A 57,671-nucleotide genomic window follows, 5' to 3' on the forward strand; every position below is an offset into this window, starting at 1 on the left:
GTGCCGCGCAACGGTTTGATCTTGACCAGGTTGAGACTGGTCGGCACGTACAGCGAGTGCACGTATTCGCCGAACTTCATCACCTGCACGCCACCGACGGCAACGTCCGCCGAACGGCGCAACATGTTGAACATGCTGATGCGGGTGTAACGGGCAAAACGCTCGTTGATCATTTCCAGAGTCGGCATGCGTCCACGGACGATGCGATCCTGACTGGTCAGGTCGTAGCTTTTGACACTGCCGGGTTCGGCAGCGTTATCGGTCTGTACCAGACCATCGTCGACGCCATGCAACAGCGCGTCGATTTCATCCTGGGACAGCAGATCCTGCACGGCCATGTCGTGTTCCTACTGCAATACGAAATTAGTGAAAAGCAACTGTTCGATCACCACTTTGCCCAGCTCTTTCTGCGCCACTTCCTGGACGCTGGCTGTGGCCTTCTGGCGCAACATCTCTTGGCCGACCGGCGTCGCCAAGGTGGCGAAATCCTGACCGGAGAAGAGCATCACCAGGTTGTTGCGGATCACCGGCATGTGCACTTTGAGCGCTTCCAGATCGGCCTGATTACGCGCCAGCATGGTGATGCTCACCTGCATGTAGCGCTGACGACCGTTCTGGTTGTAGTTGGCAACAAAGGCCGGCGCCATCGGCTCGAAGATCGCTGGCTGCTTGCCCACAGGCGCCGCATCGGCGGCCTCGGCAGGCTTGCTCTGGGCGCTGTGCATGAAGAACCAGGTCGCCCCCACGGATGCACCAATGGCCAACAGCAACGCCAGCACGATCACAATGATCAGCTTGAGTTTGCCTTTGGTTGCGGGGTCTTTCACTGCTGCTGTTTCGCTCTTCGCCATGCCAATAATCCGTCACTAATCGGGTTTTCACAGTCGCACGGCAAGGCAAGAGCAAGTGTTATGCCAGAAGTGTCAGTGGTAGTGGAGACAACGCTAAAGTCAAAAGCCACCCTCACCCCAGCCCTCTCCCGGAGGGAGAGGGGGCTGACCGAGGTGTCAGACATCAAACATCGACCTGAAAGACCGAGTCGATTATGGATTCACAGCAGAAGTATCCGGTCGGCGTACTTCGCAAGCATCCCCCAATCAGTCCCCTCGCCCTCTGGGAGAGGGCTAGGGTGAAGGTTTTCAGGGGGCTGACCGAGGTGCAAGACGTCAAACATCGACCTGAAAGACCGAGTCGATTATGGATTCACAGCAGAAGTATCCGGTCGGCGTACTTCGCAAGCATCCCCCAATCAGTCCCCTCTCCCTCTGGGAGAGGGCTAGGGTGAAGGTTTTCAGGGGGCCGACCGAGGTGTCAGACGTCAAACATCGACCTGAAAGACCGAGTCCATTATGGATTCACAGCAGAAGTATCCGGTCGGCGTACTTCGCAAGCATCCCCCAATCAGTCCCCTCGCCCTCTGGGAGAGGGCTAGGGTGAAGGTTTTCAGGGGGCTGACCGAGGTGCAAGACGTCAAACATCGACCTGAAAGACCGAGTCGATTATGGATTCACAGCAGAAGCATCCGGTCGGCGTACTTCGCAAGCACCCCCCAATCAGTCCCCTCTCCCTCTGGGAGAGGGCTAGGGTGAGGGTTTTCAGGGGGCCGACCGAGGTGTCAGACGTCAAACATCGACCTGAAAGACCGAGTCCATTATGGATTCACAGCAGAAGTATCCGGTCGGCGTACTTCGCAAGCATCCCCCAATCAGTCCCCTCGCCCTCTGGGAGAGGGCTAGTGTGAGGGTTTTCAGGGGGCCGACCGAGGTGTCAGACGTCAAACATCGACCTGAAAGACCGAGTCCATTATGGATTCACAACAGAAGTATCCGGTCGGCGTACTTCGCAAGCATCCCCCAATCAGTCCCCTCGCCCTCTGGGAGAGGGCTAGGGTGAGGGGCTCTTGATTTTGCTCAAGCGTAATAGTCGACCGCGCTGCTGCCGATCACGCTGGTGGTTTGAGCGGCGGTTTCAGCAATGGCGGCAGGCGCCAATTCGTCATCCGCCGAATCGAGGCGACCGCCGGCCGCGCTGGTGCGACCGCTCTGGCCTTGTTGCGCCTGCTCCTGACCCTGCTGCCCCTGCCAGCCACGGCTCTGGTCGGAGACATTGACGTCGACCTGGCCCATGCCCTGCTGGTTGAACATCTCGCGCAGACGATGCATCTGCCCGTCCAGCGCTTCACGCACGCTTGGGTGCGCGCTCATGAAGGTCACTTGCGTCTGTTGATCCGGAACCATGTTGACGCGAATGTCCAATCGCCCCAGCTCAGCCGGCTGCAACTGAATGTCCGCCGCCTTCAGATTGGCGCTCGACAGATACATGACGCGGTTGACGATTTCTTCGGTCCAGCCACTCTGATGCATCGCGATCGGCTGGTTCACCGGCACAGCATTCGCGGTCTTCGGCGTGGCGGCTTGAGTCAATGCCGCCAGACGGTTGGCGAAGTCATCGACACGGGTATCGCTGGTCGCTGTCTTGAGATCTTTGAGGCCGTCGTCGATCAAGCCGCTGAACGCCTTCTCGCCACCCTGGCTGGTGCTGTCCTTGTCGGCTTGCACGTCGAGCATGCTGGCCATGCCGGCGGCGAAGGTTTGCGCGGAAGTCAATTCGCCGTCGGCCTGCGCCTGAGCCGGCGACGCTTTCGGTTGCGCCTGGCTGGCGGCGGAAATGTGCCCGCCCTGCTCCATCGCCATGCGCACGGCCGGCATCGAGTCGAGCGGATCGGCCGAAGGGTCGAAATCGCTGTCGCTGGTCGGTGCCGGATCTTTGACCGTACCCGGCAGTGCGGCGAGCGCAGGGGTTTCGGTTTCAGGCTCGGCAGTGGCCACAACAGTCGGAGTCTGCACCACTGGCGCAGTCGCTACAGGCTGCACAGCGGTTGCCAACGCCGGATCGAGCGTCGGATCAACCGGCGCCGCATCTACGACTGGCGTCTGAGCGGTGTCATTGGTGTCGTCGTTGCTGGTGCTGCTGTCATCGGTCGCTGCGGTTTTGTCGGCAGGCAAGTCGTTGCCGCTATCGGCAACCGCCGGCTGCGCAGCGGCAGACGGATCTTTGCCGATGTCCTTTTTGCCGCTGTTGTCAGCGACTTTGTCGCGCGAAGATTTAGGCGAATTATCAGCGGTGACGACGGGCTTGTTCGACCCCTGATCGGCGAACACCTTGGCGAAGCTAGAGGCTTTATCCCCAGTGTCTACGGCCATAGCCGACGTTTTGGCCGAGGCGGCTTGCGCCTTGGCCTGAGCGGCGTTCTGAAGAAGGATGTTGGGGGTCGCAGGCATGAAACGGTCTCCGCTGCACTGGGATCGTAGGTACAGTTGCGGAGTTGACTGCAAGTGCCGGGCCAGTTTTGTCCGACGCTTGAGAAAAGCGCCGGACGGCGAGATCAATGAGTCAACGCGTGCTGTCGCTCATCTTCGTAAACAGGGCGCACATCGGCAAATTCGCCGCTGATCTCGGCGACCAGTTTGACGATTTCCGAAGGACTTTTATCTTTGGCCTCCGATTCCAGCTCCTGGCAGAGCGCCGCCAGGCGGACAGCGCCCATGTTGCTCGCGCTGCCTTTGAAGCTGTGAGCTACTTCCGACAAAACCCTGGCGTTGTCTGCCTTTCGCAGCTCAACCAAGCGATTTTCGGAATCCGCCAGAAAGGTATCCAGAAGCTCCGGATAACCCTCCTCCATGACTTCGCGCAGTACGCTCAGCGCCTCGCGATCAATATGTGTGTCAGTCACTTGTTCACTCCTTGATCAAGAATTGCGCGGATTATGCCTCAACCTCCCAGGAAAACTCCACGCGGGCACTACGACCTTCGTCCGACCAACTGGCGCTATGCCCCAATTGCCGGACCAGACTGACGCCGCGTCCCGACAAACGGACACCGTCCAGCGGCCGCTCCATGACCCGCGCCACATCAAAGCCCTTGCCGCTGTCTTCAACACGAATGATCAGTCGGCCGCCCTCGCCGTGTGGCTGCACCTGCAAATGCACGCGCACGAAACCGTCCTGCAGCGCCTCCAGCCGATCGTTGCGCTGCTGATAGTAGCGAGCGAAACCCGCCGCATCGCGCTTGAGACTGGAATCCAGACCGAGCACGCCATGCTCCAGCGCATTGGAATACAACTCGGCCAGCACGCTGTACAAAGCACCACTCTGCGCCCGCAGACCATGCACCTCAAGCAGCAACTGCAACAGGTACGGCAACGGATTGAAACGCTTGAGCGTGGCGCCACGGAATTCGAAACTCACCGACCAGTCGAGCGGACACGATTGGCCGCTGTCGGAATACACCGGTGCCAACGGATTAACCTGCGCCGGCTCCAGCAGGCTGACCTCGACCATGCTGACATCGTCGCGCGCCTCGCCGCGAAAATCCCGCAGCGCCTGTTCGATATCTTCGAACAAGCGATCCGGCTCGCGATTGGCGGCGAACACCTGCTGCAAACGCTCGACGCCGAACAGTTGATCACTGGCGTCACTGGTGTCGATCACGCCGTCGGACAACACGAATATCCGATCACCGACGGCCATTGGATGGACTTCCGTACGGTCATCGAACGCCTGCGCGCTCAACACCCCCAACGGCAAGTGCCGTGCGGCCAACGGCACGCGCTCACCCGTGGCAATCCGGTGCAGATAACCGTCAGGCATACCGCCGTTCCAGACTTCGACCGAACGCCGCTGAAAACTCAGGCACAGCAACGTGGCACAACAGAACATGTCCACCGGCAGGATGCGTTTGAGCTTGGCATTCATCTCGCGAAGGGTTTCGGCGAGGCCGTAGCCCTTGGCGGTCATGCCGTAGAACACCTCGGCCAGCGGCATTGCCCCGACGGCTGCCGGCAAGCCATGCCCGGTGAAATCGCCCAACAGCACATGCATGTCACCCGCCGGTGTGTAGGCCGCGAGCAACAGATCGCCGTTGAACAAGGCATAGGGCGATTGCAGGTAACGGATATTCGCCGCACTCAGGCAACCAGAGTGCGCGACCTTGTCGAACACCGCTTTGGCCACGCGTTGTTCGTTGAGCAGGTAATCATGGTGTTTGGCGATCAGGTCGCGCTGTTGCAAGACCGTTGCCTGCAAGCGGCGCAAGCGATCCATCGCCTTGATTTTGGCGGCGAGGATCACCTGGTTGTAGGGCTTCGCCAGAAAGTCGTCGCCCCCGGCCTCCAGACAACGGGCCAGCGCTTCGCTTTCCGTCAGCGAGGTGAGGAAGATGATCGGCACCAGCGTCTCGCCCGCCAGCGCCTTGATCTGCCGCGCCGCTTCAAAGCCGTCCATCACCGGCATCATCGCGTCCATCAGCACCAGATCGGGTTGTTGCCGACGAAACAGATCGACCGCTTCGGCACCGTTGGCCGCCGTCAGGACTTCATGACCCTGACGACGGACGATGGTCGACAGCAACAGTCGATCGGCGGCGCTGTCTTCGGCGATCAGGATCGTTAGCGGCTCTTGCGCCTGCATGGCCGTCAAGTGATGTCGAAGAGTTTGTCGAAATTGGAAATCGCGAGGATTTTCTTCACATCGGAACTGCTGTTGACGACGCGGATATCCGACTCATCGCCACCGGCGTGATCCCGCAGCAGGAGCAGCATGCCCAGCGCCGAACTGTCGAGGTAAGTGGCTTCCTTCAAATCCACCACAATGGATTCAGGTTTCTTGTCGAGCCGCTCATAGGACTCGCGAAATTCTTGATGGCGGCCAAAATCAAAGCGCCCCCTGACCGAGATCGTCAGTTTTTGACCATCTTGAGAGACTTCTGTAACGACTGACATTGACTGGCTTCCTTGTCATTGACGAACTTGTACAAGGTTTAGCACTTGATCAAGCGAGCAGCAACCCGAACTACCGCAGGAGGGAGCCGATCGGCGACTCGCAAGTAACCGGTTACCGTCCGTCTGGACTGTCAGATCTGACAGTAGAAGTTACAACTCGCCTCGACGCCTACTGCGTGTGACTGGCAGGCCGCCAGCACTCACTCAGGATGGAGAAAATTTGCCATGACCAGTAAAACCTTTGAAATCTCCCTGGAAGGAACATCCAGCCCAAACAGGGTCACGAAAAAAGAATTCGACGACGCCAAAGCGATATTGATGGCTTCTTACAGTTTCAAACTGAATGATGCGGTGACCTTTAATATCCGAGGCGGGCGCAACCCTGAATACTCGAGATCGGCGAGCGTGACGCCCTCAGGGGTAGAGCAAGGGAAGGTCGGCATAAAGCTCGACCCAACCCGGGATTGGCAGTTGCAGGGAAATGACGCAGTGGCTTACTTCACTGTTTCCAGAAACGGTACCCCGATCCCTGGCCAATCCCACGATTTGAACTTTTTTGTAGAAGAGAAATAACCAGTGTTTCCGCGGCATTATCTTAGAACGGATTCTGCCGCGGCAACCGCTGGGACAACTCATCAAGCAACTTCTGCTCACGCTTGTCTTCGAGGCGTTGCGCCTCTTCGCGATAGCGCTGCACCAGTTTGCGCAAACCTTCGACCTTGGCGAAGGCCTGCTGCCATTCCTCACGGGCCTTGTCGAGCTTGTCCTGGTGCCAGACCAGGCTCTGCCGCTGCTGATCAACCGCAGTGTCGAGTTGCGCCAGAAAGCCCTGAAAACCCAGCAGCCATTGCCCGGTCACGCCGGTGCTGCCGCGCACGATCCATTGCTGCGAGTAATCCAGACGGAAGGCATTGAGGTCGGCCAGTTTGCTTTCCGCGACTTTGACCTGGCCCTGAAAATAGCCCAGCCGTTGCACGGCGGTCTTCTCGGCCTTTTCGGCCATGTCCACCACCGGTGCCAGGCGCTCAGCGCGGCTGACGGCCATGGCCGGTTACCCGCCCGCCGCAGGGGCGAACAAGGTCTCGAGATAGGCCTGGCTTTCACCCATGTTGATTTTGTCGTTGAGGCCCTGACGCTGGTAGCGGACCAACTGCGGTTGCAGGGAAATCGCCAGATCGGTCTCGCGGTCGCCGCCGGCAACGTAGGCACCGACGCTGATCAGATCGCGGCTCTGCTGATAGCGCGACCACAACTGTTTGAAGTATTGCGCGCGCTGCATGTGCTCGGGCGAAACCACCGCTGGCATCACCCGGCTGATCGACGCTTCGATGTCGATGGCCGGATAGTGCCCTTCCTCGGCCAGACGCCGGGACAACACGATGTGGCCGTCGAGTACGCCTCGGGCCGAGTCGGCAATCGGGTCCTGCTGGTCATCACCTTCAGACAGCACGGTGTAGAACGCGGTAATCGAACCACCGCCCTTCTCCGCGTTACCGGCACGTTCAACCAGTTTCGGCAACTTGGCGAACACCGAGGGCGGATAACCCTTGGTTGCCGGCGGTTCGCCGATGGCCAGGGCGATTTCCCGCTGCGCCTGAGCGAAACGGGTCAGCGAATCCATCAGCAGCAGGACGTTCTTGCCCTTGTCGCGGAAATACTCGGCGATTCGCGTGCAATACATGGCGGCGCGCAGACGCATCAGCGGCGCATCGTCCGCCGGCGAGGCGACAACTACGGAACGCTTGAGGCCTTCTTCACCGAGGATGTGCTCGATGAATTCTTTAACTTCTCGACCCCGCTCACCGATCAGGCCAACGACGATAATGTCGGCCTCGGTGAAGCGGGTCATCATGCCCAACAACACCGACTTACCGACACCGGTACCGGCAAACAAACCCAGACGCTGACCGCGACCAACCGTCAGCAAACCGTTGATGCAACGGATACCGACGTCCAGCGGCACGCTGATCGGGTCACGGTTGAGCGGGTTGATCGTCGGGCCGTCCATCGGCACCCAGTCTTCGGCCTTCATGCCGCCCTTGCCGTCCAGCGCACGACCGGCGCCGTCGAGGACGCGCCCGAGCATGCTCATGCCCATCGGCAAGCGGCCGGTTTCAGCCAGCGGCACCACGCGGGCACCGGGAGCGATACCGGCGACACTGCCGACCGGCATCAGGAAGACTTTGCCGCCGGAAAACCCCATGACTTCCGCTTCGACCTGGGACGGGTGATAGCTGTCGTCGTTGATCACCAGGCAGCGCGTGCCCATGGCGGCGCGCAGGCCTTCGGCTTCGAGGGTGAGGCCGACCATGCGCAGCAGGCGACCTTCAAGAATCGGCGCGCCGGCAATCTCGGTGGCCTCAGCGTAAGTGCTCAGACGCTTGGCGAAACTGGTGCGTTCAAGGCGCATCGGGGTCGTCCGCGAGCGGCTCTTCAGGTGCGGCCGCCGGTTTTACGTCTTCCGGAATGTCCAGACTCAGATCCGCCTCGGCCGGGTGCAAAGCCTGTTCGTGCAATTGATCGAACAGTTTGGCCATGACCTGAGCAACGCGGGTTTCGATGCTCGCATCGATGCGGCTGTGCTCGGTTTCCACGCGGCAACCGCCGGGCATCAGCGCTTCGTCTTCGACGATGCGCCAGGTTTCCTCATGACGCTCGCGCAGGGCTTTGGCCTGTTCGAAGTCCTGCGGATTGACGTACAGGCGCACGTTGTCGACGCCCAGCGGCAACAGCTTGAGGGCGTCGCGCATGACGTGTTCGATCTGGCTGGAATCGATGGCCAGTTCGCGCTTGATCACTTGTTTGGTGATGTGCTGCACGAGGTCGACCAGCGACTTTTCGATCTGGGTGTCTTGCTCGGCGATCGGCTCGAACAGGTTCGCCATCAACTGCTCGAGGCTGGCCAGCTTCGCCGCCAGCGCCACTTCAGCTTCCTGACGGACCTTGAGCGTGGCGCTGTGAAAACCTTCTTTCTCGCCGATGCCGAAGCCTTCGTTGTAAGCCTCCTGACGGATGCTTTCGAGTTCTTCCAGGGTCAGTGGCTGGACTTCTTCCAGCGGCACTTCTTCCATTTCCGGCGGTTCAGGTTCCGGTTCAGGCTCGGGTTCCGGCTTCGGCGGGTCGAAGCTGGGCATGGCCCAGGATTCGAAACCACGGACATCACGGGCACGGATCAGATCCGTCACATCGTCGTCGTGCTTGTCCATGGGCTTAGATCATTTCCTCGCCGCCCTTGCCACCGAGGACGATTTCTCCGGCTTCGGCCATACGGCGGGCGATGGTGAGGATTTCCTTCTGCGCCGTTTCGACGTCGCTGACGCGCACCGGACCTTTGGCCTCGAGGTCGTCGCGCAACAGTTCGGCGGCACGTTTGGACATGTTCTTGAAGATCTTCTCTTTGACGCCTTCGTCCGAACCCTTGAGGGCCAGTACCAGTACATCCGAGGACACTTCGCGCAGCAACGCCTGAATGCCACGGTCGTCGACATCGGCGAGGTTGTTGAACACGAACATGAGGTCTTCGATCTGACCGGACAGGTCTTCGTCGACTTCGCGGATCGAGTCCATGAGCTGGCCTTCGATCGAGCTGTCGAGGAAGTTCATGATGTCCGCCGCGCGCTTGATGCCACCCAGGGTGGTGCGCGAGGCATTCGAGTTGCCGGAGAACTGCTTCTCGAGAATCTGGTTGAGCTCTTTCAATGCTGCTGGCTGCACGGTGTTCAACGATGACACGCGCAGGATGATGTCCAGACGCACCTTGTGGTCGAAGTTGCCAAGCACTTCACCGGCCTGATCCGGGTCGAGGTACGCGACCACGATCGCCTGAATCTGCGGGTGTTCGTAACGGATCACGTCGGCAACGGCGCGCGGTTCCATCCACTTCAGGCTGTCGAGGCCGCTGGTGTTGCCGCCGAGCAGGATGCGGTCGATCAGGCCGTTGGCCTTGTCTTCACCCAGGGCCTGGGTGAGCATTTTGCGCACGTAGTCGTCGGAACCGACACCGAGGCTGGTCTGGTCGCCGACGATGTCGACGAACTCGCTCATCACCTGTTCAACCTGCTCGCGATGGACGTTGCCCATCTGCGCCATGGCCACGCCGACCCGCTGAACCTCTTTCGGGCCCATGTGACGCAGCACTTGTGCGGCATCGGTCGAACCCAGGGACAGCAGCAGAATCGCGGCTTTGTCGACCTTGGTCAGTTTGACGGTAGCGGCTCGGTTATCACTCATCTGCGTTAATCCACTCTTTCACGACCTGAGCCACGCGACCCGGGTCTTCAGCTACCAGACTCTTGATTGCATTCAGTTGCGCGTCATAACCCTCACTTGGGCTCGGCAACAGAATGCTCTGCGGACCACCGAGGCTTACGCGGTCGTTGGCCAGGTCGCCGTCCAGGCCGCCCATGCCACCGAGTTCCACGTCGCTGCCCAGACCGGCCAGCTCCTTGCCTTTGCCGCCGCCGGTGATGTTATTGAGCACCGGACGCAGCACACCAAACACCAGCACCAGGATGAACAGCACACCCAGCACTTGTTTGACGATGTCCCAGAACCATGGCTGGGAGTAGAACGGAATATCGGCAATCACTTCGCCGCGCTCGGCGGAGAAAGGCATGTTGATCACGCTGACGCTGTCGCCACGGCTGGCGTCGAAACCGACCGCGTCCTGGACCAGACGAGTGAAGCGCGCCAATTCGTCGGCGCTCCACGGTGCACGGGTGGTTTCGCCGTTGGCCGCGTTGACCTTGACCTGATCGTCGACCACCACCGACACCGACAGACGATTCAGGCGACCCTGCTGCTGTTTGGTGTGGCTGATGGAACGATCAAGCTCGAAGTTCTTGGTCGATTGTTGACGCTTGTCGGCCGGGTACGGCGCGAGCATCGGCTGGCCGGTGGCCGGGTCCATGATCTGCTGACCGTTGGCATCCACCAATGGCTGACCCGGCTGAATCATGCCGGCCGGCGCTGCGGCGCCAGCAGTGGTTTGCGGTGCCGAGGCCGGCGACGGTGGCTGGTTGCTCAGGGCACCCGGCACACCTTGCGGGCCATTGCTGGCGGTGCGTTGTTCGTTGACCGACTGCTCGCTGCGCAACGCCGGTTGATCCGGATTGAACTGTTCGGCGGTCGATTCGACGGCGCTGAAATCGACGTCGGCCGAGACTTCAGCCTTGTAGCGATCGTTGCCCAGTACCGGTTGCAGAATGTTGTGCACGCGTTGAGTGAGCATGCTTTCCATGCGACGGCTGTAATCGAACTGCTTGCCGGCCATGGTCATTTCGGAGTTTTCCGCCTGATCAGAGAGCAGGTTGCCCTTCTGGTCGACGACGGTGATCTGCGACTTGCTCAATTCAGGAACGGAGGTGGCCACCAGGTTGATGATCGCGACCACCTGCCCCGGCTCCAGCGAACGACCGCTGTACAGCTCGACCAGAACCGAAGCACTTGGCTTGCGTTCATCACGCACGAACACCGAACTCTTCGGGATCGCCAGGTGCACGCGGGCACCCTTGACGTTGTTCAGGCTGGAGATGGTCCGCGCCAGCTCACCTTCCAGGCCGCGACGATAACGCGTCGCTTCCATGAACTGGCTGGTGCCCAGACCCTGTTCCTTGTCGAGGATTTCGAAACCGATGTTGCCGTCGCTGGGAGTGACACCAGCGGCTGCGAGCTTGAGGCGCGCGCGCGACAGATCATCGGCCTTGACCAGCAAGGCGCCGGAGTTCGGTTCGACGGTGTAAGGAATGTCGGCAGAGGCCAGGGTGTCCATGACCTGTTTGGCGTCCATGCCGGCCAGGCTGCCGTACAACGGACGGTAATCCGGCTGCTGCGACCACAGCACCACGGCAAAGCCAATCGCCACGCTCGCAGCCAGGCCGACCAACAGGCCCACCTGACGCAGCATGGTCATCTCGGAGAGGTTTTCCAGGAAGGACAGGCCGAACAGCGGCGGTTTGCCGTCTATCGGGGTGGCCTTGGCCGGAACGTTATCGGCGACTGCTTCTGCCATGACTCAATCTCGTCCTTTAAACCGGCATCTGCATGATGTCTTGGTAAGCCTGAACCAGCTTGTTGCGCACCTGGGTCAGAGCCTGGAACGACACGCTGGCTTTTTGCGAAGCGATCATCACGTCCGTCAGATCGACGCCGCTCTTGCCCACTTCAAATGCGTTGGCCAACTGAGTCGACGCCTGCTGGGTATCGCTGACCTTGTTGATCGCCTGACCGAGCATGTCGGAAAAGCTGCTGCCCGCCAGTTCAGGGACAGCGGTCGTCGATTTCGGTGCAGACATGGCATCCAGCTTCATGGCCTTCATGTCTGTCATCAACCGATTAAATTCAATACCTTTGCTCATGGTCTACTCTCTTGGGCGGCCCGCAATTTTTTGACACTCACTCGGCGGGTACACAGGTATTAGCAACAAGGGTGCCAGCTCATGGGCACCCCTTTCAGAAAAGCATTTTCAAATCGTTGCGTCAGACGTCAGGTGGCGAACAGATAGCCTTCGACGTCCATCCCGGCATCGCGCATTTGCGCTAGTTTGTAGCGCAGGGTGCGCGGGCTGATGCCGAGCTTTTCTGCGGCTTCCTTGCGTCGTCCACGCTCGGCGCGCAGGGTATCGATGATCATCTGAAACTCCCGGCGGCGCAGGTCATCGCCCAGGGCGCCGGCCGAATCCGCTTCGATTTCCACCTCGCGAAGCACCGCTGACACTGGCGCGGCGACGGGCATCGCGGTGTACGTCACGGGACCCGCCAGACAGAAATCCTGCGGCTGAATCAAACCGCCCTGCTGCAAGATCAACGCACGCTGAATGGCGTTATCCAGTTCACGCACATTGCCTGGCCACGGGTAAGCGGTCAGGCACACTTGCGCCTCAGGCGAGAGTTTCGCCGCTGCGTGCTTCATTTTATTGACGTGTTTGGCCAGCAACCTTTCGGCCAGCGGCAGGATATCGGCAGTGCGCTCGCGAAGTGGACGCCAGGCCAGGGGAAAAACCGACAGACGGTAAAAAAGGTCTTCACGGAACCGCCCCGCCGCTACCTCTCCCGCCAGATCGCGGTTGGTGGTGGCGACCACGCGAATATCCAGAGCAATCGGTTTACGTGCACCGACGCGCTCGACCTCGCGCTCTTGCAAGACGCGCAGCAATTTGGCTTGCAGACCGAGGGGCATTTCGGAGATTTCGTCGAGCAACAGCGTACCGCCGTCGGCTTGTTCGAACTTGCCGGCCTGCGCGGCAATGGCGCCGGTGAACGAACCCTTTTCGTGGCCGAACAACGTGGCTTCGAGCATGTTGTCCGGGATCGCCGCGCAGTTGATCGCAATGAACGGCTGACTGGCGCGGTGGGATTGCTGGTGAATGTAGCGCGCCAGCACTTCTTTACCGGTGCCGGATTCGCCGGAGATCAGCACTGTCGAATCGCTGCGCGCCACCCGCGCTGCCAACTCCAGCAATTGCGCACTGGCCGGCTCGACCGCCACCGGACCTTCGCCGTCGCTTGCGCCAATGCTGCCCAGCGCATGCCGCGCCACCAGATCGAGCAACGCCTTGGGTTCAAACGGTTTGACCAGATAGTCGGCCGCGCCCTGACGCATTGCATCGACGGCACGCTCGACCGCGCCGTGCGCGGTCATCAGCAACACCGGCAATTGCGGTTGACGGGCCCGCAACAGGGAGAGCAATTGATGGCCGTCCATGCCGGGCATGTTGACGTCACTGACCACCAGACTGAACGCCTCGCGCGCCACCGCCGTCAGCGCATCTTCAGCGCAACCGACCGCGTGGTAATCGTGGCCGGCCAGCAACAACGTATCGGCCAGCGCCTCGCGCAACGAGCGGTCGTCCTCGACCAGCAAAACCTTGATGCCCATGTCTTTCACTCAGCTCCCTGTACAGCGGAAAACAGCGGCAGGATCACCTGCGCGCATGTGCCGCGCCCGACTCGCGAACGCAGCCGCAATTCTCCCTGATGTGCCCGGGCCACAGCCTTGACCACCGTCAGGCCCAGACCGGTGCCGGTGACTTTGGTGGTAAAAAATGGCTCGCCGAGCCGCGCCAGCACCGCCGGCTCGATGCCGCTGCCACTGTCGCTGATACTCAGATGCAGGTTGTTGTCGCGGGTGTAGCAATGGACTTTCAGGCGGACGTCGGCGGCACTGGCCTGAATGGCGTTTTCGATCAGGTTCAACAGCGCTCCGACCAACGTGTCGCGGTTGCACAGCAGCTCGCCGGCATGACTGTCGCACTGCCAGCGGATGGGCAGATCCTGCACGTGCGTCAGTGCCGCCGCTTGCAGTGCCTGCATCAAGGTGTTCGGGGTGAGGCGATCGGTCAGCGGCAGCTCACCGCGAGCGAACACCAGCATGTCGCGCACCTGGTGTTCGAGTTCATGTAGACGTTCTTTCAGTCGCCCGGCGAAACGCTGCTGGGTGGCGACCGGTAATTCCTGCTCAGTCAAATGACTGGCGTAGAGCAAAGCGGCGGACAGCGGCGTGCGGATCTGATGGGCCAGCGAAGCGACCATGCGCCCCAGCGAGGACAAACGCTCGTGACGCGCCAGTTGATCCTGCAGATGACGGGTTTCTGTCAGGTCGTTGAGCAACACCAATTGCCCCGGCTCGGCGTCCAGCGAGCGGGTGGCAATCGACAGGCGTCGACCATTTTTCAGGGAAATTTCATGACCGTCGTCTTCACGCGGGGCAAAGCAACGCGCAATCACATGGCGCCACAACTCGCCCTCAAGCGGCAGGCCGAGCAGTTCGGTGGCGGCCGGGTTGGCTTCGCGCACCATGCCATGACCGTCGATGACGATGACGCCACCGGGCAACAGGTCAAGGAGGTTTTGCAGGCGGTTGGCCAAGCGTTCCTTTTCCGCCAGCTCCTGCATGCGCTGGGCACTGACGACTGCTAGTTCACCCTTGAGCTCGGTCACCCGCGCTTCAAGCATGCTGTAGGAGTCCGTCAGTTGGCTGGACATCTGGCTGAACAGCTCGAATGCCTGCTCCAGGCCCTGTCGGCTTGCCTGCTCTACGGAGGACGGCTGCCCCTCGGGACTGGAGGCAGAAGACATCTGGGCGTGGGGCATTGTGCTTTCTCGCTTGGCTGACCGTCAGTTAAACGGAACGTTGCGAGGGCTGTAGCAATACCCGTGCCTAAAAAAAACTGCTTATAAATGAAGCAGTTGAAAAACAGGCGTCAATCCTCCGCCTGTTCATCTCCATCGCGTCGGCTCATGCCGTACTTGCGCATCTTCTCGACCAGGGTGGTGCGACGGATACGCAGACGTTCAGCCGCACGCGCCACAATGCCATTGGCATCGTCCAGCGCCTGCTGAATCAGGCCCTGCTCCAGACCACCGAGGTAGTCTTTGAGGTCCAGGCCTTCCGGCGGCAGCATGGCGTTGGCGGTGAAGTCCGGCGTATGGCCATTGATCGCCACGCGCTCTTCGAGATCGCTGCGCAGGCTGTCGACCATCTGCTCGTCTTCGTCGTCGACGTAGCGGAATTTCTTCGGCAGTTCGACCACGCCGATCACCCCGTACGGATGCATGATCGCCATGCGCTCCACCAGGTTGGCGAGCTCGCGGACGTTGCCCGGCCAGCCGTGACGGCACAGCGACATGATGGCCGCCGAGTTGAAGCGGATCGAACCGCGCTTCTCGTGCTCCATGCGCGAAATCAATTCGTTCATCAGCAACGGAATGTCTTCGACGCGCTCACGCAGCGGCGCCATCTCGATCGGGAACACGTTCAGGCGATAGTAGAGGTCTTCGCGGAAGGTGCCGATCTCGATCATGCTTTCGAGATTCTTGTGGGTCGCGGCGATGATGCGCACATCGACGCTCTGGGTCTTGTTGCTGCCCACGCGCTCGAAGGTGCGCTCCTGCAGCACGCGCAGCAGCTTGACTTGCATCGGCAGCGGCATGTCGCCGATTTCGTCGAGGAACAGCGTACCGCCGTTGGCCAGTTCGAAACGGCCCGCACGGCTGGTGATCGCGCCGGTGAAGGCGCCCTTCTCGTGACCGAACAGTTCGCTTTCGAGCAGCTCAGCAGGGATCGCCCCGCAGTTGACCGGCACGAATGGCGCGTCGCGGCGCTTGGAATGGTAATGCAGGTTGCGCGCAACCACTTCCTTGCCAGTGCCGGACTCACCGAGGATCAGCACGCTGGCGTCGGTGTCGGCCACTTGTTGCATCATCTGCCGCACGTGCTGGATCGCCCGGCTGGTGCCGACGAGGCTGCGGAACAGGTTGGGTTCGCGATGACGCCCGCGCTCGCGAGCCTGGTCGTACATCTCGCGATAGACCTGGGCACGGTGCAGCGAATCGAGCAATTTGCTGTAGCTGGGTGGCATTTCGAGGGTCGAAAGCACTCGGCGACGCTGGTCTTCAGGCAGGTCAACGGAAGAATTATCGCCCATTAACAAAACCGGAAGGAACTCATCCCAGGTCGAGAGTGTCTTTAACAAGCCCAAAAGCGCACCAGGAGCATTAACGGTCCCGATCAGTACGCAAATGACCTCACGACTAGACGACAAAGAGCCGACTGCCTGCTGCCAGTCATGGCTGCCGCAGGGTAAATTTTCTTCGCCGAGAAAATTTAGAATCACCGCCAGGTCGCGGCGGCGGACGCTATCGTCATCGATCAGCAGAATTTTGGTTTCACGCCACATGCAATAGCAACTTCCCTAGTCAACTCAATGCCCGAAATTAGGGGCAAGCGAGACGCTTGCAGGACACCATGTGCCTGTAGACGCCTGAAATCTGAAAACAGCCACTAGTTAAGTCAAAAAACCGTGCACAGTCAAATTTATGGCGCACATGCCTGGATTAACTGGAGGTCAATTAACCAAACAGATGGTAAACCTTTGCCGCCTTTTGCGCTTGGGTGATCTGCGACATCTCGTTGGCTATCGCTTGCCGCTCACCCATGGCCACCTCAAGAAGGTCTTTGTAGACGTGGAGCAACTCCTCAAGGTTGTCGCGCAATGCGACTTCATCCAGTGCAGCCTCAGCCATGACGTCTTCCATGCAGGAACGGCAAGCCAGATCCAGCTCGCCAATGGCTTCCCAATTGCGCTCGGCCAGGGCACTGACCAACGCTTCTCGGGTATCGGCGATTCGCTGCAATACAAGACTCATGACGATCTCCTTCAGAACTGCGGAGCAGGCACAGGGGCAATAGCATCCCAGCCTTCCTTGACCGTGCTCAGCAAGCCGGCAACCTCATCAAGAATGCGCGGGTCGCTGCTGATGTTCGCCTCGGCGAGACGCTTCATCATGTAGATATACAACCCATCCAGATCAGCCAGGGTATCTGCGCTGTTTTCCAGATCAAGGCCTTCACGCAGACCGCTGACAATGCCGATCGCCTTACTGATCGAAGTGCATTTGCCAGGAATGTCCTTGCGCTCGATGGCGCCTTTGGCCTGAGCGATTCGGGCCAGTCCACCTTCCATCAACATTTGCACCAGACGGTGCGGGCTCGCCTCGGATGTCTGGGCGTGTGCGCCGACTTTCTGATACTGCCGAAGGGCTAACATCGGATTCATGTTCTACCTCATTGCCACAATGACTCGTATAACCAGTGTATCGCCAACGAATCACAGAACTTTAGATCAAAAGACAAAAACCCGGCGCACGCCGATAAAGCGTAGCCGGGTTTTTGTCGTGTCCGCCTGTTACTTCGCGGACTGCTGAGCGTTCAGCGAGCTGAAGAACGACGTAATGTTGCTCGCCGTAGCCTTCATCTGCCCTACCAGCAAGTCCATGGCGTTGTACTTGGCAGTCAACGTCTTGGTCAGGTTGGCGACACGCAAGTCCAGCGCCAGCTGCTGGTTGGTGAGGGTGCGCGTGTTGTTATTGAGAATGGTCAGACGCTGATCAAGCAAACCGCTGGTAACCTTACTGCCCGCCGGAGCATTGAGGTACGGATCAACCGCCTTTTTCATCCGCGCCAGCAGACCATTGGTGTCGTTGGTTCCGGTGAACAACTGCTGAACCTGGCCAGTCATGCCCGGCTGATCCATGGTCTTGTTGAACGCCGCTGTATCAAAGGTCAGGTTACCGTTGTTGCGGTCGGTCATCACACCCAACTGCGACAGCACAGACAGCGGACCACCGGCACCCGGGGCCGTCAACTGACTACGAATATCGGCAATCAGCGAACGCGGCAGCGAGTCGCCCGTGAATGCGGCCTGCACAGTCAGCTTGCCATCTTCGTCCGGTGTCGCCTTGGACAGGGTATCGATGGTCGTCTTCAGCGTGTTGTAAGCGTCGACAAACGACTGGATCGATGTCTGCAACCCTTTGGTGTTGGCATCAACGCTGACAACAGTAGGTGCGCCATTGGTTGGCGTGACCGACGTGAGATTCAGCGTCAGACCGCTGATTGCGCCGCTCACCGTGTTGCTCTTGCTGGTCACTGTCAGGCCGTCGATGGTCAGCTCGGCGTTTTGCGCAACGCCGTTGACGGCGCCCGAAGCGCCTGCTGCCGGACTGCTGCCCATCGGCTGAGTACCATCGATTTCCAGGCCGGCAATACCGCTGACGGTCATGTCAGAACCTGCGCCGGTCTTGCTCGAACTGATCACCAGGCGCGAAGACCCGGAACTGTCGGTCACGATGTTGGCGGAAATGCCGTTGCTGCCCTGCGCCTTGTTGATGGCGTCACGGGTAGTCTGCAAGGTGGCATTGGCCGGAATGTCTACGTTGTAATCAGTGCCATTCTGACTGATTTTCAGGGTACCACTCGGAATGGCACTGGCGGCGCCGCCGGCGAAAGAGGCACTGGCAATTTTCGAGCCCGTGGCCAGCTTGTTCACCACCACGTTGTATTTTCCCGCAACCGCCGTGCTGTCGGACGTGGCGCTGAGGATATCCGTGTTGCCCGAGGTCGCCGTGAAGCCGGCAAACGCAGGATTGGTCTTGCTGCTCAGGTTGGTCATCGCCGTCTGGAATGCGGTCAGCGCACTCTTCAACGAACCGACACCGGAAATCTTCAGGGTGTTGGTTTTGGTCGCAGAATCGATCTGCGTCTGCTTGGCAGACTTGTCGGCGTTGACCAGCGCGGTGACGATCGCGCCGATGTCCAGACCGGAACCCAGTCCGGAACCCGGTAGAATTGGACTTGCCATGTGCATCTCCCTTCAGATTGTTGCCATTCTTTTGACCGTTACCAGCGTCTTGGGAACGAACAAACACTATTCATGCCAGCTATCAGACTTTCGCGTCGAACAATACGTGACTGGCATTGGCCAGACTGTCTGCCAGCTTCAAGGCTTCGGCGGAGGGAATCTGTCGAACGACCTCACCCGTCTCGCTTGCGATCACCTTGACGATGACCTTCCCGGAATGCTCATCGATCGAGAACTCCAGATTGCGCTTGATCGACTGGACAAACTTTTCGATCTCCTGCACCGCCAATTTCAATTTGGCGTCGTCCGAATCCTGACTCTTCGCAGCGACCGGCGCTTCAGTCTTGGCAACTTTAGGCGTGTCTGACGGTTTGTCAGCAACCGGCGTTACTGGCTTGGGAGCCGGATAAGACACGTTAAGCTTCACGCTCATGTCCATGCCCATCACCTCTTAACGTAAAAAGGCGAGAGAGCGCGACCAGCGCACTCCCCCGCCCAAACTCGATCCGAAATTACTGAAGCAGCTTCAGTACAGCGGAAGGCAGTTGGTTGGCTTGAGCCAGAACCGAGGTCGAAGCCTGTTGCAGGGTTTGCTGCTTGGTCAGGTTAGCAGTCTCTGCGGCGAAGTCGGTATCTTGTACGCGACCTTGTGCAGCAGTGGTGTTTTCAGTGATGTTCTGCAAGTTCTGGATGGTGCTGGTCAGACGGTTTTGCGAAGCACCCAGGCTGGCGCGGGTTGCACCGATGGCAGCGATTGCAGCGTCGATCGCGGTGATCGCGTTGTCGATGTTCTGCGAAGCGCCAGTTACGGTAGCACCGGTCAGGGACAGAGTACCGCTACCTACCGACAGGCTTACTGCGTCGAACTTGGAGCTCAGTACCAGGTCGATGTGGTTAGCCGAACCGGTGTTTGCGCCCACTTGCAGGGTCACAGTACCAGCCGAACCGTCCAGCAGGTTTTTGCCGTTCAGGTTGGTCGAAGCCGAGATACGAGTGATCTCGTCGGACATCTGAGCGAATTCAGCGTTGGTAGCGGTCTGGTCAGCAGTGCCGTTGGTACCGTTACGTGCTTTAACAGCCAGTTCACGCATACGCTGCAGAATGTCGGTAGTAGCTTGCAGAGCGCCTTCAGCGGTCTGGGCAACGGAGATACCGTCGTTGGCGTTCTGGATGGCTTGGGTGTTACCACGGATCTGCGAGGACATACGGTTCGAGATCTGCAGGCCAGCGGCGTCGTCTTTAGCGCTGTTGATTTTCAGGCCGGAAGACAGGCGCTGCATCGAAGTCGACAGAGCGTCGGAAGCGCGGTTCAGGTTCTTCTGAACGTTCAACGACGTGGTGTTGGTGTTTACTGTTAAAGCCATGACGAATTCCTCGTTGGTTGGGTACTGCGGCTTCCGGCCCTGGCAACCGCCGGGTATGGCCTAGAGAACCTTCGTAATAGTTATCGTCGGGTTTGCAGGTTGCTTGAGGGCTTTTTGAAAAAAATTTGCCATCACCCTGCCACCCCCGAGAAAACAATGACTTAGCAGTACGTCAGCCGCGAAAAAATGACGTCATAAAACCGACTGCGGCGCAAACCTGCGGGCCAGTGCTGTCGGCCTGCTCAGGCCGGTACACTTTCCAGCAACCCGATCAATTCGTATTCCATGTAATCAGCCAGCCCCAACCAGTCATGGCGCTCCTGACAATCGAACATTTGCGAGAGCACCTGCGCCCACCTCTGCTGGACATCCGCAGACCCCGATAGCAGCAACTGCTGGGCACCTTCGAATACATCGACCATGCTCAGCGCTGCCTCGACATCCCGCCCCAGCCGAAACAGACCTGCACACTGACGGCATTCACCGATGCACTTTTTCATCGCCGTCATTGCACAAACTCCTGATTGAATTGCGTCCCGGCGATCAGCGCGCCTGCCCTGCTGCTGTTGAAAAACTCAACGTGCGGATGCGCAGCGATGTAGCGCTCCAGCACACACAGATAACCACGGAAGTTGAGCTGGGTACTGACCCGCTGCCCATGCCCGTCGCGCACCCAGTGCCGCGCCTGATCAACCCCCGGCCCCAGATCGCCATCGCTCCAGCCGGCGTGAGTCTTGTTCATCGGGAAGGCGAAATCGGCGCCAAACAGGGTGATGCGGGTCGCGCCCATTTTTACCGCCAGATCCACCGCCGGATGAATCACGCTGCCGCCGACGTGCAGCAGTGCGCGCGGATGCTGTTCACGCAACCCGGCGTACACCGGACTGGCCGAGTAACCGCCATAGCGCTTGCCCTTCCAGGCCCGCAGAACTTCGGGATCGCTCATGGGCAGATACACCAGCGCAATTCCGTCGGACGCCTCGGACGGCAGATGACGGAAGCTGATGCGCTGATCAATGGTCACCACCAGATCCGGGACGATCCCGTGCTCGATCAACGGCCGATACGCCGTGTCGACACAGATGAGCAGCGGGCGCTGAACCTGGGTCCGAAGCGCTGCCAATCGCTCAAAGTGCCCCTCCAGAGTCGGCCCGGTACCGATCACGTAGATCTCGCGATCGGTGCAGGTACCGAACAACTGCGCCACATCTTCATCACCGAGCAGTACCGGCAGGCAGTCCTGCAAGCGCTGCTGAATGAACGGCGACTGCGCATCGAATTCGCGATTGTTGAACGCCAGATGGACTTCATTGACCAGCCGATCACGGATCTTCGCATTGAAGTCGTCGGCCAGCAGCATCTCGGCGGGCAGCGCAAAAAACGGCGTGAAAAAATCTTGATGATCGCCGGCGTAGAACAACTCAACGCGCGGATCTTCCAGCCACTGACGCTGATCGAGCAGTTGCACCACCAGCGCAAACAGCGCGCCATTGAGGATGTGCACGTACAAGCGTTGCAGCCCGGCGCGCTCAAGCAGCACAGCGGGCAAATCGCCGAGGCCGGTGCCATAGACGTGCAATTGCGCCTTGTCGGGCAGACTGGTCGCCTGAATCTGTGCTTCATGGAGGCGATCGTGACGACTGGTGAGTTGAATGCCGTTGATGCTCAGCGTCGAGCCTAGCCCCTCAACCAGTTGAGCAGGGACGGCCGCACTGTCTTCCGCTATCAGTCGCTCGAACAGCGCCGGCCAGCGCCGTTGCAACACCTCGGCATTGGCTTGAAAAAACTCGCTCATGGCGCCTCGCGCTCCGTTTCAGGCAAAAAAATAGCGCTCAAGGTTAACCTTGAACGCTTTTTTTGTATCCGCCGTTTTTGCTCTGGCTCAAGGGCGATAGATGATCGCCGAGCCCCACGACAGACCGACACCAAAACCGCTCAGCGCAATACGCTGCCAATCGGAATCGATGACGTGTTTTTCCAGTAGCAACGGAATGCTCGACGACACGGTATTGCCGGTCTCGACCATGTCCTTGATGAACTTCTCGGGCTCGCCTTCAAAGCGCCGCGCCACGGCATCGACAATTGCCGCACTGCCCTGGTGAATGCAGAACGCATCGATGTCGTCAGCCTTGAGACCTGAATCATCCAGCAGTTCGTGCAAGTGCGCCGGGACTTTGAGCAGGGCGAAGTTGAAGACCTGACGACCGTTCATGAAGAACACGCCATCGGTGACTTTCAAATGCGGTGCGCCGGAACCGTCGGTACCGAACTTGGCCTTGCCCAGCGCCCAGGTCGGATCTTCACCCATCCACGTAGCGGTAGCGGCATCGCCAAACAGCATGGTGGTGTTGCGGTCTTCCGGATCGACGATTTTCGAATACGGATCAGCGGTGATCAGCAGGCCGTTCTTCAGGCCGGCGGCTTCCATGAAGCCCTTGATCGCGTAAATGCCGTAGACGTAACCGGAGCAGCCCAGGGAAATGTCGAAGGCGGCCACGTTGGTTGGCAGACCGAGTTTGTCCTGCACGATCGCAGCGGTGTGTGGCAAGCCTTCTTCGTCACCGTTCTGGGTGACGACGATCAACGCGTCGATCGATTCACGTTTCAGATCCGGGTTGCTGGCAAACAGCGCATTGGCCGCTTCCACGCACAGATCGGAGGTTTCTTGTTCAGCGTCTTTGCGCGGCAGGAACGCCGAACCGATCTTGCCAAGGATGAATTCTTCATCCTTCTCGAATTTTGCACCTTGTGCGTAATTGTCCACGCCGGCTACAGGAACGTAGCTCGCAATGCTTTTTATGCCAATCATTACGGCTTCCCAATAAAAAACAGCCCAAGACCACCGCTCGCAAGGATTTCGAGGGGCGCCGACAAACAGAAAACGGCCGCCACAACGGGCAGCCACGGGGAGCGCAAAGGGCTATCACTGGCATCGAAAACGAGCCAGGCGCCATCTCCCCGATCAATACAATACAGTGAAGATGCGCGTTATGACTCGCAGGTCACGCTATTTTGCCGAATCGGTGCAGATCGGGTTATTCGACCAACGACCAGTCCAGCGGCGTGCCGCGCCTGATCGGCGCGCGCGCGCGGCGGCCGAGGACGGCGTCGGTGTGCTTGGGCGGCAAGCCGAGACCGGGGCGAATCGCGCGCAGATTGTCCCCGCTAAAGGTGTCACCGGCGGCCATGTCGGCCGTGACGTACAGCGAGCGGCGATAGACCAGCGACTTGCGCTCGGCCTCGGTAACGCCGTAATGCACCTGGCCCATGGCTTGCCAGGCGCGCTCGGTTTCCACCACCAGGCTGGCCATTTCTGCCGGCTCCAGGGAAAAACTGGCATCGACGCCACCCGCTGAACGGTCGAGGGTGAAGTGCTTCTCCACCACCGTTGCTCCCAGCGCCACCGCCGCCACCGACACGCCGACACCCATCGAGTGATCCGACAGCCCCACCTCACAACCAAACAACTCACGCAGGTGAGGAATCGTGCGCACGTTGCTGTTGAGCGGTGTCGCCGGGTAGGTGCTGGTGCATTTGAGCAAGACCAGATCCTTGCAGCCGGCTTCGCGCGCGGCGCGCACGGTTTCATCCAGCTCGGCGATGCTGGCCATGCCCGTGGAGATGATCAGTGGTTTGCCGGTGGCGGCCACGCGGCGAATCAACGGCAAGTCAGTGTTCTCGAAACTGGCGATCTTGTACGCCGGCACGTCAAGGCTTTCGAGAAAGTCGACAGCGCTGTCATCGAACGGCGTGGAGAACGCGAGCAGGCCCAACTCTTTGGCCCGGGCAAAAATCGGCGCGTGCCATTCCCAAGGCGTGTGGGCTTTTTCATACAAGTCGTAGAGCGAAGTGCCCGCCCACAGACTACCCGGATCCTTGATGAAGAATTCGCCTTCAGCCAGATCCAGGGTCATGGTCTCGGCGGTGTAGGTTTGCAGCTTCAAGGCATGCGCGCCGGCCTTGGCCGCCGCTTCGACGATTTGCAGGGCCACGTCCAGCGACTGGTTATGGTTGCCGCTCATCTCGGCGATGATGAAGGGCGGCGCATCGGCACCGATCAAGCGGTTGCCGATCTTGAAACTAGTCATGAGGGTGATCCTTCAAAACACGGGTGAACGTACAGGCACTCTGAGTGAAGCCGGCGTCACGAAACACATTCAACGAGGCACGATTGCCCGGCAATACCTGAGCGGTAATGGCGGTCACTTGCGGCCAGTGACGAGAGACGAATGCTTCGCCGCGCGCCAGCAACGACCGGCCCCAACCCAGCCCGAAACGGCCCTCAAGCAGGTAGATCGACACTTCGGCAGCAAACCCGCGCAGGTCGTAACGCAGAACACCGACCGGGCCGTCGTCGGCCTCGGCGATCAGCAGCAAACGCTGCGGGTTGCGCAAACTGGCAGTCAGCCAATTGACGTGCTGCACCCAGTCAATTTCCGCGTTTGTCAGCGACCAGCGGCGTACCGTCTCGGCATTGCGGCCATCGAACAACAGTTGCGCATCCTCCTGCGTGGCGGGCCGGATAGTCAGCACTGCGCCGGACAACGCAGCGGCCACGCGCAATGCGCCGCGCCCGTCGACCAATTGCCGCGAGCGTTCCGCCAGGCTCTGGCGCAAATAATAATTGCCGGCGACGAAGCCGATAGCGTCGCGCAACTGTTCGACACTGACCTGCTCACGGGCGCCCATGAACACATGCGCTCCCGCTGCGGCCATGACTTCGCCGTTGGCCTGCTGATTGTTCGACACGGCGATGCAGATCGTCGGCAGCCCCATCGCTGCGCGCTCCCAACTGGTGCCGCCACCGGCGCCGATAAACAGATCGGCCTCGGTCATGCGCTGGTGGAAATCACTGACAAAACTGTGCAGGCGCCAATGGGGGCGCGTCTCGGCCAAGGCTTGCATCTGCGCCCACGCCGGGTTGTCGGCACCGGCGACAAAATCCACTTGCAGCTCGGTGAAATCCGCCAGAGCAAGCATCGCGTGATGGGTTTGCATGGCCGCGTCGAAGCCGCCGAAATTCACCAATACCCGGTGCGCCGTGGCTTTGATCGCAATGGCCGGGCCATTGAATTCTTCGCGCAACATCGCATAACGCGGACCCAGCAACGTGCGGCAGCCCTCGGGCAGCAATGGTGCGTAGTTTTCGCTGAGACCGGACAGATTCTGATTGAGCAGCAGATCAACGCGGTAATGCCGGGTGGCCAGATCATCCACCGCTGCAATTCGACGCGCCCAGCGCCGTGCAGCGCTCTGCCAGTGATGATCGAGGCCGTAGTGGTCGACGATGATCCAGTCGTATTCGGCCTCGCCTTCGAGCAGCAGGCCCAGCGCTTCGATGTCAGCTTGCCACGGCAACATCGACTCAATGGCTTGCTGCGGATCTTCATCGACGTATCGATCAGGCAGCGCGAAGGTTTCGAAGCCTTCGGCATCCAGCGCATCGAGGCGATGCCCTGGCAGGCGTCGGCAGGCGAACGCGACATGGCTACCTTGCGCACGCAGCACCCGCGCCAGCGTCAGACAACGGGCAATGTGACCACTGCCGATGGTCGGCGAGGCGTCGGCGCGAATCAGCACTCTCATTGCAGTTCTCCGCCAGCCTTGAGCGCGGCGTAAAGGTATTCGGCGCGTTTCCAGTCTTGTGGCGTGTCGATGTCCTGGACCAGATGCCGAGGCAGAATCACCGGCAGACTGGCTGGCGAATAAAGCACCTCGCCGCGCAGCCAGGCCTCACGACGGCCCCAATAGAACTGACCGGCATCCTGAAAGGCTTCGGGCAAATCCTGCGAGCGGGTGTTGCGGAACTCGGGATACAACGCGCGCAAGGCGCCCTGCTCGTCCAGCGTCAATGCCCGTTGCACCGGAAAGCCGAAATCGCAAACGGAGAACGCAAACGACTTGTCTGCATGCCGTTCCAGCAACTCCATGCCTTCACGTAGATAACGCACCTGCAACAGCGGTGCCGTAGCGTAAATGCAGCAAGCGAAATCGAAGGATGGCAGTTGCTCCAGCGCATGCACGATAACCGCAGCAGTGCCGGTGAAATCATCGGCCAGCGCCGCCGGGCGCATGAATGGCACCTGCGCACCGTGCGCTCGCGCCACCTCAGCAATCTCGGCATCATCAGTGCTGACCACCACCTGGTCGAACAGGCCTGATTCGAGCGCAGTGCGGATCGAACGGACAATCATCGGCACGCCGTCGAACGGCGACAGATTCTTGCGCGGAATGCGTTTGCTACCGCCTCGGGCCGGGATGATTGCGACGTTGCTCAAGGGCGCTTTTCCAGCAGGAACCAGGTGATGTCGTCCGCCGGAAATTGCGGATCGCGGTGATAGACGAAACCATAATCCAGCAGATGCAGATCGGCAAAGCGATCGAGCATCTCACCGGCGAAATCACGTTTGAACAGCTTGCCGCTGTTGCCACGATAGGACACCTCCACCGGTGCCGGATTGTAATACTCGGCAATCAGGATGTAGCGCTGGCTCAACTCATACAACTGCGCATAAGCCGTCGGCAACAGCTCGGGGGCCAAGTGAATCAGCACGCCTTTGATCAACGTCAGGTCATAGCGACGCTCGCGCGGGAAATCGAACAGCGAGCCTTGCCAGATCTGTGCAATGTCCAACGCCCGTGCCTGAGCACAAGCGCTTTCATTGATCTCGACGCCGAACAGCTCACAACGCGGCAGCAGTTGATGCAACGCCTGCAAATTGTTGCCGGCGTTGGTGCCCAGTTCGACCAGGCTCTCGATGCCTGCTGCCCGGCTCAGCGCTTTGGCAAACAACGCCAGATTCGCCGCCACCAGCGGTTGCCCGACATTGCGCGCAACGTACTGGTTACCGAAGTCGCCCTGCCAGAACTTTTCCTGCTCACTCAAATTCCGCATTGCAGCTACTCATCCATTGCCTCGGTGGCAATTATTCGGTCAGCCGACGCAATTGCTCGACCACGTAATCCTGTTGTTCATCGCTCAACAGCGGAAACAGCGGCAGGCTGATCGCCTCGGCGTAATAACGCTCGGCTTCAGGGAAGTCACCCTCGGCGAAACCCAGGTCACGATAGTACGGCTGCAGGTGCACAGGAATGTAGTGCAGATTCACGCCAACACCGGCAGCACGCAAGCCTTCAAACACCTGACGGTGGCTGTGACTGATGCGGTCTGTCTGCAGCCGAATCACATACAGATGCCAAGCCGACTCCGCCTCCGGCTGAGGGCTGGGCAACGTCACCGGCAAGTAAGTCAACAGGCGATCGTAACGGGCCGCCAGTTCGCGGCGCCGGGCGATGAACTCGTCGAGTTTGCTCAGTTGCGACAGACCCAGCGCGGCTTGCAGATCGGTGATGCGGTAATTGAACCCCAGCTCGATCTGTTGGTAGTACCACGGGCCGTGGCTCGGCTCGCTCATCTGCTGCGGATCGCGGGTCATGCCGTGGCAGCGCAGGCGTTGCAGGCGTTCGGCCAGCTCCGGACGATTGGTCAACACCATGCCGCCCTCGGCGCTGGTGATGATCTTCACCGGGTGAAAACTGAACACCGTCATCGCCGCGAATTGACCGCAGCCGACCGGGCGTCCCGCATAGGACGCACCGACCGCATGAGACGCATCTTCGATCACCGTGAAGTTGTAGCGCTCGGCCAGTTCGGCAATCTTGCGCATGTCGCAGCTCTGCCCGGAGAACGCCACCGCCACCAGCACTTTTGGCAAAGTGCCGTCCTGCTCGGCCTGATCGAGTTTCGCTTCGAGGGCGAACGCATCAAGGTTCCAGGTCAGCGGGTCGATGTCGACGAAATCAACGTCGGCACCGCAATAGCGTCCACAGTTGGCCGAGGCAAGAAAGGTGTTCGGCGTCGTCCACAACCGATCGCCCGGCCCCAGGCCTGCGGCCAGGCAGGCAATGTGCAGCGCCGCGGTGGCGTTGCACACCGCGACGGCGAAGTCGGCCTGGCAACGCTCGGCCATCGCCTGCTCGAAACGCTCGATGCTCGGCCCTTGGGTCAGCCAGTCCGACTGCAGCACTTGGACGACGGCATCGATGTCTGCCTGATCGAGGCTTTGCCGACCGTAGGGGATCATACCGAGAGCTTCGCGTGCAGATCAGCGATCTGCCCGACCGAGAGGAAATGCGGATTGGTGTCGGAGCGATACTCGAAATCCTCGCTCACGGCACGCCCCTGCTCGCCAAGTCTGTCGACGGCAAAATCGACATCGACGCTGGTAAAGCGAATCGACGGCTGGATGGTGTAGTGGTCTTCGAACTCGAGGGTCATCCGCGCATCGTCCAGCGGCACCATCAATTCATGGAGCTTCTCGCCGGGACGAATGCCGACATTCTTGTGCGGCAGCTGTGCAGCCATGCCGCGCGCCAGATCGACAATGCGGATCGATGGAATCTTCGGCACGAACACTTCACCGCCATGCATCCGCGCGAAGCTGTCGAGGACGAACTGCACGCCGTGGTCGAGGGTGATCCAGAACCGCGTCATGCGTTCGTCGGTGATCGGCAGTTCCTGTGCGCCATCGGCGATCAGCTTGCTGAAGAACGGCACCACCGAACCGCGCGAACCCGCCACATTGCCGTAGCGCACCACGGCAAAACGGGTTTCCTGCTCGCCGGCAATATTGTTGGCGGCGACGAACAATTTGTCCGAGAGCAACTTGGTCGCGCCGTACAGGTTGATCGGGCTGGCGGCTTTATCGGTCGACAGCGCCACAACCTTTTTCACACCATTATCGATGGCGGCAGCAATGATGTTCTCAGCGCCATTGACGTTGGTGCGAATGCATTCGGTCGGGTTGTATTCCGCCGCCGGCACTTGCTTCAACGCGGCGGCATGCACCACGTAGTCGATGCCGCGCATGGCCTGACGCAGACGGTCAGCATCACGCACGTCACCGATGAAATAACGCATGCACGGCGCGTTGAACGTCTGCTGCATTTCGTACTGCTTCAGCTCATCGCGGGAGAACACCACCACGCGCTTGGGCTGATATTGCTCCAGCAGACGGGCGATGAATTTGCGCCCGAACGAGCCGGTGCCGCCAGAGATGAAAATCGATTTACCGTTGAACATAGGCTGATTCCTGTCCGGCGCGCTTAAGCGAGCAACTGTGCCCAGTTGATCGAGGCATTGTCACCGAGGGTGAAACCTTTGCCGCTCAGCGCCAGGTTGGCGTTGTAAGCCGGATCCTGCGCGAAGACGCCGCTCCATTTCTCCCGCAGCGCCGCCAATGCTTCTGGCGCCTGCGGCAACTCGCCGGTATGCAGCACCTGCACCAACGGCGTCCACACGGTGAGGTAACCGGCCTGACTCGCCTTGAGGCACAGATCGACATCGGCATAAGCCTCGACGAACGTCACTTCATCCAGCCCGCCAAGGGCGTTGAACAGCTCTTTGCGCACCATCAGGCAGACCTTCGACACGGCCGAGTAATTCTGCTCGACGGCCAAGCGATGCATGTACCCGGCTGCTGCGTGACTTTCGCCGATGAAGGCCGAACCCACGCCGTCGTTCAGGCCAAGAATCAAACCGGCCTGGGCCACCTTGCCGTCACGGTCGACCAATTTCGCACCGACGATGCCCACTTCCGGACGCTGGGCGTGGTTGAGCAGCGAGTCGATCCAGTTCGGGTTGACGATTTCACTGTCTGCGGCCAACAGCACCAGGTACTCGCCCTGAGCCTGCTCGCTGGCGGCGTTGTACAACGCAACCTCGCTCAGTGGTTGATCGGCACGCAGCACATTGACCTTGGCGTGGCGCAGGGTGCCCAGCCAGTCGTTGACCGCTGCCGACTGATGGGCGTTTGCCGCCAGCAATACTTCATAACGGCTGTAACGGGTTCTGAGCAGCACGCCTTCCAGGCAGCGACGCAGCATCGGCAGATCATCGATGACCGGCAGAATGATCGATACCAGTGGTTGCTCGGTGTGACGGTAATCGATTTGCCAGGTGCCCGGCGCCGTCGACGTGACCTTGGCCTTGTAGCCGCGATTGCCCAGATGACGCAGCAACGCCTGACGTTCGTGGGCGTTTTCTTCAAGTTCCGCTGCCTGCGTGATCAGCAACGGCTCGTCGAGATGCGCCAGACCGTCGAGGCCACCCTGCTCGATGATGCGCAACAGCAGGTCGAATTCCAGCGCTTTGCTGAAGTCAGCCTGATATCCGCCAACTTCAAGCAACACTTCGCGGCGGATCAACCAGTGGCGGGCCATCAGTGCCGGCACGCTTTGCAGCAGGTCCAGATTGAAACCGGGACGGAACACGTCAACCAGCGCACCATTGTCCTTGCGCTGGATTTCATCGGTGGCCACCGCACGCACACCTTCGGCAGACATCAGCTCCAGGCTGGCGCGCAACAGGCCGCTGGCGGTGAATTGATCGCCCGCCTCACCCAGCAGCAACCAATCGCTTGGCGACTGCTGAGCGCTCTGGTTGAGCTTGTCGACAAAGTTGCTTTGGGTGACACGGACAAAGTGCAGGGTGTTTTGCGCGGTCGTCGCCGCCGGCGCTTCGCCGGTAGTGAACACGACAATCCTGAACGCTTTGCAGTGACCTTCCAGCAGGCTGTCGAGCGACACCTGCAACTTGTCGATGTCGTTGTCCAGATCGAGCAGGAAAATGCCGAATTGCGGGCCACCGCCTTCAGTCGCCAGATGTTGGCCGATCGACTCAAGTTGTTCGATCGCCGGCGCGCGAGCCGCCAGCCACTGCAACAGGCGACCGGATTTCATCTTATCGAAGACCGGCTGATGATCTTCGACCGTCAGCGCTTCGAGGCGGGCGATCCACTCGTGCATGGCTTGCGCGGCATTGTCGTCGCCGAGGATGTCCAGTTGCGCCGCCAGGCGTTTGACCACGGTCTGGTTGAACGCATTGAGGTCATGGGCCTGCCACAAGCGGTCAACCACACTTTCCGGCGTATCGTTGTTGCGCGCCTGCAGCAGGTGCGCCTGACGCGTCCACACACCTTCCAGCCCTTCCAGCTGGAGACGGCCGGCCGGCAGGGTGTGCAACATGAATTCGAACTGTTCCAGACGATCGAAGAATGCCTGGTTGTAGAACGGCATCTCGACGTACTGCAGCGGGCCAAAACGACGGTCCGGCGCCTTCAGTTCCTGGTTCCAGGTCGATTCGAAAATCAGCTCGGCGGTCAGCGCCCGCCCGGACTTCAGGCTGTCAGCCATCGCCTCGAAACTCTCCAGGGCAAAGGCCTTGGCCTGCCCGGCATCCAGCCCTTCGATAGCGGTAGGCAGCGAGACGAGGAAATCGGCAAACGCCTCTCGTTCGGCGACCGATTTGGCGTCGACGTAGGTCAGCGAGTGATACACATCGGTATTGTGCTCGGAGACACCGTAGTTGATCTCGCGCACGACGTACGGAATCGGCAGGATGCGGGCCTTGGCACTGGCCAGCAGGAAGTAGACGTGGCCGATTTCCTGCCACTGGAAATTGGTCCCCGGCGGCAACGCCGAGTGCCAGGTTTTCATCAGATCAGTACGGGTCACCGCGTAGAACGGCGGGATGTACTGGTTCATGTAATCGAGGACGCGCTCCTGCGCCCGCTCCGACGCATAGTCTTCCTGGACTTTCTTGTCGCGACGATAGTAGTTCACGCCATGAGCCAGTGACAGGTACATCAGGCAATAGCCGTGGCACATCCCGTAATCAGGGTTGGCATGCAGGAAACCGACGGACTCTGCCAGCGAATCATGCAGGATGAAATCGTCGTCGGCTGCCAGCACCATGTATGGCGTGGTCAGTTTCTCCACGCCATACGCCAGTTTGGCCTGCATGCCCCAGTACGCGAACTGCGGCACATGGTGGTAATCGACGGCGTCAAAGTCGCCTTCAGGTCGTTCGAGTGTCGAATCGAGCACCATGATTCTGCAGGGCAAGCTGCTGTAATACTTGACCGCCCGGCGCAAAAACGCCGGCCGATTGTGAGTAATCAGGACGACGGTCAATAGCTCTTCGAGCGGTAGCGCCAGTTCAGAACTGTACTTGCCTTGCATAACTTCTCTCCACAACCGGCGACTCGCCGAAACAACGCTTGGTGATGTTGCGAATTAACGGACGCGACGCAGATAGCCGTCCGGCGCCACGGTGATCAACAGCTTGTTCTGCAACTGCTGGTCGATCTCGAAATCCTGGTTTTCTTCGAGGTATTTCCACACGGCGGTTTTCGGGTTGTCGCCCGGGCCCCATGGACGATCCGGGAAGAAATCGGCCGGCATGTCTTCAACCACGGTGTCCATGACCACGCAGTAGCTGTCGACCGACACCAGCGGTGCGTACAGACGCAGCTCTTCCAGCACGTGATCGTGGGTGTGGTTGGAGTCGAGAACCAGAATGACCTTCTTGCCTTTGGCTGCCGCCTGCACCTGGGCGGCAATGCCCGCGTCGATGCTCGAGCCTTCGATCATCTTGATGCGCTTGGCCATCGGGTGGCTTTCGATCGCTTCGCGGTTGTGCGGGCGAATGTCGAGGTCGATGCCCAGCACTTCGCCGTGGCCCTGCAGCTCCAGCAACGAGGCGTAGTAGATGATCGAGCCGCCGTGGGCGATGCCGCACTCGATGACCAGATCCGGTTTGACCTGCCAGATGATCTCCTGCATGGCCATCATGTCTTGTGGCAGCTGGATGATCGGACGGCCCATCCACGAGAAGTGGTAGCTGTATTTGTGTTTGGCCGATTCGTTGAAGAAATCGCGGGCCAGGCCCGTCAGTTTCTGGTCGTCACCCTGCTGGGCGATCTGTTCCCGGCACTCGGCTTCGAAAGCTTGGTTAATGCTGTTGTCGGTCATTTTAATAATCTCAAGGGTCACTGAAACGAAGCGCTGTCGACGGCGTGATAGACGTAGCGTCCACCGGTCATCCGCTTGATCTCTTCGAGGTAATTGGAATTCATCACAAACAGGTTGGCGCCTTCCGGCAGCGCATCCATCGCTTCTTGCGGCGAGGACACCCGCGCGCCGCTCAACGGCAGATAACGCCCCTGCTTGGCCGGGTTGATATCCACCACACGGTCCACCGCCACACCGGCACGTTGCAGGAACAGCGAATAAATCACGCCTTTGGACGAGGCGCCCCAGATCGCCGAACCCTGTTCGGGGGCGGACTGAATAATCTGCACGGCACGATCGAGGCTGGCGGTGAAACCGTCAGGCAGGCTCAGGCGCGGCACCGGTTGCTCCGGAGTCAGGCGCAAGGTCGACAGATCGGCGACGATGTACAGGTATTGGCCACCGAACAGGTGACCGGCCTCGTGCACGGTGCCGAACATCCGGCGCAGGTCATCGAGACGGAAATAATTGACGTGTTCGTAGAACAGGTCGAACCAGGCTTTGTGCTCGAGGATCCAGTCAAAGCACGGCACTTCGATGTAGATCTGCCCGCCCTGATTGGCGTTGGCCATTTCTGCGAGGAAGCTGACCGGATCCTGAATGTGCTCCAGCACATGGCGCAGGACGATGGCGTCCGCCGCCAGACCCAGGCCCCGAGTGAATGGTGCCTTGATCACGTCGGCATTCTCGCCTTCGTACGCCGGATCAATGCCGGTGATCGAATAGCCGAGGCCCTTGAGCAATTCCAGGAAATAGCCTTTGCCGCAGCCGACTTCGATCAACTCCTGGCCCTTGAAGTGCTTGGCAATGATGCCTTCGACGTCACTCAAGTGCTTCTGGAACTGGCCGGAATGCGCCTGCTCGTTCTGGTAATCGGCGTCGTAGCTGAGCTTGTCGGCGTCGAACGCCGCATTGAAGATCAGACCGCTGCGCTCGTCCTGCACCAACAGCATGTCAGCACTGGCCGAGGCCTGCGCCGACGCGGGATCGGCAAAGGTGCGGTTCTGCAGCACCGGCAGGTCGGTGACCCGGTACAACTCGTGCCTCATTGCGGCTCTCCCAATAACTGTTGCAAGCGCTCGGTCACCGCCCAGAACGCCAGCGGTTCGTGGGTCGGATACGGGTAGTGGCCGAGGTTCAGATGCAGCGCTGCGCCGCGTTCGCGCAGGCGTTGTTCGACCAACGCACGTACGGACACCGGTTGGCCGCTGGCGCAATTGATCACGCCGTTGAAGTCGGTTTTTTGCAGGATCGCGGCGAGGTAACCGGCAGCGCGTTCAATCGGCAGAAAATCGCGTAACTGCTCACCGGCGGACATGTTGAACGACGCTTCACCGACATTGATCGCCCGGTCCAACGCGGCCAACAGACTGTTGGGGTTTTGCCCTTCGCCATGCAGATAGAACAGGCGCGTCCACTGCAAAGTAAACGGATGCTCCTGCTGCAGATTTTGCAAAAACAGGTGCAGCGTGTGCTTGGCCAGGCCGTAAGGATTGCTCGGCTGCGGCGCGGTGCTTTCGCTGAGTGGGCCGCTTTGCATGCCGTATTCGAAGCAGGTGCCGGTGACGAGCACCTGCTTCACGCCTGCCTCGACCGCGCTTTTGATAAAGCGGTAATCGGCCATCAGGTTGTGCTCGAAATGGAACAGCGCCCGATAGTTCGGCAGGCCTGGCCAGGCCAGATGCGCCAGCGCATCGATGCCTTTTACCAGTGCTGCGACATCCAGATCAGGTGCGTGGATATCTGCGCTGATGAACTCGACGTCGTTGATCCACGGCATGCCTTGCGCGGTTTCTGCGTTGCGCGCCACGGCGCGGATCTCGCAGCCACGGGCCAGCAACGCCGCAACCAGATGGCGGCCGACAAAACCGGTCGCGCCGGTAACGAGTACCTTCACAGCACTTTCAACTCAGGCACGGCGATCACGAAGTGGCCGTCCCACTGACGCACTTGCGCCAGTTGCTGACTGACTTCGTGCAGCAGGTTCCACGGCAGCACCAGCACGTAGTCCGGTTTTTCGATGTCGATCTGCGCGGGCGCAACGATCGGAATGCGACTGCCCGGCAGGAATTTGCCCTGCTTGTGCGGGTTGGCATCGGCGACCCAGGCCAGCAGGTCGGGTTTGACTCCGGCGTAGTTGAGCAAGGTGTTGCCCTTGGCGGCCGCGCCGTAGCCGACTACCCGCTTGCCGTCAGCCTTGGCCTGCAACAGAAAGCGCAGCAGTTCATGCTTGATGCGTTCAGCGGCGGGCGTGAGGCTGGCGTAGTACTCGGCGGTTTTCACCCCGGCCTCCAGCTCGGCCTGCAGCTGCTGTTGCACCGCCGCTTGTACCGCACGGCGCTCGCCGTCCTTGCGCTGGACGAATACCCGCAGCGATCCGCCATGGGTAGTCAGTTGGCTGACGTCGAACACTTCCAGACCATTGCGCTCGCACAGGGTCTGCACGGCAGTCAGCGACAGGTACGAATAGTGTTCGTGATACAGCGTGTCGAACTGCGCGCCGGCCATCAGTGTCAGCAGTTGCGGGAATTCGAAGGTGGCGACGCCGTTCGGCTTGAGCAGCGTGGCGAACCCGCCGAGGAAATCGTTGATGTCCGGCACATGGGCGAGCACGTTGTTGGCCGCCATCAAGTCAGCGCCCCAGCCTTCGCTTTTCAATTGCGCAGCAGTGTCGCGGCCGAAGAACAGCTCACGAATCTCCAGGCCTTTTTCGCGTGCGGCTTGTGCAGTGCTGCGCGTCGGCTCAACGCCCAGGCAGGCAATGCCGCGAGCGGCGACGTATTGCAGCAGGTATCCGTCGTTAGCGGCGACTTCAACCACACGGCTGTCGGCGGTCAGGCCAAAGCGCTCGACCATCTCGGCGACATAGCGCTCGGCATGGGCCAGCCAGGTGCTGGAGAACGAACTGAAGTAGGCGTACTCGGCGTCGAACAGGCTGTCAGCGCTGGTGTAGTCCTCGGTCTGCACCAACCAGCATTGCTGACACACGGCGACCTTCAACGGCACCCACTGCTCGGCCTGCTCCAGGCGATCGGCGTGCACATAGGCGTTGGACGGTGGGGAGGTGCCGAGGTCAATCAGCGGCAGGCTCAGCGGTGCGGCGCACCCACGGCAGTTCATAGACGCACTCCAGCAAAGTGTTGATCAAGCGCGGGATGGCTGGAATCACGCGCTGACAAATTATTGACAGGCAACGGCCAGGCAATCGCCAGCCGTGGATCATTCACCGACAGACCACCCTCATGCTCCGGCGCGTAATCGGCGCTGTGCAGGTAAAGCAGTTCGGCGTCCTCGGTCAGCGTCTGGAAACCGTGGGCGAAACCAGCAGGAATCAACAGACTGCAACCGTCACCGGCCTTCAGGTGCTCGGCGTGCCAGTGCAGAAAAGTTTTGGAGTCAGGACGCAGATCCACCGCCACGTCCCACACTTCACCGCGCAGGCAAGTGATCAGTTTGGCTTCCGGGGCGTTGGCGTTCTGATAATGCAGACCGCGCACACTGCCCTTCTCGCGGGTGCAGGAATGGTTGATCTGGCGGATATGAAATTCACTGCCGAACGCACTCAGGCTGCCTTCGCAAAACAACCGGGCGAAGTGCCCGCGCTGGTCTTCGAAGCGTTTGTGCTGGACGCTGAACAACCCGGCCAGCGGCAACGCCTTCAGGGAGAATTCGCTCACAGCGCGCCTCGGTACAGGTTCAGTTGACCGAGGGTGACGTTGCGCATGTCATCGCCGTTCTGCCACGCCAGATGCCAGTCGAGGGTCTGGGTCAGGCAGGCCTGCAAGGTCCAGCGTGGTTGCCAGCCCAGCACCTGCCGTGCGCGGCTGCTGTCCAGACGCAGCAGGCCGGCTTCGTGCAATTCGCTTTTCTCAATGCGCAGACCACGCGCCTGCGGCCAGCGGCTGGCGAGCAGTTCGACCACTTCGCCGACGCTGCACATGTCCGCTTCACCCGGGCCGAAGTTCCACGCCCCGGCGTATTCCGGGCCTTGCTCGTAGAGGCCGGCGGCCAGTTGCAGGTAACCGGCCAGCGGTTCCAGCGCGTGCTGCCATGGGCGCACGGCTTGCGGGTAGCGCAGGGTCACCGGCTCGTCGGCGCTCCACGCTTTGAGCACGTCAGGAATCAGGCGCTCCGGGGCAAAATCACCGCCGCCCAAGACGTTGCCGGCACGTGCGGTGGCCAGGGCCAGACCATGCTCGGCGTACTTGTCGGCCGGGAAAAATGACGCGGCATAAGATTGTGCGAGCAGTTCGCAGCAGGCCTTGCTGCTGCTGTAAGGATCATGACCACCGAGGGCTTCGTCCTCGCGGTACGGCCACAGCCATTCCTTGTTGGCGTAGACCTTGTCGGTGGTCACCAGCACACAGGCGCGCACGCAGCCGACCTGACGAATCGCTTCAAGCAGGTTCAACGTACCCATGACGTTGCTGGAGTAAGTGCCGAGTGGATCGCGATAGCCTTCACGCACCAATGGCTGAGCCGCCAGGTGCAGAACGATCTCCGGCTCGGTGTCGGCGATGATTTCCAGCAAGGCACCGAGATCCCGCAGATCACCGCGCTGATCGTTGATGCCTTCGTGCACGCGCGCCAGTTCGAACAGGCTCGGCTCGGTCGACGGATCGAGGGAGAAACCGCTGACTTGCGCGCCGAGGCTTTGCAGCCACAGGGTCAGCCAACTGCCCTTGAAACCGGTATGTCCGGTAACGAGGACGCGTTTGCCGCGCCAGAAATCCGCACTCAGGCCCATTGCTTCCATGGGGCCTCCCCGCTCTGCCACAGCGCTTCGAGATGGTTCTTGTCGCGCAGGGTGTCCATCGGGTGCCAGAAGCCTTCATGTTCGAAGGCTTTCAACTGTTCGTCTGCGGCCAGACGTGCCAGCGGTTCGGCTTCCCAAGTAGTGGCGTCATCGGCGATGTACGGCAGCACTTTCGGCGAAAGCACGAAGAAGCCACCGTTGATCCAGCCACCGTCACCGCGAGGTTTTTCGGTGAAACCCAGCACTTGATCGCCCTGACGCTCAAGCGCGCCGTAGCGGCCCGGCGGCTGCACGGCAGTGACGGTCGCCAGACGACCGTGGGCTTTGTGGAAATCCAAGAGTTGGGCAATGTTGATATCGGACACGCCGTCGCCATAGGTGAAGCAGAACGCCTCTTCATCCTTGAGGTAACGGCTGGCGCGCAACAGACGGCCACCGGTCATGGTTTCTTCGCCGGTGTCGATGAGCGTGACACTCCACGGCTCGCTGTAGTTCTGGTGCACGTCCATGCGGTTTTCGCGCATGTTGAAGGTGACGTCGGAGGTGTGCAGGAAGTAATTGGCGAAGAAGTCCTTGATCGCATAGCCCTTGTAGCCAAGGCAGATCACGAAGTCGTGAATTCCGTGGGCGGAATACTGCTTCATGATGTGCCAGAGAATTGGCTTGCCGCCGATCTCGATCATTGGCTTGGGCTTGAGGTGCGACTCTTCACTGATGCGCGTGCCGAGGCCACCCGCCAAAATAACTGCCTTCATCGTCTCCCCTCTTGTTCTTCACCGGGCTGCGCATGGCTTTGTTGAGCGTTGCGGGCCGTCTGGCTAAACCTTTTGCCGTTCCAGGCGCCGCTGAAGTGACCGCGAGCGCTCGTTTTATGGCGATTTACAGGGGACTTGCAGGAAACGCGCCAGCTCCACAAGCCCCTCACCCTAACCCTCTCCCAAAGGGAGAGGGGACTGATTGAGGTGCTTGGAAGAAGTACGCCGACGTGCAATGCCGAGTCGAACTCAGGTTTTGAAAAGCCCGAAATCGGCTCCCTCTGGAGCAAGGGGAAAACCCACCACAAATCCAAAGCCAACCACGCCCCGCTCCTCACCACTCAACAGGATGAGCGTTAGCTCGGCTGCCGCTCTTGATCTTGATCCACGAGCGACGTCGGAAGGCTGAGCGGATGGATCCCGGAGCGAAGGAACCCCGAGCCCCAGCGAGCGGGCCGTACGTAGGAGCAAGCCTTTTGGGTTACTTTTTCGGCGCCAGGAAAAAGTGACCCGCCGTAAGGGCGGAACCATAATCAGCAACACCCGCAGCAACGGATACACACCCAAAACCCCAAGAGCCTGGTCGGCCCAAAGGCCGCCAAGCCCCAGACAAAAAAAGGGATGAACCCAAAGATTCATCCCCTTCCACAAGCCAGATCAACAGATCGAACAATTACCCAAACATAGCAAACGCATCACCACTCACCGGCAGCTCAAAGGCCTGACCATCGGCGGTCTGAATGTGCTCGATCGTATTGAACCCGGCATACCAATCCGCCAGTTTCACACCGTTGTCCGGCACACCACTGCTACCGTCGTTGGCACTGTGCAGAAAAGCATCGTTGCCGATACGGGTCACACTTAATTGGCTGGCGTTGGCGATCGTGTTCAGGATCAGTGTGTCGCTGATATCCAGCCCCTCATCCTTGATGGTCACCAGCCCGGTGGTGTTGACCACGTAGGTGTCATCGCCCTGCCCGCCATACGCACGGCCGCCGGCATTCGACTGACCGGCAAGGTTAAGAATCAACACATCATTCCCCCCATCGCCCTGCAGCATGTAGTCACTGCCGGTGGCGGTCAGAATGTCATTACCCTCGCCACCGAAAGCAAACCCTCGGCCCAGGGTGATGATGTCATTGCCATCGTCACCACTGGCCCAGGTGAACAGATCATTGGCCGCGCCAACGATAACGTCATCACCAGCACCGCCCGACAGACTATCGGACTGACCTCCGACATCGAGACCGGAGGCCAGGCCACCATAGATGTGGTCGTTGCCATCGCCGCCCTGAATCTGATCGTCGCCCGCGCCGCCCTCAAGCATGTTATCGCCCCAATCGCCTTCCAGAACGTCATTGAACTGGCTGCCGCGCAGGCCTTCGATATCGATGTAAACGTCGTGGAACGCAATACCACTCTGCACGCCCCACTTCAGCGAAGCGCTCAAGCCTTCGGTACTGTCGTCGTAGCTGACGATGTCGATACCGGCGCCACCCTCAAAGTTGTCGGCACCTGCACCGCCCAACAGCACATCATTACCGGCCCCAGCGATGATGGTGTTGTTCTCGTCATTGCCGTAGCCGATGAAGTCAGCGGTCCCGGTATAGGTCAGGTTCTCAACGAATGCGCTCAACCTCAACTCGGACAGGCTGGTGTACACGTGATCGGTACCGCCCATGTAGCCTTCGATTTCCTCGATGGTCACGCCGGTGCTATTGATTGTGTAAACATCGTCACCGCCACCGCCAGCGACGACCACACCACTGCTGTTCACGGTGAAGTGATCGGCATCGGTGGAACCAATAACCTCTTCCACATTAATCAGTGTGTCGCCCGCCGCGTTGACGCCGCCGCCGATCAAAATGTTGACCGGATCGAAAGCGTTGCGATAACTCACGGTGTCATGGCCGTCAGCGCCATCGATGCTCATAAAGTCTTTATGACGATAAATCACGTCATCGAAGCCCGACCCCTGAATCGCTTCAATGCCGGTGAAGGTGTCGCCATAAGCGTCGGTCAGCTCGCCGTAATTGGTGAAGTCTTCGACTCTCACGCCCTCAAGGCTGTTGCTGTAGCTGACGGTATCGTAACCCTCGCCACCGACGAAATGATCGGCGCCATCGCCGCCCCACAGCCAGTCGTTACCGGCACCGCCAATGATTTCGCGATCACTGGCATTGCCGTCGGTGCCTGAAAGTACATCCGCTTCACTCGTTCCATTTACTACTGACATTTACGTCTTCCTTGCGTTGTGGTTGAAAGCGGTTCTGTCGGCAGAGAGAGAGACCGTTCAAGCCTGCGATCCCTGCCTGATGAATGAACGAATAGAAGGGTATCGACAGCTCAAAGGCGAAGCTTGAGCCTCGGCAAAGAAATGTATCGGGATTGATGCAAACAGGCTTTTCAAAGGCAAAAAAAGGCGACTGTAAAAGTCGCCTGTTTTTCAGGAGGTCATGTGCGGCTCGATCAATCCGCCAGCCAGCCGTATTCCCAGTAGCGCAGGTTATCGCCGCGCAACACGTAATCGCGCAGCACCACCTCACGCAATTCATCGCCCATGCGATAACTGGCATCCGGATCGGCCAGGTGCATGCGGATCGCTTGCAGCCATTCATCCGTGCTGTTGGTCTTGATCCGGGTGCATGGCAAGTAACCGCGATAGGCCTCGGTATCCGTGCAGATCACCGGGTAACCGCAAGCGCCGTACTCCAGCAGCCGCAAGTTGCTCTTGCAGTCGTTGAAGATATGGAATTCCAGCGGCGCCAGTGCCAGATCGAGGTTGAGACTGGCCAGTTTTGCCGGGTACACGTCCAGACCGATGACCCCGTGGAACTCATGCATGTAAGGACGCAGATCATCCGGGCACATGCCGAAAAACACCCAGTCGACTTCATTGGCCAGTTCACGAACGACCTCGGCGATCACCGCCAGATCACCGTGGTGACTGGTGCCGCCGCCCCAGCCGACCCGCGGTTTCTTCGAGGTCCTACGCTGGCTGCGCAGGTGGCCCCACAAGTCCTTGGCCAACATGTTGGGGACGACACGAATGTCGTGGTGCATGTCCGACAGCACGTTGGCCAGCGGCGCGGTGGATACGACCGCGCGATCACACAGGCCGATCGCACGCCGCACCATACGCTCCATGTCCTGCTTGCTCGGCATGTTGCGGATGTGCGCGTTGCGGTGGGGAACGTCGATGACATAGTCGTCGAGTTCGAAAATGCGCCGAGCGTTGAAGTATTTCTTCAGCGGTGGAATTTCATCAATAGCGTGTTCCGAGTAGCGCCCTTGCAGGACGATTACATCAGGCGACTGACGCTCGATATCGATGATCGATGGCAAGCCGTAGCAAATACGCCCCTCTGCCCGATTGGCCGCTTCGAGCTCGATCATCGGCTGGCTCATGCGGTAATGGCCGATGGCCGAAGCGTTGATCGGCACCACCAGCAGATTGGGCAACTGTGCCTTGGAGAATGCACTCCACCCCGTGCGCAGGCCCGGCTCCAGACTGAAGTTGGTAGCGCCCACGCCCTGCAACGTCAGGTTGACGTTATAGGCCGGGTCGCGCGCTACCAGCGGCAGCCAGCGCTGGTAAAAAGTCTCCCTCTCCTCAATGTGCTGCGCTTCTTCCTCAGGCGTTGCCATTGCATTTGGCCGTGCCCCGACGGCCAGCACCGCATGAGGATTGAGCACCACCAGATAACCGTCACGGCCAACACGCAGACACAGATCGACGACATTGAGCGTTTGCTTGAGTTCCTGCTCGTCCAGCCCGCCGGCGGCTTCGAACACCGACTTGCGAATCATCAGGCAATCACCGCCGACGGCACTCAGGTCATGCACCGCCTGCAGGCGATGCATGTACCCTTCCGACTGCATCGGTTGGCCATAGAACGGCAACCCGACCGGCCCGTTCAAGCCAAGAATCAGGCCGGCGTGCAACACGCCGCCGTCCGGGTTGAACAGCTTGGCGCCAACCACCCCGACCTCCGGACGTTGCGCATGATTGAGCAATTCGTCGAGCCAATCGTTCTGGGTGATCACCGCAAAGGCGTTGAGCATCAACACATACTCACCGCGCGCCTGGCTGACGGCATAGTTGTGCACCGCTGCCGCGTTACCCTTTTGCGGGTAGCTCAGCACGCGAATCCGCTCGCTGCCCAGTTGCGCCATACCGTCCAGCCATGCCAACGCTTCGGCGCTTTCGCTGCCGTTATCGACCAAGAGCAATTCGTACTCGGTGTAGGCGGTCTTTTCCAGCAATGTCTCGACGCAGCGCTGCAAGGCAGCCGTCTGGTCCTGCGTGACAATGACCACCGACACCAGTGGGCGCCGGGCATGGTGATAGTCGACACGATTGAGCAGCCCGCTGTTACCGTCGCGGATTTCATGAGCAATGCCAAGGCGTTGCAGATGCGCTTCGAGAATGCGCGGGCTTTGCTGCGCAACGCCAGGATCAGTGAGCCATTGCGAGAGATCGAATTTCGATTCCAGCAACACTTCAGCAATGTGCCCGACCACTTGCAGGCCATCGCTTTCAACCATACGCCACAGCACATCGTGGGGCGCGAGTTCGGCGAACGTCGAGGTGAAACCGCCAAGTGCCAGGAACCGTTCGCGCTGAAACGCCAGCGCACGCCCGACGTAAGGGTAACTGCGCATGAGGTCGAGGTTGAAATCCGGCTTGAACGCAGGCTCGGCCGACTCACCGTCGCGCAGGCTGCCTTCGTCGCTGTACAGGCATGTCAATGAGCTTGAGTGCGCAATGCGATCAGCCATCACCAACAACGCTGGCGCCACCGGGCAGTCACCTGGCTGCAGCAGATAAAACCAGTCGGCGCCTTCCAGTTGCGGCAGCAGAGCGTTGACCTGCTCCAGGCCGTCACCCTGCAACGGCATGTGGAACACGCGACCGTCCAGCTTCGCTTCGCTGCAAGCCGTGGACAGCACCAGAACCAGCTCCGGCGGGTAATCCTGAGCGGCGAGTGCCTCAAGGGTGCGCTCCAGGCCATCGCGACTGCCTTGGGCATCAATGATGATCGGCACGATGCGCGGCCGGTGCGGCCAGCCAGCGAGGGTTTCCGGCAGCCATTGGCGCTGCGCCTCGGTCAACACCCGAACCGCCAGCCATTGTGCGTAGAGTTCGCCAAAACTGAAGCTGTCGACTCCGACCCCCAGCTCCTGACGACTCTGCTTGGTGCCGAGGGTACGGCTCAGCGGCAGCTCTTCCCAGACCCGAGGCGACTCATCGGCCTTGGTCAGCGGCACATAACGAACCCAGCCCGGCGCCGGTGCCGACTCGCCGCTGCGAACCTTGAGCATTTGCGAGATCCACTCGCGCTCGATCTCGGCCGCGTCTTTCATCGGTTGCTGCGCGCTCAGACGCTCGGGGTAGAGACGCTCGGCACTCAGCACGTTGTTGGAGACCACCAGATTGCCGCGCCGCAGCAGACAGACGTACAAGGCAAAGTCCAGCGTCGCAACGAAGCAGGCACCCTCCTCGGTCAAGGCTGGTAAAAGCTCCACAACATCGCTACGGCGAAACAGCGCACTGCTGAATCCGCCCAGTACGTTGACCGGGAATTTTTCAAAGATGCTCAGTACATCGTCGCCTTTGAGCAAGCCACTGGCCGGCGACAATGAGCTGTTTTCCAGACGTGCGGGCAGGATGATGTCGTTGGCATCCCACAACAACCGTTGGGCTACCACCAGACTGACTTCGTCGCGCCGCAGTTCGTGGGCTTGCTGTTCGATACAGGACGAATACAGCAGGTCATCATCACACAGGAATTTGATGAACTCGCCCCGCGCTTGCTCAAGACAGGCCTTCAGGTTACCGACCAGCCCCAGCGTTCGCGGGTTGCGCACGTAACGCACGGCGAAACCGGTCTGCTCTGTCACCTGCATGACAATGTCTTCGATCTCGTTGCCGCGATTGTCATCGCACACGATGATTTCAAGATTGGCGTAATTCTGGCTGACGGCGCTGTTCAGCGTCCGCTCGAAAAAGCGCGGATTGAAGGCAGGAATGACAAGGCTGACAAGCGGAAGTGAATTCACGGCGGGCTCACAGGCGGTGCGAGCCCGCTCGAAAAAGCGAGCCCTTGATACCGCAAAAAAACATGACTGAGGAACAGGGCAAACGGGCGCTTACGCGCCCGTTGAGGATCAGATCTTGTTGAACAGACCCAACTGGCTGATCTTGCTGAACGCAAGCTGCGAAGCTTGCAGCATGGTCTGTTGCAGGGTCAGACGCGTCATCACTTCAGCCGGATCCGAATCGCGAATGGAACCTTGCGTGGTGGTGTTCGCGGTGCTCAGACTGTCATTGGTGACGGCCTGCATGTCCAGTGCCTGGCCTCGGGCACCAATCGCAGTCACCGCAGCGCCGATTTGATTGTTGGCCGCGTCGATGTTGCCGAGGCCCGCCTCCATGGCGCCCTGGAATTTCTGCTTGGCCACCGGATCACCATCGATCGGCGTGTTCAGTGCGGTGATCATCTGACCGAGGGTGTCGAGCACGTTCTGGGTCTGATGATCGTTTGGACGGATCGAGAACTGATCGCCCGCTGCCGGTGCGCTGCCCAGGGCAAAGGTCACGCCTGCCGCCGTGGCGTTGCTCCCGGTCACGGTGCCCGAGGACACCGGTTTGCTGTCTGCGGTCACTGGCGCTGCATACAGATCGAATGCGGTGGCGCTGGTGAACTTGAGAACGGCGCCACCCTGCGGGAATGCCGCAGTGTACGCTGCCTGGTCAGTGATGCTCGAACCGGTGATCACCGCGGTCGACGGGTTACCCGGGCTGCGTGTGGTGGTGAACGAATCTGGCGCAGTGGTCAACTGGAAGCTGTGGCCGGCAATGACCGCGTCCGGATTGGTGTCACCGGCCTTCAGGTTGATGTTCAGCTTCATGTCGACGCCACGGAAGCTCACCGTCTGGTTGGCACCGCTGCTGTTGCTGACCAAACCGTTCTGGCTCGCCTCAGCGGTCACATCGTTGCCCAAGGCATCGGTGATTTTCAGCTGGGTGCTGCTGAGGAAGCTGACGGTGTAAGGCTGGCCAGCGGTGAACTTGGCGTTGTAAGTGGCGACGGTACCGATCGTGCCGTTGGACAGTACGACGCGACCGTCATCCACTGCCGGCGCGGTCATGGCGACGTTGGTACGCGCGGTATTGATGGTCTGCTGGAAAGCGTCCCAACCGGTGGTGTTGGTGCCGATCGTCATGCCATCGCCGATGCCCAGATTGATCGTGGTCTGGTCACCGTTGTAGCTGTAGGTGCCGTCGGCATTTTGCGAATACGGCGCAGTGTCGGTCTTCGAACCGGAGAACAGGTAGTTGCCGTTGGCATCCTTGGCGTTCATCAGACCCAGCACTTGTTGCTGGATCTGGCCCATTTCCGAAGCGTAAGCCTGGCGGTCCTTGTCGGTGGCCGTGCCATTGTTGGCGGCCAGGGCGAGTTCCTTGGTGCGGGCCAACGCGGTGGTGATCGAATCCAGGGTGGATTCCTGCACGTTCAATGCACTTTTGGTGGTGTCGACGTTGGTCTTGTACTGATCGAGCATCGCGGCCTGCTGGCCCAACTGCAGCAAACGCCCGGCACCGATCGGATCATCGGCGGCGGTATTGATACGCTGCAGGCTGCTCGCCTCGCTGGCGGTGGCGACGGCCTTGTTGAAGTTACGCTGATAGTCCGACGCTTGCGTGCCGTAATACTGGGCGGTGGAAATGCGCATGAATTACGACTCCTTAAAGGCTGTTGATCAGCGTGGCGAAAGTTTCCTGCGCAGCTTTGATGATCTGCGAAGACGCTGTGTAGTACTGCTGATATTTGACCAGGTTGCCGGTTTCTTCATCCAGGTTGACCCCGGACAGCGAATCGCGCGCACCTTTGGCGTTATCCAGAATCGCTGAGGTCGCGGCGCTGTCGGACTTGCCTTGGGCAGTCTTGGTACCGACGTTGGTCACCAGCTTGTTGTAGGCGTCAGTCAGGCTGATGCCCTTGCTCGCCGAACCGGTATCGACGGTCTGCGCCGTTTGCAGGGCGACCAGCGATTGCGCGTTGCGGTTGTCCGAGGACGCCGCACCGGTGAGGTTCATGGTGAAGGTTTCGCCAGGCTTCGGCGTGCCGCCCACGGTGGTCTGCACGGAGAAGGTTTTCTGTACGTTCGGCGTGACGCTGGTGTCCAGCACCGGGTTGCCGCTGGCATCGACGATGCCGACTTTCAGGTCCAGCGTGTTCGATTGACCAGGAACGATAGTGCCGCTGCTGATGAGGACGCCCTTGGCATCCACAAAGGTGTAAGCCTGGCTGCCCCCGGAGACAGCACCTAACACGAGCTTGACCGGCGTCGAGTTCTTCAGCGCCGCTTGCATGTCAGCCTGGGCAGTCGGGTTGTAGATATCGATCTTGTTGCTGAGCGTCGGCTGCGTGTAAGTCCCCAGACCGGCAGCGCTGGCCACACCGGTCAACGGACCGGCCGCAGCGATTTTCTTCGGATCGGTGAGCACCGTCTGGATGCTCGCCGCCGCATTGCGGGTCGGGGTCACTTTGAAACTGTCACCGGCGCTCAACGCACCACCCTTCAGCGCGAGGGTGAAACCGTCGATCACTGGAGGTGGATTGGTCGTCGTGCTGAAAGCACCCAGATCGGTGCCGTCGGAGCGCTTGACGGTGTAGTCAGTGGCGCTGGTGAACGTCACCTGATAATCGCTGGTGGTCAGCTTGCCGGTGTCCTTGATGGTGACATCGAGGTTACCCGAACCGGTGCTGTTGCCCGACTGCGCGATGCTGCGAGAACTGATCAGCGCGGCACTGTTGATGTTGTTGAAAATGGCCGCGCCGAAGTCACCGTTCTTGTCGATGCCCTGGGCTTGCTGACTGTTGACCTGATCAGCGATCACCAGCGCCACGCGGCCCAGCTCGTTGAGCGAGGGGTCGAGGACTTCTTTGCGGTAGGTCAGCAGGCCGCCGATTTCGCCACCGGTCATCGCCGAGGTGATGTCGATCGTGCTCGACCCGCGATCCATCTGGATGGCCATGCGCGACGGATCGGTTTTGCTCGCGACCATGCTCAAAGTGTTGGTGGTGTTGCCGATCACCAGCGGCTGACCGCTGCCGATGTACACGTCGAAACTGGTGCCACGCTCGACGACCTGTGCACCCGTCAGTTCGGAGAGCTGGCGTACGGCCTCGTTGCGGCTGTCGAGCAGATCGTTCGGCGCACCGCCACTGGTGGAGATCTCGCCAATCTTCTGGTTCAGGTTGGCAATCGAAGTGGCCAGTTTGTTCACCTGGGCCGTCATGTCGCCCAGGCTGCCATTGAGGGTGGTGTTCTGGTCGTTGAGCTGTTTGGCGATGGTATTGAAGCGACTGGTCAGCGCCTGCGCACCGGTCAGCACCGATTGACGCGAGGTGTCATCGGTCGCCGACGTCGATACGCCCTGCATCGTGGTGAAAAACTTCTGCAGCACACCGGTCAGGCCGGTGTTGGTGTCCGACAGCATGGAGTCCAGCGGCGTGGCCTGGGCCAGAAACGCGGCCGACTCGCTATCGAGCGACGTGGCCGTGTGCAGTTGGCTTTCCAGGTACGAGTTGTACACCCGGCGCACGTCGGCCAGGGTCGTGCCCGTACCGATAAACACGGTGCCGAACTGCTGCGAGGATTTGGTGCCCTGCACGGTTTGCTGACGTGAATAACCGGCGGTGTCGACGTTGGCAATGTTGTTGCCTGTCGTAGCCAAAGAGGACTGGCTGGCCGACAGTCCCGACATCCCGATATTGAGCAAACTCATGGTTCAGACCTTATACCTTGTGCCTTATAAAGGCGTGGTGGATACACCCGCCGCAGCGTAGTTTTGGAAACTGTTCATCTGCTTGGCTATCTGCGAAATCTTGCTTGCGTAGTTCGGGTCGGTGGCGTAACCGGCCTTTTGCAACTCGCGTACAAACTGTTCTGGGTTATCGGCAGACTTCAGCACTTCTTGATAGCGATTGTTGCTCTGCAGCAACGTCACCAGATCGTGGAAGCTGTCCTTGTACGAGGCGTAGGAACGGAACTCGGCCGTCTCCTTGACCATCTCGCCATTGCGGAACTCGCTGGTGATCGCCCGGGCCGAATCGCCCTTCCAGTTGCTGCTCGCCTTGATACCGAACAGGTTGTGGCTGCTACTGCCATCCTGGGCGCGCATGACCGACTTGCCCCAACCGGTTTCCAGCGCCGCCTGCGCCACCAGATAGCGCGGATCGACGCCGATGCGGTCGGCGGCTTCCTTGGCCATCGGCAGCATGGTGTTGACGAATTCGTCGGCAGAACTGAAGGCTTTTTTCGCCGGTGCCAGTGGAATCTGCGCCATGGCGCGACCATAGATCTGCATCTGTCCGCCCGAGGCCTTTTCGGTCTCGGCGCGGGCCAGCCAGTCGCCGTTGTACAGCGGACCGGCGCCAGTGGTGGCAGCGGTTGTCGCACGCTGCGGCAATGCCGTTGCCGCTGCCGGCGTGGCCGATGGCACCAGCCCGGCGAGCAAACGATCGGCCAGTTTCGGCGGCAAGGCCAGACGACGCTGGTTGATCAGCTCCATGTCGTTGCGATGAGCCAATTGCGTATTCGGCGCGTTCACCGAACGCGAGGCCCACAACGGGCGCTCGCCATTGAGCCGCGACAACGGGCCGTTGGTGGCAACGGTGCCGGCGGCAATCGGCGTGGCCACGGCAGCAGCTTTCGCCTTGGCTTCTTCCTGCTTGGCAGCGGACGCGGCAGCGGCTTCGCCCGGCGCCAGCGGTTTGTTCTTCGACATCTGCCGCATCAGCACGTCAGCCAGACCGATACCACCGCCCTCTCGGGACATGGAAACCGCCAGTTGCTGGTCGTACATTTCCTGATACTGCTTGGCCGCCGGCGTGTTGAGCGGGTTGTCTTCACCCAGGGCGTTGGTCGCCGAGCGCATCGACTTGAGCATTTCGCCAAGGAACAGCGATTCGAATTCCTGCGCCACTTTGCGCAGGTTCGCATCGCTGTTCTTGTCGCCGACCTTGAGTTGGTTCAGGCGATTGAGGTCCGAGTAGGAACCCGAATCGCTGCTGCTGACCAGACCGCTTTTGCGCATATCCATAACGGTCGGCCTCAGATCACGATCAGGTCGGCTTGCAACGCGCCGGCCTGCTTCAGGGCTTCGAGGATCGCCATCAAGTCACCCGGCGCCGCGCCGACCTGGTTCACCGCACGCACGATCTCGTCGAGGGTGGTGCCCGGGCCGAACTTGAACATCGGTTTGGCTTCCTGCTCGGCGTTGACCCGCGAGCGCGGCACAACAGCCGTCTGCCCATTGGACAGCGGGCCGGGCTGGCTGACGATCGGGTCTTCAGTGATGGTCACGGTCAGGCTGCCGTGGGTCACGGCGGCTGGCGAAACCTTGACGTTCTGGCCGATGACGATGGTGCCGGTACGCGAGTTGATGATGACTTTCGCCACCGCCTGGCCGGGATCGACTTCGAGGTTTTCCAGGATCGACAGGTAGTCAACGCGCTGGCTCGGATCGAGCGGCGCAGTAACTCGGATCGAACCGCCGTCGATGGCTTGCGCAACGCCAGGGCCAAGCATGTCGTTGATCTTGTCGACGATGCGTTTGGCCGTGGTGAAGTCGGAACGGTTGAGGTTCAGCGTCAGGCTGTTGCCCTGGTTGAATCCGCTCGGCACCGAACGCTCCACAGAGGCACCACCGGGGATACGACCGGCCGACGGAACGTTGACGGTAATCTTCGAACCGTCACGGCCCTCGGCGTCGAAACCGCCAACCACCAGGTTGCCCTGAGCGACCGCATAAACGTTGCCGTCGATACCCTTGAGCGGTGTCAGCAACAAAGTGCCGCCGCGCAGGCTCTTGGAGTTACCGATCGAGGACACGGTGATGTCGACCTGCTGACCCGGCTTGGCGAACGCAGGCAGGTCGGCACTGATCGATACCGCCGCAACGTTTTTCAACTGCACGTTGCCCGATCCCGGCGGCACCTTGATGCCGAACTGCGAGAGCATGTTGTTGAAGGTCTGCAGGGTGAACGGGGTTTGCGTCGTCTGGTCACCGGTGCCGTTAAGCCCGACCACCAGGCCGTAACCGATCAACTGGTTGGAACGCACGCCGGAAATGCTGGCGATATCTTTCAACCGCTCGGCGTGGGCACCAAAGGCTGCGGACATCAGCGCCGCAGCCAGCATGAGGCTCTTGAAATTCAACGTAGCCACCTAGAAAGGGAACAGCGGGCTGAGGAAGAAACGGTCGAACCAGCCTGGCTGACTCGTATCGGCAAAGGCGCCAGTACCCGAGTAGGTGATGCGTGCATCGGCGACCCGAGTCGACGACACGGTGTTGTCCGTGGCGATGTCATCGGCACGCACCAGACCAGCAATGCGCACCAGCTCGTCACCGGTGTTCAGCGTCAGCCACTTCTCGCCACGCACGGCGATGATGCCGTTGGGCAGCACGTCAGCGACGGTCACGGTGATCGAACCGGTCAGGCTGTTGCTCTGCCCCGACTTGGCGTCGCCCTTGGTCGAACGGTCAGCACTGTAACCGGCGTTCAGACTCAGGTCGTTGCCCCCGATCGGGTTGTTGGTGGTCAGGCTGGAGCCGAACAACGAGGTCAGACCGACCTTGTTATCGCTGTTCTTGTCCATCTGCGAGTTGGCATTCTTGCTCGCCTGTGTGCGCTCGTTGAGGGTGATGGTGATGATGTCACCAACGCGGAAAGCCTTGCGGTCGCTGTACAGGTTCTGCTCGAAGCCGGCCTGATAGATCGAGCCGTTATTGGCGGCAGCCGGCAGCGGCGTGCGCGGCAACACCGGGGCGTAATAAGGGTCATTGGGCTTGGGCGTCGGAGCGACGCAGCCCGCGAGCGAGACGACCCCACTCAATGCCAGAACAGATACAAAGCGATTCATGACCCTACCTCACGGTGTTGCAGGCGACCTCATGGCCGCCTCATAGACTTGATTACAGATTCTGCGTTACGAACGAGAGCATCTGGTCAGCGGTGGAGATCACCTTGGAGTTCATCTCGTAAGCGCGCTGAGTGGTGATCATGTTGACCATCTCTTCAACAGTGCTGACGTTGGAGGTTTCCAGAGTGTTCTGCAGGGTGGTACCGAAACCGGCCAGACCCGGGGTGCCGACTTGCGGCGCGCCGGAAGCGGCAGTTTCCAGGAACAGGTTGTTACCCACCGCTTGCAGACCGGCCGGGTTGATGAAGTCGGCGGTTTGCAGGTTGCCGATCACTTGCGCTGCCGGGTTGCCAGCGATGGTCACCGACACAGTACCGTCACGGCCGACGGTGAAGGTCTGGGCGTCGTTCGGGATAACGATGGCAGGTTCCAGAGCGAAACCGCTGGCGTTGACGATCTGGCCGTTGGAATCGAGGTGGAAGGTACCGTCACGGGTGTAGGACGTGGTGCCGTCCGGCTGCAGGATCTGGAAGAAACCGCGACCGTCGATGGCCATGTCCAGCGGCTGCTCGGTGGTTTGCAGGCTGCCGGCGGTGAAGTTCTTCTGGGTGCCGACAATGCGCACACCGGTACCCAGTTGCAGACCCGACGGCAGTTCGCTGTCCTGGGTCGACTGAGCGCCTGGCTGACGCTTGATCTGATAGAGCAGGTCCTGGAACTCGGCACGATCACGTTTGAAACCCGTGGTCGACACGTTCGCCAGGTTGTTGGAAATGGTGGTCAGGTTGGTGTCCTGGGCGGACAGACCGGTTTTGGCAACCCATAGAGCCGGAAGCATTCGATTCTCCTCGTGCGCCTGTTTTTCGGCGCGACGTTCTGATAATTAGCTGATCTGCAAGACCCGAGCCATGGCCTGGTCGTCGTCTTTGGCGGTGTTCATCATCTTGACGTGCAACTCGAACTGCTTGGCCAGGGCCAGCACCGAGGTCATCTCTTCAACGGCGTTGACGTTGCTCGACTCCAGGAAACCCGACACCAGTTTGACGTTGGCATCGGCCGGCGCCGGTTGGCCGTCCTTGGTGTAAATCGAACCGTCGAGGCCCTTGTTCATGTTCTTGATGTCCGGATTGACCAGTTTGATCCGGTCGACTTCCGCCATGACGCGCGGGCCTTCGCCCATCGCACGAATACTGATGGTGCCGTCTTCACCGACTTCGATCTGCTGCTCGGGCGGCACGGCGATTGGCCCGCCATTGCCCATCACCGGCATGCCGTTGCCGGCGCGCAGCACGCCGAGGGCGTCAACGTTGAGGCTGCCTGTGCGCACGTAGCTTTCGCCGCCGTTGGGGTTCTGCACGGCGATCCAGCCATTGCCGGTGACGGCGACATCGAGGTCACGACCGGTCTGCACCAGCGAGCCCGGGGTGAAATCCGTGGCAGGGCGTTCGCTCATGGCAAAGGCACGCGCCGGAAAGCTGTCACCGAACACCGGCATCGAACGCGCCTGTTCCAGGTCGCGCTGAAAACCGTTGGTGGAGATGTTCGCCAGGTTGTTGGCATGCGCCTTCTGCGCCAGTGCGTTCTGGCTGGCGCCGGTCATTGCCACATAAAGGTACTTGTCCACACTCTTTCCTCTGCATGCCGGACGTTTGCCGCCCACCGCTTTACTGCTGAGCCATAAGCAATTTGCAGACCAACTTTTTTCTGGCGCACAGAGGCCCGGTAAACAAAGGACTTGAGGGATGGCGAGAGGAAATTTGAAATGTATCGAAGTCGAAAAACCGGCGGTGTTATGCCGCTTGGCGGCAAAAGATCAAAAGATCGCAGCGTGCCGCATCTCCTACATTTGAAATGCGTATTCCTGTAGGAGCTGCCGAAGGCTGCGATCTTTTGATCTTAAGCTTCGGGATCTTTGCCGACTTCATACTCACGCAGCTTGTTGGCAATGGTGGTGTGCGAAACACCGAGCCGCTTGCCCAACTGTCGACTGCTCGGGTGCTCGGAATACAGCCGCTCCAGCACCGCTTTCTCGAAGCGCCCGACAATTTCGTCCAACCCGCCTTCCAGCGAGAAATCGCCAAGCGGCTGACGCACGCCATAATCCGGCAGACGAATATGTTCAGCTTTCACCGTACCGCCATCGCACAGTGAAACCGCCTGGAACAGCACGTTCTCCAGCTGTCGCACGTTGCCCGGCCAATGGTAATGACTGAGTCGATCCATCGCCGCCGGCGCCAGTTTCGGCAGCGAACAACCGATCTGCCGACTGGCCTGATCGAGGAAATGCTCGACCAGCGGCGTCAACCCGTCGAGGCATTCGCGCAGCGGCGGGATATGCAGGGAGAGCACGTTCAAGCGGTGATACAAGTCCTGCCGAAACTCGCCGCGCGCGCACAACTCGGACAAGTCCACTTGCGTCGCGCAGATGACCCGCACATCCAGATAAACCTCTTCATCACTGCCCACGCGACGGAAGCAGCCGTCCTGCAGAAAGCGCAGCAGCTTCACCTGCAGGCGCGGGCTCATTTCCCCGACGCCATCGAGAAACAGCGTGCCGCCCGCGGTCAATTCCAGCAGTCCAAGCTTGCCTTCGGCCCGCGCGCCTTCGAAGGCGCCGGGGCCATAGCCGAACAGCTCGGTCTCGGCCATCGATTCCGGCAGCCCTGCGCAGTTGAGCGCCATCAGCGGCGACTGCCCGCGCGGGCTGGCGAGGTGGCAGGCACGCGCGAGCAATTCCTTGCCGGTGCCGGTTTCGCCTTCAATCAATAGCGGCGCGTCGAGTGGCGCCATGCGCCGTGCTTCACGCACCACGGCAGCCATCACTTTCGAACTCTGGAAGATACTGTCGAAGCCACGCAATTCCTGCTTGCGCACGTTATAGATGCGCTCGCCGACGCGATCGGCGCGGTGCAAGGTCAACACCGCACCAGCCATGGCTTCGCTGTCGTCGTGTTCCGATTGCAGCGGCGCGATGTCGGCCAGAAAGACGTCGCCCTTGACCTTGACGCGCATGCCATTGATCCGCGATTTATTGGCGCGCACCAGTTCCGGCAAATCGAAATCCTCGGCGTAGCGCGACAGCGGAATCCCCGGCACTTCATCGACGCGCACACCGAGCAACTGCGCCGCCGCGCGGTTGGCCGCGACGATCGAGCCGCCCATGTCGATCGACAGCACAGGAAACTCCAGCGCGCCGAGCAAGGCATTCAATTCCATATGCCGCCGCTCGCTGGGCATCAGCCCTACCCGCTTGACGCCAAACACCCCGGCGATCGCTTCGAACTTCGGCCGCAGCGCCTGGAACTGGATATTGATCAGGTTCGGACAGTGCAGGTAGATAGCGTTGCCATGCTCACCTCCGACTTCGCCGCGCGCCACGTTGATCCCGTAGGCCACCAGCAGGTTGAGAATGTCGCGCAGGATGCCGATGCGGTTCTGGCAGTGGACTTTGATGCGCATAGGAGAAAACCCGCCAAACCAATCATTAAGTTAAATACAGAACCTATGGGAGCGAGCCTGCTCGCGAAGACGGCGGCACATTCAACATTAATGTGTCAGGCAGATCGCATTCGCGAGCAGGCTCGCTCCCACAAGGGTCAGCACCACGACTTTTCTGCCGAGGCACGCAGATAGTTGTCAAGATTATGTGACAGCCATCAGCCTTTTCAAACCCGCGAATTACCGTAAACGCGAGATATCCGCTAAAGCGTAACGATAATTTTACGATTTAAAGAGAAATTTCCTACGCACAGGCGATTCAACCTGCTGCACATCAACGCGCTCTCGGGTAATCCTGAGTCCATCGCTGGACATAACAAGAACGAATTCCCCTAGCAGGAGAGCAGTATGAAGCAGACGCAATACGTGGCCCGCGAGCCCGATGCGCAAGGTTTTATCGACTACCCCGCCGAAGAACACGCGGTGTGGAACACGCTGATCACTCGCCAGTTGAAAGTGATCGAAGGGCGTGCGTGCCAGGAGTACCTGGACGGTATCGAAAAACTCGGTCTGCCCCACGACCGCATTCCGCAACTGGGCGAGATCAACAAGGTGCTCGGCGAGACCACCGGATGGCAGGTCGCCCGCGTGCCGGCGCTGATCCCCTTCCAGACTTTTTTTGAACTGCTGGCCAGCAAGCAGTTTCCGGTGGCCACCTTCATTCGTACCCGCGAAGAACTGGACTACCTGCAAGAACCGGACATTTTCCACGAGATCTTTGGTCACTGCCCGCTGCTGACCAACCCGTGGTTCGCCGAATTCACCCACACCTACGGCAAACTCGGCTTGCAGGCCACCAAGGAAGAACGTGTTTATCTGGCGCGCCTGTACTGGATGACCATCGAGTTCGGCCTGGTCGACACCCCGCAAGGCAAACGCATCTATGGCGGCGGCATCCTGTCCTCACCAAAAGAAACCGTTTACTCGCTGTCGGACGAACCTGAGCATCAGGCGTTCGACCCGCTCGAAGCCATGCGCACGCCGTATCGCATCGACATCCTGCAACCGCTGTACTTTGTCCTGCCGAACCTCAAGCGTCTGTTCGACGTGGCCCATGAAGACATCATGGCCATGGTTCGCCAGGGTATGCAGCTGGGTCTGCACGCACCGAAATTTCCGCCGAAACCGAAAGCCGCGTGAACCGCGACTTTTGCTGACAATTGAGCCTGTCAGTCGCCGCCACTTTGGTTTAGCGTGACGGCATTGACGGCTCAAACGCTTTAATAAAAAAAACACACTCGATTTCAGGAATACACCATGTCGACTTTGAACCAAGCCCACTGCGAAGCCTGCCGCGCCGATGCGCCACAAGTCAGCGACGAAGAACTGCCGATCCTGATCAAGCAGATCCCTGACTGGAACATCGAAGTACGCGACAGCATCATGCAGCTGGAGAAAGTTTTCCTGTTCAAGAACTTCAAGCACGCGCTGGCATTCACCAATGCGGTCGGCGAGATCTCCGAGGCCGAAGGTCATCACCCGGGCCTGCTGACCGAGTGGGGCAAAGTCACCGTGACCTGGTGGAGCCACTCGATCAAAGGCCTGCACCGCAACGACTTCATCATGGCCGCGCGCACTGACGAAGTGGCCAAGACCGCAGAAGGACGCAAGTAATGCACTTCGACGCCATCGGCCGGGTTCCCGGCGACCCGATCCTCGGCTTGATGGAGGCGTATGCGCAGGACACCAACCCGCGCAAATTCGACCTGGGCGTTGGCGTCTACAAGGACGCCCAAGGCCTGACGCCAATCCCGGAGGCGGTGAAAATCGCCGAAGCGCGGCTGGTCGAAAGCCAGGACACCAAGACCTACATCGGTGGTCACGGCAACCCGCTGTTCGGCAAACTCATCAATGAGCTGGTGCTCGGCGCCGACTCCAAGCTGATCGCCGAACAACGCGCCGGCGCCACCCAGACGCCGGGCGGTACCGGTGCCCTGCGTCTGGCCGCCGACTTCATCGCCCAATGCCTGCCGGGCAAAGGCGTGTGGCTGAGCAATCCGACCTGGCCGATCCACGAAACGATTTTCGCCGCGGCCGGGGTCAAGGTCAGTCACTACCCGTACGTGGGCAGCGACAACCGCCTCGATGTCGAAGCCATGCTCGCCGTGCTCAATCAAGTGCCGAACGGTGACGTGGTGCTGCTGCACGCGTGCTGCCACAACCCGACCGGTTTTGACTTGAGCCATGACGACTGGCAGCGCGTGCTCGACGTAGTGCGCAGCCGCGACTTGTTGCCGCTGATCGACTTTGCCTACCAGGGTTTTGGCGACGGCCTGGAGCAGGATGCGTGGTCGACGCGGCTGTTCGCGACTGAGGTCCCAGAGCTGCTGATCACCAGTTCCTGCTCGAAGAACTTCGGCCTGTACCGCGACCGCACCGGTGCGCTGATCGTCTGCGCGAAAACCGCCGACAAGCTGATCGACATCCGCAGCCAACTGGCCAACATCGCCCGCAACCTGTGGTCGACACCGCCGGATCACGGCGCTGCGGTGGTCGCGACCATCCTCGCCGATCCCGAACTGAAAGCCCGTTGGGCCGATGAAGTGGAAGCCATGCGTTTGCGTATCGCGCAGTTGCGCAGCGGCCTGG

The 57,671-nt window shown here is 60.1% G+C and carries 51 protein-coding genes (2 of these 51 cut by a window edge); 4 read left to right on the forward strand and 47 right to left on the reverse strand.

Translation table 11 applies throughout. From position 1 onward, the window contains the following. The 6 genes from fliM to QZR14_RS21780 form a co-directional block, all read right to left on the reverse strand. Window positions 1-338: the 5' end (the start) of a flagellar motor switch protein FliM gene (gene fliM / locus QZR14_RS21755; protein ID WP_003222890.1), read on the reverse strand. It extends 631 nt beyond the left edge of the window; 338 of the gene's 969 nt are visible here — the first part of the coding sequence; its start codon is at window positions 336-338; its stop codon lies off the left edge, out of view. Between the two features lie 9 nt (window positions 339-347). Further along, complete coding sequence (gene fliL, locus QZR14_RS21760) at window positions 348-851, reverse strand: flagellar basal body-associated protein FliL (protein ID WP_007920033.1); 504 nt, start codon at window positions 849-851, stop codon at window positions 348-350. A 1,059-nt stretch (window positions 852-1,910) separates the two neighbouring features. Next, on the reverse strand, window positions 1,911-3,281 hold the full coding sequence (locus tag QZR14_RS21765) for a flagellar hook-length control protein FliK (protein WP_311997718.1): 1,371 nt from the start codon (window positions 3,279-3,281) through the stop codon (window positions 1,911-1,913). A gap of 104 nt (window positions 3,282-3,385) precedes the next feature. Then, on the reverse strand, window positions 3,386-3,733 hold the full coding sequence (locus QZR14_RS21770; RefSeq protein WP_250603757.1) for an Hpt domain-containing protein: 348 nt from the start codon (window positions 3,731-3,733) through the stop codon (window positions 3,386-3,388). 31 nt (window positions 3,734-3,764) lie between these two features. Next, complete coding sequence (locus tag QZR14_RS21775; RefSeq protein ID WP_311997753.1) at window positions 3,765-5,468, reverse strand: ATP-binding SpoIIE family protein phosphatase; 1,704 nt, start codon at window positions 5,466-5,468, stop codon at window positions 3,765-3,767. A gap of 5 nt (window positions 5,469-5,473) precedes the next feature. Beyond that, window positions 5,474-5,779 carry an STAS domain-containing protein gene (locus QZR14_RS21780; protein ID WP_311997719.1) on the reverse strand — a complete coding sequence of 102 codons (306 nt, stop codon included), beginning with the start codon at window positions 5,777-5,779 and terminating at the stop codon, window positions 5,474-5,476. A 225-nt stretch (window positions 5,780-6,004) separates the two neighbouring features. Here QZR14_RS21780 and QZR14_RS21785 point away from each other — a divergent pair, with 225 nt between their 5' ends. Then, on the forward strand, window positions 6,005-6,352 hold the full coding sequence (locus QZR14_RS21785; RefSeq protein ID WP_273917027.1) for a hypothetical protein: 348 nt from the start codon (window positions 6,005-6,007) through the stop codon (window positions 6,350-6,352). A gap of 22 nt (window positions 6,353-6,374) precedes the next feature. Here the strand turns inward: QZR14_RS21785 and fliJ are convergent, their stop codons facing one another. From fliJ to QZR14_RS21990, 41 genes are all read right to left on the reverse strand, one after another. Beyond that, a complete protein-coding gene (gene fliJ, locus QZR14_RS21790; protein WP_311997720.1) occupies window positions 6,375-6,824 on the reverse strand; it encodes a flagellar export protein FliJ in 450 nt (149 codons plus the stop codon). A 6-nt stretch (window positions 6,825-6,830) separates the two neighbouring features. Beyond that, the gene (gene fliI, locus QZR14_RS21795; protein WP_116254413.1) at window positions 6,831-8,189 is read right to left on the reverse strand and encodes a flagellar protein export ATPase FliI; all 1,359 of its coding nucleotides are present in this window, start codon (window positions 8,187-8,189) and stop codon (window positions 6,831-6,833) included. Then, entirely contained in the window at window positions 8,179-8,985 is an 807-nt protein-coding gene (gene fliH / locus QZR14_RS21800) for a flagellar assembly protein FliH (protein ID WP_311997721.1), read from the reverse strand. Before fliH ends, fliI begins: the two co-directional genes overlap by 11 nt. A gap of 4 nt (window positions 8,986-8,989) precedes the next feature. Next, on the reverse strand, window positions 8,990-10,009 hold the full coding sequence (fliG, locus tag QZR14_RS21805; RefSeq protein WP_016771079.1) for a flagellar motor switch protein FliG: 1,020 nt from the start codon (window positions 10,007-10,009) through the stop codon (window positions 8,990-8,992). After that, window positions 10,002-11,789 (reverse strand): flagellar basal-body MS-ring/collar protein FliF, encoded by a 1,788-nt coding sequence (gene fliF / locus QZR14_RS21810; protein ID WP_311997722.1) that lies wholly within the window; start codon window positions 11,787-11,789, stop codon window positions 10,002-10,004. The genes fliG and fliF overlap by 8 nt, the downstream gene beginning before the upstream one ends. 16 nt (window positions 11,790-11,805) lie before the next feature. Continuing rightward, window positions 11,806-12,135, reverse strand: coding sequence for a flagellar hook-basal body complex protein FliE (gene fliE / locus QZR14_RS21815; protein WP_311997723.1), 330 nt, complete (start codon window positions 12,133-12,135; stop codon window positions 11,806-11,808). A gap of 128 nt (window positions 12,136-12,263) precedes the next feature. Then, a complete protein-coding gene (locus QZR14_RS21820; protein WP_311997724.1) occupies window positions 12,264-13,655 on the reverse strand; it encodes a sigma-54-dependent transcriptional regulator in 1,392 nt (463 codons plus the stop codon). A gap of 5 nt (window positions 13,656-13,660) precedes the next feature. After that, window positions 13,661-14,854, reverse strand: a complete 1,194-nt coding sequence (locus QZR14_RS21825; RefSeq protein ID WP_250604210.1) for a sensor histidine kinase — start codon at window positions 14,852-14,854, stop codon at window positions 13,661-13,663. Window positions 14,855-14,979: 125 nt separating this feature from the next. Further along, window positions 14,980-16,455, reverse strand: a complete 1,476-nt coding sequence (locus QZR14_RS21830; RefSeq protein ID WP_007920053.1) for a sigma-54 dependent transcriptional regulator — start codon at window positions 16,453-16,455, stop codon at window positions 14,980-14,982. A 172-nt stretch (window positions 16,456-16,627) separates the two neighbouring features. Continuing rightward, a complete protein-coding gene (locus tag QZR14_RS21835; protein ID WP_250603742.1) occupies window positions 16,628-16,924 on the reverse strand; it encodes a flagellar protein FliT in 297 nt (98 codons plus the stop codon). Between the two features lie 11 nt (window positions 16,925-16,935). Beyond that, entirely contained in the window at window positions 16,936-17,334 is a 399-nt protein-coding gene (gene fliS, locus QZR14_RS21840) for a flagellar export chaperone FliS (protein WP_095191145.1), read from the reverse strand. 129 nt (window positions 17,335-17,463) lie between these two features. After that, window positions 17,464-18,918, reverse strand: coding sequence for a flagellar filament capping protein FliD (gene fliD / locus QZR14_RS21845; RefSeq protein ID WP_250603740.1), 1,455 nt, complete (start codon window positions 18,916-18,918; stop codon window positions 17,464-17,466). 82 nt (window positions 18,919-19,000) lie between these two features. After that, window positions 19,001-19,357, reverse strand: a complete 357-nt coding sequence (locus QZR14_RS21850; RefSeq protein WP_250603738.1) for a flagellar protein FlaG — start codon at window positions 19,355-19,357, stop codon at window positions 19,001-19,003. 73 nt (window positions 19,358-19,430) lie between these two features. After that, complete coding sequence (locus tag QZR14_RS21855) at window positions 19,431-20,282, reverse strand: flagellin domain-containing protein (RefSeq protein WP_007920059.1); 852 nt, start codon at window positions 20,280-20,282, stop codon at window positions 19,431-19,433. Between the two features lie 242 nt (window positions 20,283-20,524). Further along, entirely contained in the window at window positions 20,525-20,791 is a 267-nt protein-coding gene (locus QZR14_RS21860; protein WP_311997725.1) for a hypothetical protein, read from the reverse strand. Further along, on the reverse strand, window positions 20,788-22,077 hold the full coding sequence (locus QZR14_RS21865; RefSeq protein ID WP_250603734.1) for a motility associated factor glycosyltransferase family protein: 1,290 nt from the start codon (window positions 22,075-22,077) through the stop codon (window positions 20,788-20,790). Before QZR14_RS21865 ends, QZR14_RS21860 begins: the two co-directional genes overlap by 4 nt. A gap of 87 nt (window positions 22,078-22,164) precedes the next feature. Then, window positions 22,165-23,091 (reverse strand): ketoacyl-ACP synthase III, encoded by a 927-nt coding sequence (locus tag QZR14_RS21870; RefSeq protein WP_007920064.1) that lies wholly within the window; start codon window positions 23,089-23,091, stop codon window positions 22,165-22,167. 226 nt (window positions 23,092-23,317) lie between these two features. Further along, complete coding sequence (pseI, locus tag QZR14_RS21875; protein ID WP_311997726.1) at window positions 23,318-24,370, reverse strand: pseudaminic acid synthase; 1,053 nt, start codon at window positions 24,368-24,370, stop codon at window positions 23,318-23,320. After that, window positions 24,363-25,868: a UDP-2,4-diacetamido-2,4,6-trideoxy-beta-L-altropyranose hydrolase gene (pseG, locus tag QZR14_RS21880; protein ID WP_311997727.1), complete on the reverse strand. Its 1,506-nt coding sequence runs from the start codon at window positions 25,866-25,868 to the stop codon at window positions 24,363-24,365. The genes pseI and pseG overlap by 8 nt, the downstream gene beginning before the upstream one ends. Next, the gene (gene pseF, locus QZR14_RS21885; protein WP_250603728.1) at window positions 25,865-26,560 is read right to left on the reverse strand and encodes a pseudaminic acid cytidylyltransferase; all 696 of its coding nucleotides are present in this window, start codon (window positions 26,558-26,560) and stop codon (window positions 25,865-25,867) included. The genes pseG and pseF overlap by 4 nt, the downstream gene beginning before the upstream one ends. After that, the gene (locus QZR14_RS21890) at window positions 26,557-27,177 is read right to left on the reverse strand and encodes a pseudaminic acid biosynthesis-associated methylase (RefSeq protein WP_311997728.1); all 621 of its coding nucleotides are present in this window, start codon (window positions 27,175-27,177) and stop codon (window positions 26,557-26,559) included. Before QZR14_RS21890 ends, pseF begins: the two co-directional genes overlap by 4 nt. A 31-nt stretch (window positions 27,178-27,208) precedes the next feature. Continuing rightward, a complete protein-coding gene (gene pseC, locus QZR14_RS21895) occupies window positions 27,209-28,366 on the reverse strand; it encodes a UDP-4-amino-4,6-dideoxy-N-acetyl-beta-L-altrosamine transaminase (protein WP_250603724.1) in 1,158 nt (385 codons plus the stop codon). After that, complete coding sequence (gene pseB, locus QZR14_RS21900; RefSeq protein WP_250603722.1) at window positions 28,363-29,364, reverse strand: UDP-N-acetylglucosamine 4,6-dehydratase (inverting); 1,002 nt, start codon at window positions 29,362-29,364, stop codon at window positions 28,363-28,365. The genes pseC and pseB overlap by 4 nt, the downstream gene beginning before the upstream one ends. Before the next feature lie 23 nt (window positions 29,365-29,387). Then, the gene (locus tag QZR14_RS21905; RefSeq protein WP_311997729.1) at window positions 29,388-32,303 is read right to left on the reverse strand and encodes a TIGR00180 family glycosyltransferase; all 2,916 of its coding nucleotides are present in this window, start codon (window positions 32,301-32,303) and stop codon (window positions 29,388-29,390) included. A gap of 54 nt (window positions 32,304-32,357) precedes the next feature. Continuing rightward, complete coding sequence (locus tag QZR14_RS21910; protein ID WP_093439633.1) at window positions 32,358-33,095, reverse strand: cephalosporin hydroxylase family protein; 738 nt, start codon at window positions 33,093-33,095, stop codon at window positions 32,358-32,360. Window positions 33,096-33,112: 17 nt separating this feature from the next. Next, entirely contained in the window at window positions 33,113-34,183 is a 1,071-nt protein-coding gene (locus tag QZR14_RS21915; protein ID WP_311997731.1) for a class I SAM-dependent methyltransferase, read from the reverse strand. Next, complete coding sequence (locus tag QZR14_RS21920) at window positions 34,180-35,031, reverse strand: NAD-dependent epimerase/dehydratase family protein (protein WP_250603716.1); 852 nt, start codon at window positions 35,029-35,031, stop codon at window positions 34,180-34,182. The genes QZR14_RS21915 and QZR14_RS21920 overlap by 4 nt, the downstream gene beginning before the upstream one ends. Next, on the reverse strand, window positions 35,028-36,254 hold the full coding sequence (locus QZR14_RS21925) for a class I SAM-dependent methyltransferase (protein ID WP_311997732.1): 1,227 nt from the start codon (window positions 36,252-36,254) through the stop codon (window positions 35,028-35,030). The genes QZR14_RS21920 and QZR14_RS21925 overlap by 4 nt, the downstream gene beginning before the upstream one ends. Next, the gene (locus QZR14_RS21930) at window positions 36,251-36,811 is read right to left on the reverse strand and encodes a dTDP-4-dehydrorhamnose 3,5-epimerase family protein (RefSeq protein WP_250603712.1); all 561 of its coding nucleotides are present in this window, start codon (window positions 36,809-36,811) and stop codon (window positions 36,251-36,253) included. Before QZR14_RS21930 ends, QZR14_RS21925 begins: the two co-directional genes overlap by 4 nt. Beyond that, window positions 36,808-37,890: a CDP-glucose 4,6-dehydratase gene (gene rfbG, locus QZR14_RS21935; protein WP_311997733.1), complete on the reverse strand. Its 1,083-nt coding sequence runs from the start codon at window positions 37,888-37,890 to the stop codon at window positions 36,808-36,810. The genes QZR14_RS21930 and rfbG overlap by 4 nt, the downstream gene beginning before the upstream one ends. After that, a complete protein-coding gene (gene rfbF, locus QZR14_RS21940; RefSeq protein ID WP_311997734.1) occupies window positions 37,872-38,645 on the reverse strand; it encodes a glucose-1-phosphate cytidylyltransferase in 774 nt (257 codons plus the stop codon). Before rfbF ends, rfbG begins: the two co-directional genes overlap by 19 nt. 673 nt (window positions 38,646-39,318) lie before the next feature. Beyond that, window positions 39,319-40,881 (reverse strand): calcium-binding protein, encoded by a 1,563-nt coding sequence (locus QZR14_RS21945; RefSeq protein ID WP_311997735.1) that lies wholly within the window; start codon window positions 40,879-40,881, stop codon window positions 39,319-39,321. Window positions 40,882-41,114: 233 nt separating this feature from the next. Beyond that, the gene (locus QZR14_RS21950) at window positions 41,115-44,708 is read right to left on the reverse strand and encodes a glycosyltransferase (protein ID WP_311997736.1); all 3,594 of its coding nucleotides are present in this window, start codon (window positions 44,706-44,708) and stop codon (window positions 41,115-41,117) included. Window positions 44,709-44,816: 108 nt separating this feature from the next. Then, window positions 44,817-46,385, reverse strand: coding sequence for a flagellar hook-associated protein 3 (locus QZR14_RS21955; protein WP_311997737.1), 1,569 nt, complete (start codon window positions 46,383-46,385; stop codon window positions 44,817-44,819). Between the two features lie 13 nt (window positions 46,386-46,398). Next, complete coding sequence (gene flgK / locus QZR14_RS21960; protein ID WP_250603702.1) at window positions 46,399-48,444, reverse strand: flagellar hook-associated protein FlgK; 2,046 nt, start codon at window positions 48,442-48,444, stop codon at window positions 46,399-46,401. A gap of 24 nt (window positions 48,445-48,468) precedes the next feature. Continuing rightward, on the reverse strand, window positions 48,469-49,761 hold the full coding sequence (gene flgJ / locus QZR14_RS21965; RefSeq protein WP_311997738.1) for a flagellar assembly peptidoglycan hydrolase FlgJ: 1,293 nt from the start codon (window positions 49,759-49,761) through the stop codon (window positions 48,469-48,471). 11 nt (window positions 49,762-49,772) lie between these two features. Further along, the gene (locus QZR14_RS21970; RefSeq protein WP_176091703.1) at window positions 49,773-50,861 is read right to left on the reverse strand and encodes a flagellar basal body P-ring protein FlgI; all 1,089 of its coding nucleotides are present in this window, start codon (window positions 50,859-50,861) and stop codon (window positions 49,773-49,775) included. Window positions 50,862-50,888: 27 nt separating this feature from the next. Next, entirely contained in the window at window positions 50,889-51,584 is a 696-nt protein-coding gene (gene flgH / locus QZR14_RS21975) for a flagellar basal body L-ring protein FlgH (protein WP_038363773.1), read from the reverse strand. Window positions 51,585-51,636: 52 nt separating this feature from the next. Next, complete coding sequence (gene flgG / locus QZR14_RS21980; protein WP_095050156.1) at window positions 51,637-52,422, reverse strand: flagellar basal-body rod protein FlgG; 786 nt, start codon at window positions 52,420-52,422, stop codon at window positions 51,637-51,639. A 45-nt stretch (window positions 52,423-52,467) separates the two neighbouring features. Beyond that, window positions 52,468-53,208 carry a flagellar basal body rod protein FlgF gene (locus QZR14_RS21985; RefSeq protein ID WP_093439577.1) on the reverse strand — a complete coding sequence of 247 codons (741 nt, stop codon included), beginning with the start codon at window positions 53,206-53,208 and terminating at the stop codon, window positions 52,468-52,470. A gap of 272 nt (window positions 53,209-53,480) precedes the next feature. Continuing rightward, the gene (locus QZR14_RS21990; protein ID WP_250603698.1) at window positions 53,481-55,043 is read right to left on the reverse strand and encodes a sigma-54-dependent transcriptional regulator; all 1,563 of its coding nucleotides are present in this window, start codon (window positions 55,041-55,043) and stop codon (window positions 53,481-53,483) included. A gap of 387 nt (window positions 55,044-55,430) precedes the next feature. Here QZR14_RS21990 and phhA point away from each other — a divergent pair, with 387 nt between their 5' ends. The 3 genes from phhA to QZR14_RS22005 form a co-directional block, all read left to right on the forward strand. Next, a complete protein-coding gene (gene phhA, locus QZR14_RS21995) occupies window positions 55,431-56,222 on the forward strand; it encodes a phenylalanine 4-monooxygenase (protein ID WP_007965510.1) in 792 nt (263 codons plus the stop codon). Between the two features lie 117 nt (window positions 56,223-56,339). Next, the gene (locus QZR14_RS22000) at window positions 56,340-56,696 is read left to right on the forward strand and encodes a 4a-hydroxytetrahydrobiopterin dehydratase (protein ID WP_003222798.1); all 357 of its coding nucleotides are present in this window, start codon (window positions 56,340-56,342) and stop codon (window positions 56,694-56,696) included. Further along, on the forward strand, window positions 56,696-57,671 hold the 5' portion of the coding sequence (locus QZR14_RS22005) for an amino acid aminotransferase (RefSeq protein ID WP_311997739.1). It continues 218 nt past the right edge of the window; only the first 976 of its 1,194 coding nucleotides appear in the window; it begins with the start codon at window positions 56,696-56,698; its stop codon lies off the right edge, out of view. The genes QZR14_RS22000 and QZR14_RS22005 overlap by 1 nt, the downstream gene beginning before the upstream one ends.

The organism is Pseudomonas sp. rhizo66, assembly GCF_031931925.1.
Taxonomy (GTDB): domain Bacteria; phylum Pseudomonadota; class Gammaproteobacteria; order Pseudomonadales; family Pseudomonadaceae; genus Aquipseudomonas.

Coding starts and splice junctions, on each gene's coding strand:
- fliL (WP_007920033.1), bottom strand. CDS start 851: ATGGCGAAGAGCGAAACAGCAGCAGTGAAAGACCCCGCAACCAAAGGC.
- QZR14_RS21765 (WP_311997718.1), bottom strand. CDS start 3,281: ATGCCTGCGACCCCCAACATCCTTCTTCAGAACGCCGCTCAGGCCAAG.
- QZR14_RS21775 (WP_311997753.1), bottom strand. CDS start 5,468: ATGCAGGCGCAAGAGCCGCTAACGATCCTGATCGCCGAAGACAGCGCC.
- QZR14_RS21780 (WP_311997719.1), bottom strand. CDS start 5,779: ATGTCAGTCGTTACAGAAGTCTCTCAAGATGGTCAAAAACTGACGATC.
- QZR14_RS21785 (WP_273917027.1), top strand. CDS start 6,005: ATGACCAGTAAAACCTTTGAAATCTCCCTGGAAGGAACATCCAGCCCA.
- fliJ (WP_311997720.1), bottom strand. CDS start 6,824: ATGGCCGTCAGCCGCGCTGAGCGCCTGGCACCGGTGGTGGACATGGCC.
- fliI (WP_116254413.1), bottom strand. CDS start 8,189: ATGCGCCTTGAACGCACCAGTTTCGCCAAGCGTCTGAGCACTTACGCT.
- fliH (WP_311997721.1), bottom strand. CDS start 8,985: ATGGACAAGCACGACGACGATGTGACGGATCTGATCCGTGCCCGTGAT.
- fliG (WP_016771079.1), bottom strand. CDS start 10,009: ATGAGTGATAACCGAGCCGCTACCGTCAAACTGACCAAGGTCGACAAA.
- fliF (WP_311997722.1), bottom strand. CDS start 11,789: ATGGCAGAAGCAGTCGCCGATAACGTTCCGGCCAAGGCCACCCCGATA.
- fliE (WP_311997723.1), bottom strand. CDS start 12,135: ATGAGCAAAGGTATTGAATTTAATCGGTTGATGACAGACATGAAGGCC.
- QZR14_RS21820 (WP_311997724.1), bottom strand. CDS start 13,655: ATGGGCATCAAGGTTTTGCTGGTCGAGGACGACCGCTCGTTGCGCGAG.
- QZR14_RS21825 (WP_250604210.1), bottom strand. CDS start 14,854: ATGTCTTCTGCCTCCAGTCCCGAGGGGCAGCCGTCCTCCGTAGAGCAG.
- QZR14_RS21830 (WP_007920053.1), bottom strand. CDS start 16,455: ATGTGGCGTGAAACCAAAATTCTGCTGATCGATGACGATAGCGTCCGC.
- QZR14_RS21835 (WP_250603742.1), bottom strand. CDS start 16,924: ATGAGTCTTGTATTGCAGCGAATCGCCGATACCCGAGAAGCGTTGGTC.
- fliS (WP_095191145.1), bottom strand. CDS start 17,334: ATGAATCCGATGTTAGCCCTTCGGCAGTATCAGAAAGTCGGCGCACAC.
- fliD (WP_250603740.1), bottom strand. CDS start 18,918: ATGGCAAGTCCAATTCTACCGGGTTCCGGACTGGGTTCCGGTCTGGAC.
- QZR14_RS21850 (WP_250603738.1), bottom strand. CDS start 19,357: ATGGACATGAGCGTGAAGCTTAACGTGTCTTATCCGGCTCCCAAGCCA.
- QZR14_RS21855 (WP_007920059.1), bottom strand. CDS start 20,282: ATGGCTTTAACAGTAAACACCAACACCACGTCGTTGAACGTTCAGAAG.
- QZR14_RS21860 (WP_311997725.1), bottom strand. CDS start 20,791: ATGACGGCGATGAAAAAGTGCATCGGTGAATGCCGTCAGTGTGCAGGT.
- QZR14_RS21865 (WP_250603734.1), bottom strand. CDS start 22,077: ATGAGCGAGTTTTTTCAAGCCAATGCCGAGGTGTTGCAACGGCGCTGG.
- QZR14_RS21870 (WP_007920064.1), bottom strand. CDS start 23,091: ATGATTGGCATAAAAAGCATTGCGAGCTACGTTCCTGTAGCCGGCGTG.
- pseI (WP_311997726.1), bottom strand. CDS start 24,370: ATGACTAGTTTCAAGATCGGCAACCGCTTGATCGGTGCCGATGCGCCG.
- pseG (WP_311997727.1), bottom strand. CDS start 25,868: ATGAGAGTGCTGATTCGCGCCGACGCCTCGCCGACCATCGGCAGTGGT.
- QZR14_RS21890 (WP_311997728.1), bottom strand. CDS start 27,177: ATGCGGAATTTGAGTGAGCAGGAAAAGTTCTGGCAGGGCGACTTCGGT.
- pseC (WP_250603724.1), bottom strand. CDS start 28,366: ATGATCCCCTACGGTCGGCAAAGCCTCGATCAGGCAGACATCGATGCC.
- pseB (WP_250603722.1), bottom strand. CDS start 29,364: ATGTTCAACGGTAAATCGATTTTCATCTCTGGCGGCACCGGCTCGTTC.
- QZR14_RS21905 (WP_311997729.1), bottom strand. CDS start 32,303: ATGCAAGGCAAGTACAGTTCTGAACTGGCGCTACCGCTCGAAGAGCTA.
- QZR14_RS21910 (WP_093439633.1), bottom strand. CDS start 33,095: ATGACCGACAACAGCATTAACCAAGCTTTCGAAGCCGAGTGCCGGGAA.
- QZR14_RS21915 (WP_311997731.1), bottom strand. CDS start 34,183: ATGAGGCACGAGTTGTACCGGGTCACCGACCTGCCGGTGCTGCAGAAC.
- QZR14_RS21925 (WP_311997732.1), bottom strand. CDS start 36,254: ATGAACTGCCGTGGGTGCGCCGCACCGCTGAGCCTGCCGCTGATTGAC.
- rfbG (WP_311997733.1), bottom strand. CDS start 37,890: ATGGAAGCAATGGGCCTGAGTGCGGATTTCTGGCGCGGCAAACGCGTC.
- rfbF (WP_311997734.1), bottom strand. CDS start 38,645: ATGAAGGCAGTTATTTTGGCGGGTGGCCTCGGCACGCGCATCAGTGAA.
- QZR14_RS21945 (WP_311997735.1), bottom strand. CDS start 40,881: ATGTCAGTAGTAAATGGAACGAGTGAAGCGGATGTACTTTCAGGCACC.
- QZR14_RS21955 (WP_311997737.1), bottom strand. CDS start 46,385: ATGCGCATTTCCACCGCCCAGTATTACGGCACGCAAGCGTCGGACTAT.
- flgK (WP_250603702.1), bottom strand. CDS start 48,444: ATGAGTTTGCTCAATATCGGGATGTCGGGACTGTCGGCCAGCCAGTCC.
- flgJ (WP_311997738.1), bottom strand. CDS start 49,761: ATGGATATGCGCAAAAGCGGTCTGGTCAGCAGCAGCGATTCGGGTTCC.
- QZR14_RS21970 (WP_176091703.1), bottom strand. CDS start 50,861: ATGCTGGCTGCGGCGCTGATGTCCGCAGCCTTTGGTGCCCACGCCGAG.
- flgH (WP_038363773.1), bottom strand. CDS start 51,584: ATGAATCGCTTTGTATCTGTTCTGGCATTGAGTGGGGTCGTCTCGCTC.
- flgG (WP_095050156.1), bottom strand. CDS start 52,422: ATGCTTCCGGCTCTATGGGTTGCCAAAACCGGTCTGTCCGCCCAGGAC.
- QZR14_RS21990 (WP_250603698.1), bottom strand. CDS start 55,043: ATGCGCATCAAAGTCCACTGCCAGAACCGCATCGGCATCCTGCGCGAC.
- phhA (WP_007965510.1), top strand. CDS start 55,431: ATGAAGCAGACGCAATACGTGGCCCGCGAGCCCGATGCGCAAGGTTTT.
- QZR14_RS22000 (WP_003222798.1), top strand. CDS start 56,340: ATGTCGACTTTGAACCAAGCCCACTGCGAAGCCTGCCGCGCCGATGCG.